Source organism: Paenibacillus sp. 1_12, assembly GCF_900114475.1.
GTDB lineage: Bacteria > Bacillota > Bacilli > Paenibacillales > NBRC-103111 > Paenibacillus_S.
Genome location: NZ_FOTE01000016.1, coordinates 57,672 through 115,342 on the forward strand (window position 1 = coordinate 57,672; position 57,671 = coordinate 115,342).

The window sequence follows — 57,671 nt, forward strand, 5'->3', positions numbered from 1 at the left end:
ATCATCCACCTTCTTGTCCTTTTTTTTGACTATGTCGGGTGACATGAAAATTATCTCATTAATAGCCACGTAATCGCGGTTTTTTTATTTTATGGGATCAAGTTCTTGTCAAAACCCAATGACAAGAACTTGATCCCATTGCTGAAATTGACAAGAACTTGATCTCATTCCCAAGGTTATCAATTCTGTTAGGATGTTGAGGATTTTCTGCTAACTGTAGTATCGGGTAGTTGGTAACTTCAGAGAAGGAACGAAAGAAGTTATTCGAAGCATGTTTATGCTGCGGACAACTTCATTCTTCAAATTTCCCAAAATATAAGATTTGGCTCATCATTAAGGAGAACCCTGTAAAGCCCAAGGTAGCATTACAACTACATTTTTGTAGAAAGATTACATGGCCGGATGCCCGATATTTGGGGGGACGAGGATATAATAATGATGATGAGTTTCTTCAATATAGCCCCCATTAAAACTGGAGGCTTCTCTAAAAGTTGATTAGATTAGAAACTAAGGCTTCTCCACAAACGGTCTTACATAAGATTTATCAATCATTTCTACCTCATCATGTAGCAAATATGTTTCTGTATGATTGTAGTAAGAATACATTGAAAACTCATCTCTATAATAGATAAAATTACCTTGTTGTTGTGGTAAGAAATAATCACTAAGTACGGATTTTATTTTTGCAAACATAACGATGGCTCCTTTATATTCCTGATTTATTATGGTAAGTATTTGTATACTTACAAAATAATATTCAGGAATAGATGGAGATGTTAATTATTATACACTTTGAGTAATTCCAAGCCTTCTCCCCGAGGGGAGAAAAATTAGGTAACGCAGGTGTTGGCTGCCGCGAATTAAGGCTAAAGTGAAGATTCGGAGTTCGCGAGAATAGAGCTTAAGCTGTTGCTGGCACAGTACGAACTGCTTCAAAGTAAGTTTGAAGAGCTCGAGGCAAAGCTGGATGAGCTCTTGGAGAAAATCCCTTATACGAAGCAATTACTGGCCATTAAAGGACTGGGTCGGGATACTATAGCTTGATTCCACGCAGAAGTTGGCGACATTGGCCACTACCGGCATCCTAAACAGATTATAAAGTTGGCAAGGTTGAACCTAAAAGAATACACATCAGGCAAAAACAAGGGGCAGATTAGGATTACAAAGCGAGGTCTAAAGCGACTTCGAGCATTGCTTTTCCGTGTCATGATGCCACTTGTGGCAAAGAACCGAGCATTTAAAGCGCTGCATCAGTATTACACTAAACGAATGAGCAGTCCGTTGAAAAAGATGCAGTCGCTCATTGCACTTCGAATTCTCTTTGGCGTCATGAAAAAGGGACACGTATTCAGTGAAGAAAAGATGAAGCAGGATATCCCTCGATTCACGGAAGTGTCTTTGGCAGCTTAAATAAAGCTTTTTCATAAGAAATGGAACGCAAGTAACAAAGCTACAGACAATTGAAGCACGAATGAGTCGGAACAAAACTAACATACGGACGAAGATCCTGTCGGGCAGCATATCCGACCTCCACCTCATGGACAGGTTGAATGAAGGAATGTTGGAGCGTAGACTCTGTGAGACATGGGAGGGGAGGGTTTACCGCCATGACCCAATGTGGAGATCCATAGGATATACCATATAACACCATAATATCCATTTTATAAAGAGGGTGGTTTAGGTGTGTGTGTTTTTGCGCTTTCTTTGCCCCACAATTTTCATCCTCGATAATTTTTATTCCAAGAACATATTGTCTTATAACTAAGTAAAACGTTCAAATTCTAAGAAATGAAGAGTATTTAAGAGAAAAGTGATTCTACATAGAGGGAGTTATCTACAATAAAACGTTTATAATATAATTATGATACGGCAGCAACATTAGAGGGAGACAAATGAATGTTGAGCAGAGGTTATATCAAGAAGCCAAGAAGCTAATAAAAAGTAGGTACCCTACTGGATGGAGCGGGGCTGCAGTTAAGCAGCAATATCTGCTCCTGATGGAAGCCTAAATTATAAAACTTTAGCTGAGATTCAACCTTATCAATGGTACAATGCCTATAAAAAATAAAGGTGGCCATTCCGATAACGGGTACGTTAGCACAACGCTAAGGCTGCCACGGCACCTCTTGGAGTATGCGTGATTCAAATTCAACCCCGTTTTATTACCAAATTCCCGTGATGTAGTTATTGGTGGGGAAACGGATCATAATAGTAATATGACCAGTTTCTTGTCATTTATCGGATTATATTCTTGTCATTTCTCAATGTCAATTGTTGGCTCCACAAGTCTTTCATCGTGAAGCAAAATCGAAGATCAGTACGATGTTTGATTTTCGTTTAGAACGGTGCGTGGTGCATAAGCGGAAAGAAAGACGTGTATGTACCTAACCATTGATCAAAGGGAATTTATACTATTATTCTCGTGAATGTGATAATAAATGGGTTCTTATAGGGAAATTCACCCATTTTTTTCCTCCAATAAGACCACTTTGGGAGCAAGCCAAACATTCTAGCGTGTCGATTTCTCTATAGTTTAGTAATTTAACTGATTCCGGTGAGATTAATGTGCGTTTTCCCCGGTGTTGGCGGCAATGGGAGGCGTCCAGTTTCTCGTAAGCCACGCTGACTATCTGACGACTGTACTGCTGTGGATGCGATCTGGACTGCGATCGAGCAGGCAATAACACCTTAAAGATCATTTCTTACATCAATACCATTGCATGTATTCAACCAATGAGGTAGCATGTGTAGACATTCTTCGCTCTTGCACAAACGAAGAATTATTCTTTTTAGGGAAAGAGGAAACGAATGCCTACGATATTGGTTGCTGACGACGATGCGAATATTCGCGAACTCGTCTGTTTATTTTTGCGCAACGACGGATTTGCAACGGCCGAAGCTGTTGACGGCAAGGAAGCACTGGCCATATATGCCTCCACACCTGTCGATTTGGTCATCCTTGATATTATGATGCCGGTCATGGACGGCTGGGCGTTATGCAAGGAACTTCGAAGAGCCAATCCGAATCTTCCGTTACTTATGCTGACTGCAAGAAGCGAAACCTGGGAGAAAGTGCAAGGATTCCAGCTCGGGACAGATGACTATTTGACCAAGCCATTCGATCCGCTCGAGTTGACGGCTCGCGTCAAGGCACTGCTGAAACGATACCGTATAGACTCCGCGCAGACCATCCGGTTAGGCAACGTCATTCTGAACCGGCAGACTTATAAGGTCATGAGAGGGGCGGAGTCGCTCACCTTGCCGCTCAAGGAGTTCGAATTACTGTATAAACTCGCTGAAATTCCGGGACAAGTCTATACGCGGGAGCAATTGATCGATCAAGTTTGGGGGATCAATTATGCTGGCGATGATCGAACGATAGACGTGCATATTAAACGCCTGCGCGAACGTTTCGCGGATTCCTCCGATTTTCGTATCGAAACGGTGCGCGGACTTGGCTACCGGCTTGAGGTACAGGAATGATCGGTTCCTTATATACACGCGTAGTCCTGACCTTTCTGGTCTCCGTGATCGGGGGTACGATCATTGCTTTTTTTGCGGCAACTTGGATATTTCAAGATAAATTAAACGAAAACCTGCAAATCACCTTACTTGACTTTGGCCAGGACATCGTCCGCATCTACGAGACATTGCCGTTACGTGAAGCAGAATTATTTATAAGTGAAATGAAGCAACTCAATTCCTATCACATTCGAATCTATGAAGAAACGGATCAGTTCCAATCCTACGGAGATCTTACAGGACACCATGCTTTCCCTGTGACTACGGAACAAGTGAAGAAAGTGCTGGATGGAGGAAGGGTTCAAGTCAATGGGATCGATACGATCTTCTTGGGGTTGCCGATAAAAACTGAAATGGGAACCAGAGCAATGTTTACAGAGCCGCTCACTCCCTCTTCAACCTCATTTCTCATCAAGTTTGTTGTAACTTTTTTGATCTGTTCGTTGATAGCAGGAAGCTTATTGATTCTAATTGCGGCTATGTTCCTGGTGAGACCGATCAAAAAGCTGACAGAAGCGACCCTGCGTATAGCTGCTGGAGATTTCAACGTCAAGCTTAATATTAAACAAAAGGGTGAGCTAGGTACTTTGGCTCGCAGATTCGAAGAAATGATGCACGATCTACAGCAGCTTGAGCAGATGCGCAGGGAATTCGTGACAAACGTGTCCCATGAAGTTCAGTCTCCGCTCACTTCCATTTCCGGTTATGCTATAGCGCTTAAGCAGGTAGACCTCCCGGATCATGAACGAAGCCGTTATCTCGATATTATCATCACTGAAGCTGTGCGAATGTCCAAAATGAGTGATAGTCTGCTAAAGCTGAGTTTTCTTGAATCGCAGTCACCGCAGATGCGGCTCGTCACGCTCAGTCTGGATGAACAGATCAGACGAGTAATCGTCGCTCTTCAACCCCAATGGTCAGCTCGCAACATTCAGCTCGAGCTTGATTTGCAGCCCGTTAAAATCACGGCTGATCATGACCAGTTAAATCAGGTATGGACCAATATCCTCGGCAATAGCATCAAATTTTCCAAGGATGGCGGCAGGATTGACGTCAGCATCAAACAGGATATCAAGAACGTGACGGTTCGCATATCCGATTCGGGCATTGGTATTCTCCCGGAGGACCAAAAGCGTATATTTGATCGCTTCTTTAAAGCCGATCGTTCCCACAGCCGGAAATATGATGGCAGCGGTATGGGACTGGCTATTGTAAAGCAGATCGTATCGCTTCATCAAGGGGACATCCGGGTTGAGAGCGAATACGGACTAGGAACGACCTTCATTGTCATCTTGCCAATCACAACACCAGCAGGGTGATTAGATTCATACCTCCTCAAGGCTACGCCACCATGTGCAAACTTCCTTACATGTGACGGTGCAGCTTTTTTTGCCTGTTCATATTCCGTTCATATTGTCGTCATTAGGGGAACATCTTGGTTGGCTATGCTGTCTTTAGCCCCCCGTTAAGGTAGCCCAACACATAGATGAAGACAGGAGTAGATGCGAGAGTGAACCCAAGGGATCAAGCAAGGAATTGTATGAACCACTCCGTGGTCAGCGGCAAGAATCAAGTCTTATTACCAGAGGATGGTAGAATCGTTTTTACAGGCGAGGCCGGTTCCAAGTTTGTCATTCCATTAAAAAAATAAACAGGAAAGGGTTTAAATCATGAAAAAATTACTTGTGTTTATGCTTAAATCCATAGGTGCATTAGTTGCAGCCATTGGTCTCTTTATTGCAATTGTTTTTATAGCCGATATAATCAGCAGTAAATCGGAGCAAGGAAAAATAATACCCTATGGGCAGTCTGTACTTGTCGACGGTAAAAATATGAATGTTACGATTCAAGGGAAAGGCGAAGAAACGGTCGTACTATTACCTGGTTTTGGAACGGCAGCACCCGCTCTGGATTATAAGCCGTTAGTGGATGAACTGTCTCCATTTTACAGAGTCGTCGTAATTGAGCCTTTTGGTTATGGACTAAGTGATGTTACCGAAAAAGAACGAACTGTAGATAACATGGTAAGTGAAATTCACGAATCTTTACAACGTCTTCATATTGACCGCTATATTCTCATGGCCCACTCCATTTCAGGCATTTACGGACTGGATTATGTGAACAAATATGAAAACGAAGTCAGTGCATTTGTCGGTATCGATAGCAGCGTTCCAACGCAAGGCGGTACGGATGATCCATTCCCGGCAGAAACGTATAAACTGCTCAAAAAATCAGGTTTCTCCCGATTGTTAATGAAACTGACCACTGACCAACTGATTACACCAACCGTTGATGATCAAACGAGAGAACAAATTAGAATTCTTACGCTCAAAAACATGTTTAATCCTAACATCTTAAGTGAAGGCGAACATTTTATTTCTAATTTTAAAGCTGCTGTAAAGTTGACCTTCCCAACGAACCTTCCGGTTATTTTCTTTTTACAAGCAAATGATACCGAAACGGAAGGCTGGATACCACTTCATGAGGAGCAAATAAAAAACTCTGTACATGGAAAAGTGATGACATTTGAAGGTGGGCACTATTTGCATCATACTCGGTCCAAAGAAATCGAGGAGAATTTCAGGGAATTTATGAATGAAATAAAATAAAAGATATCAATGAGCACAGCAAAAAATACACTTTATCCTTGGACTTGGATGAAGTGTATTTTTGTTAATCACAGGAAACTGCGTAAAGACAGCACCAGTAACAAATCAGCCAGTATAGCAAAAAGAAACAGAAGGCTACGGTTAGTTTTCAGTTAGATTTCGTAAGCTGTGAAAAAACTGCCAACGCCCCGTCAGCTTCGCTGTTCCATTGTAATTGGAATGATCCGGCACGAGTGAGCTGTGAACACAATCAAAATTAGCAGCATCGCTGACACTCATTTCTGACATACCCCATATACTGCCGGTTACACCGATCAAGTTTTTGGTTTAACGCTTTTTCACGGCTTTCGCTTTGCGCCGCGCTTACGCGACTTGGCTGATTCCAAGCTGTAAGCTATCGGGAAGCCTTCCGATTTCCCCAAGTAAGGAGGCTTATTGCCCGAAGGTCTTCTAAAGGGGAGGTCGGTAATGTGCATTGCATGAAAGGGCCTGCCCTGTACCCGCTGTTCTGGCTGCATAATGCGCACAAAGTTTTAATGAGGAAAGCACTCTTTCAATTCGTGGGGATCAAACAAGTGAATTTCTTTGAATTCGGGGATATGGAGAGTCCGAATGGGAAGCAGGAATAGAAATTAAACCAGATTTATCGGTATTTCAGAAGTTTGTCATCCTAATGCACGCATGCTATTGTTAAGGTATTCGTAAAAGAAGAGAACCTAAAGTGGAGTCTAGTGAGGTGTGAAGTGCAATCTGTGACTTTTGTTTGTATGAACAGCTATTCGTATGAAAATTGACCGCTTGCTGGCAATGACGGTGCTGCTGTTGAATCGCGGGCGTGTCAGTGCCAAAGAATTGGCTGACCGTTTTGAAGTTTCGACGAAGACGATTTATCGGGATATGGAGACCTTGAATCAATCGGGCGTTCCGATTGTGGCCCATCAGGGCATCTCCGGCGGATTTGAAATCATGGAACCCTACACCATAGCTCGGCAATTCTTAACGCTCAGTGAAATTGAAGCGATCGTCGCGGCCGTAAAAGGGATACATACAGCCGTGGATGACCGCATGTTTGGCACTCTACTGGATAAGGTAAAGGCGCTGCTCAGTCGAGTAGATCGTCTTCAAATGGAGCAGAAGGGAGCGGGAATTGTTTTCGATTTCAATCCGTGGGGGCAAGGACCTGCAGCGAGGGATAAAGTGAACAACCTGAGACAGGCTATTGAGCATACAAGCAAGGTTAGCTTCAAGTACTCGAACATGAACGGTACGGAGAGTGAGAGAGTCGTCGAGCCTGCAGCTTTAATTTTAAAAGGATACCTATGGTATTTGCAGGCTTATTGCACGCTTCGAAGTGAATTTCGAGTGTTTCGATTATCTCGTGTACAGGAGTTGCGGGTGTTGGAGCAATCCTTTGTAAGGAAACAAGCCCCTTCGCTAGAGGGCTACGCCTGGGAGTCGGATTGGTCGAATGCTAATTTGCAAAAAATGACATTTCTGTTCCATTCGAAAGTTCGGCACCGCGTTGGGGATTCCTTCGATCCGGAACAAGTTACAAGACAGGAGGATGGTTCTTTACAGGTAAAAGGACTCTTCACCGAAGATGAATGGCTCTACGGCATGCTGCTGATTTACGGTGAACATGTTAGAGTCAAAGAACCGATCCACGTAGCCGAAGAAATGGTGAATCGGGCACGAAAAATTATGGAACTGTATAAGAAACTGGACATATAGGTGTCCAGTTTCTCCCTGTATACTGATTATAAATACAAGGAGATGAGGACGAAGCAATGCATACATATATAACGGAGCAACCAGCAATAACACTAAAAGGTGTACATGTACGAACAACAAACGCGGATGAAGCGGGTCGGAATCGGCGGCTACCGCAGCTGTGGGAAACGTACTTTCAAAGCCAAATCACGTCGCAAACCCCGACAATCAATTCCCATCTGATCTATGCGCTCTATACGGATTATGAAAGTGATGCTGCAGGCGCTTACACCACTCTGATCGGGCACGAAGTAGCCGGCGATACGTCACAAGATGAGGGCAAGTTCCATACCGTTCAAGTACCAACGAGCAGATACTTGGTATTTACAACAAAAAAGGGCCCTGTCTATGAAGTGGTCGCACAGGCGTGGGGAAACATTTGGGCCTATTTTAAGGAATCACAGGAAGTAAGGGCATATACGGGGGATTACGAGCTGTATGACGCCAGAAATTCGGATCCCACGCAGACACAGATACAAATCTTTATTGCAATTAAGTAGGTAAAAAGGGCGCCTGACAGATCGGCACGCGTCGCGCCAGCTCTGGCAGAATCGGAGCTAGTGCTTGCGGTTAACTTGAGCTTGCGCCAAGCCTTTGGAAACACGGCGGTCATATTCGTCGGACAGGATTTTTGTCTTTGAGTGTCCCCAGCGGGAATGAGATAAAGTTCTTGTCATCCGACATCAAGTGATGTAAGAGGACAAGAACATACAACCATTTGAATCCGCGATTTGAGCGGATTTTTTATTTTATGGATATAACTTCTTGTCTTTTCTAGAAGACAAGAAGTTATGCTGTTTTCCAATATTGGACATGAAGAAGGTACCATTCTCGTAGTTGCTAAACGATACAGCTTGAGGGACTATTTAACATTGTACAATACATCTTTGTGTCCTAATATTCGGATTTCATTACATGTTCAGGTTGAAAAAAATATGCGAAAATAGACTACACGCAAACTTAGGCTGTCGGTCAAAAAACGGTTGACTTTGTTCAACGGGCAGAATAGATTAAGATCATACGCGGGGAACCGTATCATAAATAGTGGTAAAGCGGAGAGTGGAACTAAGGGTGGACGCTACGATGCTAAACCTACAGAGGGAAGCGTAAATTCTCGTCACATGTGGAGTGTACAGTGTGGTAAAATTGGGTGGGACAAGCTTAATTCTACTCCCGTAAAGGCGGAATAGATATTCATAAAAACACTAGAGTACAAGATGACTTGAGTTAGGCCAGACAAGGGTTGAAGTCATTTAAATAAAAAGACGAAGCCAATTATGGCTCCGTCTTTAGTAGGTTTGCATACCCTTTTAACTTAGAGAATAAGGTCCTTTTTACAGATGAACTATTGCACAGAAAATACAGTCTCTAGCTCAGGGATGTATTCCTTGACCATAACTTTGTCTTCCCACCGTCCTGTAACCCCAGCTGGGGCTTGACCTTCGGATACGACTAAGTACGGTTTGATGGTTACGGTACGCGGTAGAGACTTGAAGGGTTCAAAGCGAATAGTATAAGATTCGCTTAAGGGGTGAGCACCGATGGGCTTCAGTTGAACGCCATGTTCATCCACAACGTCATACTGAAGAAAGATGACGCCCCCGTTAGCACCCTTGTACTTCGAAGGAATAGAAGCGAGCATTTCTTCTACGCTCTGGCCTGATTTGGTTGTGTACTCAACGGATAACTGCGTTGTGATTGGGGTGATTTCCAGCTTGGGTATCTGCAAGTTAATGTTATCGTGATGCTTGGTCTCCTTTGATGTTAGAACGGTAACGGGCGTTGATTTTGTAACAGGCAGAACGAATTGGAACGGGTCATTGTAACCCTTTAACGTTACATTTACAGTCAAGTCAAACTGATCAGGGAACTGGACCGTCTGTGTTGATGTGCGCGGCTCATAATAAGTGCTTAAAACCTCAACGATTATGCTGGAAGCAGTCTCACCGTCCATGTGTTCGTAATTCCAAAGCAGAGGTTGGCCTTTATAAAGGACGTCAAACTTATCTACCGCCCCTTTATTGCCATCGGAAGGCAGCGAATTGGGCTCCGAAGCCAGACGGTTTCCAGGAGTAGTTATGTTCATAAGAATTCGGGTCCCGTCAAATAACAACGTTGGAATATTCATAGTCACCTTGCCATGGGTCACGCTTTGGTTTACGTTTGTGATGAAATCCTCGGCTTGTTGAACACCGGGATCTGCGTTGTTTTCGCCCCATAATGAATAGATTTGTCCCAGAACCGGAATTTGCTTGAGTGCATCAGCTATTGCGGGCGATACAAAGCCGGAAGCAATGAGTGTAACTCCAAGGATTGCAGCAGCTGACGTGGAAATCCACCATTTTTTAAAAGTTCTTGATACATTTGTCTTTCTCTGAATGGGGGAAATGGAATTATCGGTTTCTCTGATGATTTGGTAAGTCTCATTCAGCTTGGAGCGGGCAATATCAGATAACTGATTGGGAAGTAGGCTTTGGCAGTTCTTTAATTGTTCTTCTAACATAGTGTTCACCATGTCGCAACTCCCTTTTCTTGATTGATTTGAGAAGAATGCTTTAGCTTTTTGCGGGCGCGATGCAGCCGCGTCTTCACGGCTACCGTAGAAATTTCGAGAATGTCGGAAATTTGACTGATCGGCATGTCATGTAGATAATGAAGGAGAATGACAATCCGTAGGTTCTCCTCAAGATGTTGAACGGCATCCCATAATTCGATTTTCTCATAATCCTTGGAAGTGGAAGGGACTTCGGGAAGCTCTCCGTAAGGGAGGGCTCTTGAGCTATTTTTGACCATTTTGTTACATTCATTAATCAGAATCCGGAAGATCCACGTTTTGAAAAAAGCCGGCTCTCTGAGTGTGTGGATGGACTTAAAGGCTTTAAGAATCGTCTCCTGCAGGGCATCTGCACAATCTTCGTCTTTGTTGACGATGGACCTTGCAGTTCTATATAAAGGTAATTCTATCTCTTGCATCAACTGCATGAATGCTTCAGGGTCCCCAGCTTTGGCTTTGACGACAATAGGAACTGTATGCAAGGGTTCACCTGCTTTCTTGACTAGAAGTATTAGAATGTTTGTAACGTTACATATATTAGATTGGGTAGGTAGCTAGAAGGTTACATGGAAAGAAAACAAACTTCAAGGGTTCACCTGCTTCTTGACTAGAAGTATTAGAATGTTCGTAACGTTACGTATATATTAGATCGGGTAGGTAGCTAGTAGGTTACATGGACAGAAAACCCACCGTATTCGGGGACTGCACCCCGTTTGTAAGACAGGGATCAAACAAGGGCCAGGTAAACAAGCTTGCGTCCGAGCTAAAAGCTCCGCACAAGCATGTTGTAATGCGGAACGCTTATGGTGCAGGCGATCACCATATGGGCGCAATGCGTCTACTTCATCAGACCATCTTCGACTGGCTCCACACAACCCTGAGAATCGAAGCGATATGTCGATAAGTATGTTAGAAAACTACTGACGTAAGCGAACTGGCATGGTCTAGCAAAGCTATCGAGATCGTGAGAGTTTGAGAGCTAGGTCACCCACCCCTACTGCTTGACGGACACATATATAAGGGTAGTGCTGCTGGAATGCTTGTGGCGGCAGCACCATATAGCTAACTCTATACAAAAGCTGCCGGCATTGCGCCAGCAGCTTTATTTTGTTGTGATAAAAGAGATGTAGAAACAAAACCGCGGTCCCATTAAGCTAAAGGGCAGTTATGCTACATACGAGGCAAACGCCATAAAATCCAAAATATGGTACAATAAAATAGAAGATTATTATAATGACATAAATTAAATATAATGTAGTTAAAATTAGTACAATACATGACACATAGAATTGAGGGAATTCCATGAAAGAATATTGGAATAAGAGATTTATGAGTGAAGGGCTTATCTGGGGAGAACAACCAAGTGAAACAGCGTATCATGCGAAGGAACTATTTTTGATGCACCATATCAGGACAGTTCTAGTCCCAGGAGCAGGTTACGGTAGGAATACAAAAATACTCTCTGATATATTTGAGGTAGATGCAATCGAACTTTCATCAGAGGCGGTTATACTTGCACGGCAATGGGATGACAGGAGCTGTTTTATCGAAAAATCTATATTTGATTTATCAGTCACCAACAAGCAATACGATGCTGTATACTGCTACGACCTTCTACATTTGTTCACTAATATTGATAGAGAAAAATTAATACTTAAGTGCATCGAGCAATTAGGTCAGGAAGGTATTTATTATTTTACATGCTTTTCAGATGAAGATTCGGCTTTTGGTAAAGGAATGGAAGTAGAAAAGAACACATTTGAATATAAGAATGGAAAGTTAGCACATTTTTTTAGTGAGGATGATCTGAAAAACCATTTCAAGGAAACTAACATCATTGAGACAGGATCATTACAAGAAAACTTTGAATACTCAAATGGTGCTATAAGAACATATAAATTAAGATACATTTATGGAATAAAGAGATTAGCTTGACAATGCCATGGCAGCCTGTTTTTGCGTACGTATGGCGGATGAAACAATAAATATACCTTAGCGTACGTTTTCCGCGTTTTGTTGGCGGGACCCTTAATATAAAAAGGTCCCGGACGCTCTTACTTTCCCTTTTTTACTTACTTTAATTCATTAACCTTTTGTGATATAATTAACTTAATTATTCAAGTTGAAACCAATTCACATATTGAAAAGGGTCTCATTTCTATGATGGAACTTTTTTCAATATGTGAATTTTTGTTTTCAGGGAATGATCTTTTTAATAATATTGGAGGAATCCCTATGCAAACAGGTACAGTTAACATGGGAAGAAGCCGCAAAACTGTTGAGGAGGTGGAACTTCTAGCGGGTAAAGTTCCTGTATTCACGGCAGGAATCACTCTGAAAGAAGCTTAAATTAAGCTTAACGCCACCAAATGCTAATATAAAATAAAGATGTGATCACATCAGAAAAGCGGTTTTTTATCAAAATAGATACACATGATTCGAACGTTAGTGTTGTATTTTCGACCATTGATGACATTATTAATTTTTATTCCAACAAACAGAGTTTGCAGAGCAAAGTGGACGATCTGGACAATTTAAAGAATCACACAAGCAAGCAAAGGGGTGGTATATCATAATTGGAAAAATGATTCTTTCCGACCGACCTGTAAGGGTAATTAAGAAGAGTTCGTGGTTGATAATGACTTCCTGCATATTTTTTTCATTTATCTATACTATTTGGGGTGGATGCCTTTTGCTCGCCTGTCTCGTTTACTTGGCCATATCAAAACGAATTCGTTTTGATATGTAGTAGCTCAATAAAGAACATCTGAATAAAACACTCACTTTTGTTCAGCGACATTGCCGGTGTCATAGGTCGTCATGTGGATGTGCCGGTAGGCAGCATCCCGCGTGAAGAGTTTTCTAAGCATGGTCGCGTCGCTTGACTTAGCAAGATCAAGTAAAGGGACGAAGGAGCTGCTCGGCTGGAAGCCTGTCCAAAATGGGCTTCTCGCAGACCTGGAACAAGGACATTATTTCACAAAATAGCGTTAGATAAATGAAGAAGGTCACAAAAAAACATCGTATCTTCGCGATTCGCAAGGAAATTTAGAAGGAAATGTGAATGAGATAAAGTTCTTGTCATCCGAAATGTCGGGTGACAAGAACATTGTCCGAATGAAGTCCACGGAAACCGTGGGCTTTTTTAGTTTTCGGATCAAGTTCTTTTCAATTGGCGATGACAAGAACTTGATCCAGAGGTGAGTTGTGGATAATAAACATAACCATATCGTCTGTTTGAAGCTGGAGATATCCAATACACAAAATTATCTCTTCCAAAAGGAATTATCATTAGTGATAAATGTGAAAAAGTGATTGCTGCAGCAAACTGTACGCCGCGGCGCGGCGTATCTCTTGTGAAATTGGGTGTCACACCTTAATTACCCTACACGCGGCTGCGGCGGCCGCGTTGTGCGAACGGGCAGAGTTCCTTAATAAAATGCAACAGGGGGTACAAGCCTAACTGTAATAATTTGTCTGAATCAACACTTTAATATTTTTTTCTTGCATATGACGTAACGACCTCCTTTACTCTTCATGTATCAAGCTAATTTTGTCAAGAGGGAAGGTATGATGGTAACACGCAAAAAATAATGCTAATTTTTGGACCCGTCCGGAAGCGACAAAAATGGGACCAGTTGTCCAAGAACTAAAAAACACCCGGAATGGTTCGAAAGTCTTAATACCGATGAATCGCATGTATGTTTGCGGTATTTAATTTATACGTTTTTGCAACAAACAGTACATTGGCATCGTCAATTGGATGGAAGAATTTACATTTGAAGAGGAGAGGACGAATTGAAGAAACATTTTATTGTAGGTGTATTGTGTGGTGCCTTCATAATGGCAGCAACTTCTGTATTTGCTTCGAGTGAAATTGAAGCAACAATCTTTCCAAGTAAAGTTACTTTTTTTCCAGCTAACGGACTCTCCAAAGAAGTACAACTACAGGAAGCTGAAGAGGTGCTTAACTATAATAATAAGACATATGTACCTCTTCGTTTATTCGCTGAGAGCAGTGGCGCTCTTGTAAAATACACACAAGCCTCTCCTGAGACGGATAACAAACATAAAATAGATGTTCACTATGTTGTTGAAGATGCTCTTTCAGAGCAAGCTTCAAATGCAGCTGGTAATAAGCCACTTGAGGACTCAAGGGAGCTGCAGCTACAAGATATGCTTGTTTTAATTCTACTTCCGCATTTGAAAGAGAAACTTGCAGAGGTATACACAGATGTAATTTCAATACCACCAGTTATTCATCCAGATTCTGTAAATGTGAAGAGCATTGAAAGGGTAGCTGCTTTCCGTGGTTTTGATTTTTTAATCACAATAGATGCTCAACCAATAGTCGGTCCTCATATACCTGTCGGCGAAGATGTACTTACATATCGGATCTCGCCGGCTGGAGTTGAGCTTAAAAATTTTGAACATCTTAGAGGACCCGATAAGGATGACTTCCTCCCCAATTACCAAAATCTTCTTTTGAAGTAACGGATAACGATAGTGTAATTACCAGGGAGCAGATCGCCGAGGCAACTGCTCCCTGGTTTCATTATAGACGGGCCGCATAGTTTAAGAATTTGCGCGCCGCCAACATTTTGATGTTAACGGGAGCCTTTTGAAGTATACTTCCCCACCATTTTATTCAAATAATCTCGAAATTCTTCAACATAGGTTTTGGGCTCTACGATTTCCAAATTTGTACCGAAGCTCGCTAAAAATTGAAATCCATTACTGTTTTGCGGAACATGGATTGTTGCTAATAAATAATCAGAGCTATAGTTTTCAATGCTATTTCGACCGTACCGTTCAATGAATTGATCTTTTATGCCAGGCGAAATCAACATCTTGACTGCGACTAGTTCCGCTTGATAACTTGCTTCCTGCTCTTGTTCAAATAAATCATCTCTAGGGCTAAACGTTTGTTCATCCATATTAAGATGATCGATCCGAGATAATTTGAACGTTCTATTTCTCATGCGACGTAAACAGAATCCCTTCAGATACCAACTCGTTTCGCTAAAATGAAGCTGATAGGGCTCGACAGTTCTTTTTGTCGCAGTGCCATTTTTATCTATATAAGCAAATGTAACTAAGCTTCTTTTTAATATGGCTTCCTGACATGTCTTCAAGGTTTGACGAATCTCAGACCGACCCTCCCAATCGTAAAAAGACAGTTGAATTGAACCTTTCGGAGCCAATGGGCTAACCATGGCTTCTATTTTTTTGATCGTCATTTCAACTCCTTCGCTAATTAGAATTTGTTCCAATCCGCCGAGCGCAGTCAATATATTCTCTAAGTCGGAGTTGCTTAAAAGACGTTTATCAACCTTGTATTCATCCATAATGCCGTAACCGCCATGAACTCCATTGACAGAATAGATCGGGATGTTTGATAAACTCAAAGTTTCCATATCGCGAAGAATCGTTCTTTTGGAAACGTTAAATAATTGCGCGAATTCTTTGGTGGAAACGACGACATCTTTTTTCAGCAAGATCATGATGATAGAGATAAGTCTTTCAACCTTTTCCATCCGTTCCCCTCTTTTTTTAATTTAGTATGAAACAGTGACATACAGCTGTCACCTATTATATATTATACTACATTTATAAAAAGAAGGAGGTTATGCTTTATGTCAGCTATTGCATATTTAAACTTTAATGGAATTGCAGAACAAGTGATTGAATTTTATTCGGAGGCTTTAAACGCAATTGAAGTAAAAAAAGTGAAATTTGGGGATATCCCGCAAGATCCAAACTACCCAATGCCGGAAAATGAGTTAAATATGATCATGGAGTCTTCCATAGAATTCGCAGGCGGGAAAATCATGATGTCGGACATTTTGCCTTCAATGAAGGCGGTAACAGGTGAGCTGGTGAAAGGGAATAATATTCTGATTAGTCTAGTCATCGATGATAAGCATAAACTTGAAGAATACTTTAGTCATTTGTCCCTTGGCGGTCATGTCATTATGCCGTTATCCAATACTCCTTGGTCTTCGTGCTTTGGAATTCTAGTTGATAAGTTTGGGATCAACTGGAAATTTAATAGCGACGCAGATCAGTTTCTTGATAACGTAATATCCAACAAACAGTAACTCATTCTGAAAAATGGTCTTGCAACTGAAGGCCATTTTTTTATGCACCAATGGAGGCACGATTTATGAAAAATAGCTATTCTTCGCTTATCTTTTTTCTGGCTTTAGGTATATTTGGCATCATAACATCTGAAATGGGCATGATCGGAGTTCTTCCCCAAGTCGCTCAAAAGTTTCACATAGCGCCCTCGGAGGCCGGGTATCTTGTGAGTGCATTTGCTTTAATCGTTGCCATTTCAGGCCCATTCCTAACATTACTCACTTCCGGCATGAATCGAAAAGTGATCTTACTATCCGCTATCCTGATGTTTGCCATCTCTAATTTGGTGTATGCTTGTACTACCAGTTTCGAAGTTATACTGGCTTTCCGGATTGTTCCTGCGTTTTTTCATCCTCTCTTTTTCTCGATTGCGCTTGCGACCGTTGCCAGCCTTGTTCCTCCCGAAAAGAGCAGCAAAGCGGTCACCAAGGTTATGGCCGGAGTAACCGTTGGATTCGCTTTTGGCGTGCCGATTACATCCTATCTCTCCACAAAAATTTCGCTGGAAGCTGCTTTCCTATTTGGAGCTATTGTGAGCGTCATTGCCTTTATAGGCATACTGGTCTGGCTTCCTTCAATGCCTGTTAAGGAAAGAATGTCTTTCGGCAAGCAGCTCGGCATATTGCGCAAACCTCAATTGTGGTTAACGATCCTGATCGTGGTGATGATCTTTACAGCGATGAGTTCGGTTTATAGCTACTTTGCCGAATATCTCGGAGAAGTCACCCATATGAACGGTACCTGGATCAGCGTGATGTTGATGGTCTTTGGTGTCACCATGATTGCAGGGAACTTCTTGTTCGGGTTCTTTCTGAACAAAAGTATGACAAAAACGATTATCCTGTTTCCTCTCGTATATACGGTCATTTACTTATTTACTTATTATTGGGGTTCTCATTTTTGGCCGATGGCGGTCATCGTATTTGTGTGGGGAGCTGTGCATTCCGGGGGGCTTATTCTAAGTCAAGCCTTGTTGATGACTGATGCGAAAGAAGCTCCCGAATTCGGTAACAGCTTATTTGTTTCCTTTTCTAATGTTGGCATTACGGTAGGAACATGGATCGGCGGCTTGTTTATTTCCCAGTTGGGCGCGCATCAACTTATCTGGAGCGGTATTATGCTTTTGTCGCTTGCTTTCATACTGATCATAATAAAAGCAGCAATTTCCAAATCGCATGTTGAGAAAGCAAGCATGAATTAACGGATATATGATAAATGTAGAAAGGAAATTCTTTTTCAAATATGGAAATGAATAATTTAATTCCCGTAAAATCGAGAGAAGAGTTCAGGTTTTGGCTACAGGAAAATAGTAAGACTGAAAAATCTTGTTGGATCTTGGTTAGTATGACGCTCAAATCGGATACGCTCTTTTATGTAGACGCGGTCGAGGAAGCTTTGTGCTTTGGATGGATCGATGGAGTCAAGAAGAAAAAATCTGAACCGGAGCTGGCTCAGAGACTGTCCCCTCGAAGCAAAAAAAGCTCATGGACTGAATTGAATAAAGAACGTGTTCGCCGCCTCGAAAAGTTGGGGTTGATGACAGACGAAGGAAGAAAGGTTCTTCCTGATATGGCAAACGATTCTTTTCGAATCGATCCGGTTATAGAGCAAAGGCTGAAAGAGGAAAAGCAAGTATATGAGAATTTCAAGGCATTTTCTGATCTGTATAAAAGAGTTCGGATTGACACGATACAAAGCATAAAAAATCAACCGGAATTATTTGAGAGCAGATTAGATAAATTCGTAGCAAACACGAGAGAAAACAAAATGTACGGCCAATGGAATGATAATGGACGTTTACCAGATAATTAAGATGCTCTGGGGCAATTTTCAAACCTTTTGATGGAAGATCGAGGACTACATATGGCTCATACAACCATGCGATGGGTTCACCAGTTGGGACCGGAATTAGACAAGCGAATTCGTCTCTTTCTGAGAAACATAACTACGACAACAGAAATATCTGAACAATATAATTGAACAAGATCATCGATTTACAAAGAAAATCATAAAACCAATGCTGGGATTCAAGTCTTTCAGTACTGCAGAGAAAACAATTACCGGAATCGAAGTCATGCATATGATAAAGAAAGGGCAGGTCGAATGCAATCATTCGTCTGTCCTTTTTACAATAGACTTAATCAATAAAATGTTTGGTTTGATTGCATTGTCAAACAACAATATGGCGACTATCTTTGATCTGTTTTAATAGTTGCACCAAAACCCCTGTAAATGTTGAATAAATGCATCCGAATCTCCAAAGTCCCGCTTTTTATCTATATGCTGCTGACGATGTCATTGCCTTGACTTAAGGTAAGGCAGGGGGCTGTTCTCGATTGGATGCCGGGTTTCTTTTGTATTCCTGAGGGGAGACACCGTAATATTTGGTGAATAATTTACTGAAATGGCTTGTGCTGTACAGTCCGACCTTTCTTGTAACCTCATGAACCGATAAATCGGTCGCCACGAGTAGTCTTTGCGCCTCCTTCATTCTCAGCTCCGCTACATACTCAACGAATCGATTTCCCGTTTCTTTATGAAAAAGCGAACTTAAATAATTGGGACTGATGTCAAACAGTGTGGCCACCTTGGCGACGCTTATTTCTTCTGCGTAATGGGCCTTGGCATAAGCGACGATGGAACGGATGATGTGACTCCGGTCCGTCTGGGAACCTAGCATGCGTTTGCAACAGTCAAGCAGTTCGTTTTTCAAGCGGGAATAATCAACATCGGGTTCAACGGACAGTCCGATGGCGCAGCGCAAATACAGCACTACCACACGGATCAACCGGATGTTGTCATGCAGCCGAGCGGTTTCTACCAGAGCGATGAGCTGCTCGACTGCGCTGCCGAATTCGATAGGGCTTTGAAGTTTCTGATATCTGGCCAGTTCGACAAGCAAAGCGCAAATAGGCACATAATGAGGTTTATCCTGTGTAATGGCTTTCAGGAAGGACTGGGAATAGTCGACGGAAGTACCTAATAAAGCTCTCAGGCAGGTGAGCTGCTGCAGCTCACCATAGGCGGAGAAGAACAATCTGAACGGGAAAGTGCTGCCTGTTACTAGAGTGATCTGTGTGGCGGGACCCTGTTCCTTACGCCAGGCCACTGTCATGCGTCGGATATCCGTCATGCACGACACCAGGTTCTCACTGCCGTTTTCCCCGGACTTGTCATAGCCGAACACAAGGATCCATTCATGATCCCGTGGATTCACAACGGTCATGTGGAAATGGCTGCCCAGATAGGGCTCGGCGCACTTTCTGGCATGCTCCAGCCAAGCGTCGGCGGTCAGGTGATTCGTTGTCTTCATGCCGTCAAAGCATACGGCGATCAGCTTGCAGCTCATACCTTCCAGAGGTAAGCGATCGTCCTCGACAGGCGCCATGGCCGCAATCATTTCGGCGATCCGCAGGGCGAACAGCCGGCGGCTTTCGGCGGCTTTGCGGGTAAGCAGCTCACCGATGCTGTGGATGACCGTTTTGAGCTGGTCAAGGCTGACCGGCTTCAGTAAGTATTCGTTGATCCGCAGTGCGATCGCCTTCCGGGCATAGTCGAATTCCGAGAAGCCGGTCAGAATGACGAACTCCGTATGCGGGGAAATCAACTTGCCTTTCTCGATGGCTTCCAGACCGCCAAGCAGAGGCATTTTGATATCCACGAAGGCGACGTCAGGCTGCTGCTGCTCCAACTCGCGCAGCAGCTCAAAGCCGTCGGTTGCCTCGTAAATCCGCAGACTGGGGATATTCAGCTTCTCCAAATTGTACCGGATATTCATCCGGATCAGATGCTCGTCATCCGCTATAATAATTTTCATGGAAATGGGCCTCCGGTATCATGATGATAATGCATGTCCCCACCCCTACGGCGCTTTCCAACCGAAAGAGACTGTCGGGAAAGCAAAGTTGCAGTCGTTCGCGCGTGTTTGCGAGGCCGACTTGACCGTGTTCATCCAGCTGCTGTGTGTCGAATCCAACTCCGTCATCCTCGATGCGGATACGCACGAACAGCACACCGTCCTCCAATACGGTATCGGCAGCAACCGTCAGGGTGCACGGGCAATTCAAAGGCTCAACTCCATGGATAATCGCGTTTTCAACCAAGGGTTGGAGAATCAGCTTGGGAACTTTGTATGGACGAATGCCGTCTTCGCACGACATAAGGACCTGCAGGCGATGCCCGAAACGGAGCTGCTGGAGGGAGCCGTATTTTTCGATAAGATGCATTTCCTCCTCGAGAGTGGTCATATCCGAGTGATTCAGGATATAGCGCAGCAGCAGCGTGAGATCAATAATCGACTTCTCCAGCAGCTCCCGCTCGCCGATCTGGTTAAGCGTAATAAATCCGTTCAGCATGTTGAATAAAAAATGTGGCTGGATCTGCGACTGGAGCGCTTTGTATTCGGAATTGCGCTGCTTGAGCACCAGCACGTACTCCATTTCGATTTTTTGCTTCAGCTCCCCGATCATGGAATTGAGCGACTGGCCAATCACATCGAACTCATCCTTCGTATGGGAAGGGTATCGGGCTGTAAAATCACCCTGTTCGACTTTGCGCATCGTCTTAATAATTTCCTTGACCGGTCCCATCACCTTGCGCGACAACCCTTGATAGAACAAGAAAGCTACGACAAGACAAATGATATAGAGCAGAGCGGAGTTTAGGTACACCCAAAGCGTCTTTTGTTCCAGATGCGAGTAGGAAAGCAGCACGACCAACTCCCAGTTGTAAGGGGCAACCGTTCGTCTTACTACCAGATAGGAGCTGTCCCCGTCGTGTACAATGGAATGGTTTTCGGGCATCGGCCTGAACAGTACCGGGGATACCTCGTGATTCGCATAAACGAAATTCCGTTCCTGATCGAGCAGTACGATATGGGAAGGAACATGGAAATCGATGTCCTGGAACATTTTTTGCAAAACAACAGTGTTGGCATCGGCGATGATGACGCTGATCGGGCGCTTGGAGGGGATTTCCCGGATTGTGCGCGCCACGGAGAAAACGGACTCATTCTTGGTGCGTGTAAAATAGTCCTGCTTGTGGGGATTGATGAATACCGCGTCTCCGCTCGCCTGAATCGCCTTGCGGTACCAGTCTGTTTCGGCAAATTCATAGTTGGGGGTAACATCGTTTAACGGATTGTTGGTCGAATAAAACAAAGGTTTATTGTCCGAGACGATCAAGGTGCTCATGATATCCTTACGTGTATTTCTAACGAACCGCAGCTGCGAATCCAGCATGTTCGTTATGCTGAGGACTTGATACCTACTCATGTTTTCGTAAGAATCGGACGCCATAACTTTAAGTGCAGAGATGAAATCGTCGTTATAATACGGAATAAGCGTGAGCTGGTCCAATTCGTTAAGGTAACCGGACAGGCTCTGAGACAGGGAAATCAGCGTGTTGTCGATCAGAATACCGGTGTCGTTGCTGTTTCTTTCGATGAAAACCCGCGCCACGATATAGGTAGTGAGCAGAAGCGGCAGCAATGTGCTGATCATGAAAATAAGGACGAGCTTCATATTAAGCGGTCGATAGAGTCTGATTCCGAAGCCTTTCATATATGAACCAACCTTTCTCGTTCTGGCTGCAGCCTTCTTGTGACAACTTATTCGACATCCGCTGGAAACTTCCTTCCTTGGGAGAGCTCGACTGTATCTGTATTAAGCAGGATGATAGAAAGCAGCACGATCAGTGTAGTTTTGAGCGTATGGGGAGCGCTTTGAATCCGTTATACTGGCAAAGTAGCACACTAATTGACCGAAGAAGGGGATAAATTGACTTATGAAGAAAATGGCGAAGCTTTGCGCTATCAGCTTGTCGGCGATCATAGTAGCAGTTGGATGTTCGAATGGGGGAAGTGGCAAAACGGCAGCTGGAATAGAGGCAGCCGCGGGAACAAGCACGACTCCAGCAAAGGAGGTAAAACCGGTCAAGCTCACGATGATGACCAATGCGACAGGCGCGACGTTTGATACGATCCAATCCATAATAGACGGATTCACCAAAGAAAATCCGAACATTCAGGTCGACTTCAGCACGCAGGGCAAGGACTATGAACAATTGATGAAGGCGAAGATGGCTTCCAACGATCTGCCCGACCTGTTCGCCACGCACGGCTGGTCCGTGAACCGATACAGTGAATATTTGCGCCCGCTTAATGATCAGCAATGGTTTGGCAATCTTACGGATACAATCAAACCAACCATCTCCGACAAAAAAGGCAACGTTTATGTTTTACCGCTCAATATCGACCAATCCGGCATCGTTTACAACAAAAAGGTACTAAAAGATCTGAACCTGGAGATCCCGCAGACGTGGGAGGAGCTATTAGCAGCTTGCAAGGTGATCAAGAACGCAAATATTACACCGATCCACATCGGGGGCAAGGACACAACGAAGCTGGCAGGCTTTTTCAATAAGCTGGCTCCTACTGTTCTGATATCGGATAAATCACATAATAGCGGAGATTCGCTGAAGGACGGCACGTTTGACTGGAACAAGTGGAATCTGGTTTCGCAACAGTTGGTGGATCTGAAGAAGGAAGGCTACCTGAACAAGGATATTGTCACAGCCGATCCCTTAAGCGCAGCGGAGAAGATCGCCACCGGCAAAGCGGCATTCCTGATGGAAAACAACGCTATTGTAGCCGAGGCCATGAAGATCAATCCAGAAGCCCAGATCGGTATGATGCCGGTGCCGGCCTTTTACAAAGGGGATGAGCCGATCCTTAACGGCGGTGAACGGGAGGCTTTCGGCATATGGAATAAATCGAAAAACACAGATGCAGCGCTGTTGCTGCTCGGCTATATGGCCAAAAGCGATAATATCGCCAAGATGGCTGCCGTTACAGGGATGCCCGCCGGACTCAAGAACGTCAAATATGATTTGGGCGGCCTGACCGCAGACTTTACGAAATACGGCAGCCTGCGGACGATTCCGGTATTCGACCGTGAATTTTTGCCGAACGGCATGTGGAGCACGTTGAAAGTCATCGGCCCCGCCCTCTTGACTGGAGATATGACGATAGAGCAATCCTCGCAGATGATGAGCGACGATTATAAAAAGCTGCGCTCACAAAAATAGCAGCTGTACGGCTACAATTTTCTTCGAATGGGAGAACGCAATGAGAAAGAAAATGGCTATATTTATCAACTCAGACAAAGGGTTATCCCTGATGTATGTGCCTGCTTTATGTTTATTTCTACTGTTCGTGGCCTACCCACTTCTATCGGGTATCCATATATCCTTCACGAACTGGAACGGTTACTCGCAAAAGTATGCGTACATCGGCCTTGATAATTACAGCAAATTGTTTACAGATGTACGCTTTAAAAAGGCGCTGCTGAATACGCTTGTATACGGCTTCGGCAGCGCGATCCTGCAAAATCTGTTCGGTGTTATGTACGCGCTGCTGCTCAATATGAAGTTTCGGAGCCGGATGCTGGCGCGTACCATCATCTATATGCCGGTAATCGTAGCCCAGCTGATTATGGGATATATTTGGTATTTCCTTGTCCAGTATGACGGGGGCGCGATTAATGATACGCTCTCGGTGTTCGGTTTCGAGCCGATAGATTGGATGGCAGAAGGTACGCGTGCCGTCTGGATTATTACCGGCATCAATGCCTTTCAGTACGTCGGTACATCGATGATCATTTATTTGGCAGGAATCCAGGGAATTCCGCAATCGCTGCTAGAGGCAGCCACCATTGACGGCGCCAATGCATGGAGACGATTCCGCCATATTACGCTGCCCCTGCTCATACCTGCCATTACAACGAGCTTTATGCTCAATTTGATCGGCGGTCTGGAGCTGTTCGCGATCGTCATCTCATTGACCTCCGGGGGACCGGGGTTTGAATCACATTCCATGTCGTCCTTGATCAACTATTTTTATTTTGAAAATCAGAATGCCGGTTACGCTGCTGCAATCGGGTTCGTTACCTTTGTACTGGTCATAACGATCAGCTATGTGATGCTGAAAATATTCAGGAAGAGGGAGGTGGAATATGGATGAAGCGATTTGCAGGCTTGCTGAAAAACGCCGCAGGACTTGTCATTACAATTATCCATTTCATACCTTTCTATATTCTGATTACGATGGCCTTCAAAAAAACGAACGATTACTCCTCCCGCTGGCAACTGCCGGATTACGTCTTCCTGGATAATTTCCGTCTGGCTTTGGGCGGTGGCAAGCTGCTGCAGGCGATGTCGAACAGTCTGATCGTAACGGTAAGCTCCGTGCTGCTGGTTGCGCTGCTCGGAGCGATGGCTGCTTACCCGCTGGCACGTGTCAAAAGCAAGTTCAATCTGACCATGATGAGCTGTATTCTGGCGGTCATGATGGTACCTAAGCTGACGGTGCTGGTGCCCCTGTACAGTCTGGTCGCCGGGCTCGGCGGTGTCAGCACATATTGGGCGATTATACTGCTGATTACGACCTACAAGCTGCCGGCCTGCATCTTTCTGTATGCAAATTTTATCTCGACGATTCCCAGAGCACTGGACGAGGCAGCAACGATCGACGGGTGCAGCAAATTCAGCGTCTTTTACCGCATCCTGCTGCCCTCCATGATGCCAGTTACAGCCACGGTGATCATTATGAACAGTGTGTCGATCTGGAATGATTATTCATTCTCGCTGTACTTCATGCAGTCGCCGCTCAAGCGTACCGTTACATTGGCGATTTCATCCTTTTTCAGCCAAAACAACACGAACCTGAACGCCGCCGCCGCCGCCGCCTTGCTCGCCATCATTCCGGCTACGGTTCTGTACTTGTCGCTTCAGAAGCATTTTGTAAAAGGCATGGTCGACGGTTCGGTGAAGTAGATTAAATAAAAGTGAGGGGATTTCAAACCTATGAACCATTCCAATGCAAGTGATTCTGGGACGGATGTCAAACGGATGAGCACCGAGATGATAGAGAGCCAACCTGTTACCGCCGCTGCATCCCGTGATCAACGTGTGTTCACCAAGGTAGTTGGCCGTAAATTTCATGAGGATGGCTCCGTACGGCACTTTCCGGGTAACACGATCATCTGTCCGGTTGATCCGACCAGCGCGGTAAATGCGTTGCTGGTCCGGTTGGTAGGTCAATTCCGCAAGCTCTCTTGCTCGCGTTCTTTTACCCTGCTACCGCCTTCGAGCTATCATATGACTGTCATTCAAGGCGTCTGCGAGGATGACCGTAAACCGCAGCTGTGGACGAGCTTCTTGCCACTGGATGCCCCTCTTGAGGAAACAGACCGCTTGTTCCGTGAGAAGTGGGAAACGGTTCATGTACCGGACGGGTTTAACTTGAAGTTCGATTACCTGCACACCGGCGGGGTTGCTTTGACCGTCAACCTGCAGCCGCTGACGGAAGATGATGCCCAGAAGCTGAAGGTATTCCGCAACGAGGTATCTGACAAGCTCGGTTTACGGTTTCCCGATCACGACGACTATCGCTTCCATCTATCGATCGGCTACCGGATTGTGGAGCTGACGGAGGAAGAGGAAGAAGAGCTGCTCGGGTTCAAGGAGCAGACCGAGCGGGAGCTTGAGGAGCATTTCGGTATATACGCGTCTATGCCGCCACAGCTCGTTTTTTTCAAGGATATGTTTAAATTTGCTGACAGCCGGTAAACAGCGCAGCGGGCATGTGTTTCAAGGGGGGAATGTCAACCGATTTGCCGTAAGTATGTTGTGAAAATAAGGAAAGGTGGATTCACTGTGAAGCAATGGAAGTGGTTTGAAAAAGCATGTATTGTTCTTCTGCCGTTTTCTGATGCAGGCTTGCTGCATGGAGGCAGCGTATATGCAGCAGGACAAGCCACAGGCGTGACAGAGGTTAGCTTTAGAGATTTTCTAGAAAATTAAACCTTGATCGGCTGAAGGATCTGCTTGCCGTATTAAAAGCGTAGTTTCGAATAGATTTTTTTGAAATGCCTAGGAGGTACCGAATGGTACCCCTTTATCACGCGAATCAATATTCCTTGACAGGAATATTCAAATTGAAGTATATTTTAATCAGGGGGTTATATTGAGAAATGGAGGAATGGATATGACAGTGAAATCGGAAGGCAAGGAGTTAGTCATAACACGTGTACTCAATGTGTCGTGCGAGCTTGTATTCAAAGCATGGTCCGAGGTCGAACATCTGAAGCGATGGTGGGGACCGAAAGGATTTGAAATAAGTGTCGCGCAATTGGATTTCCGTCCGGGCGGTTTCTTCCACTACAACATGCAATCTCCTGATGGTAATCAAATGTGGGGTAAATTTGTGTATCAGGAAATCGAAGCTTTCGAAAAGATTGTCTGGATCAACAGCTTTTCAGATGAGGCGGGCAACATTGTCCGGGCTCCATTTAGCGATTTGATCCCGCTGGAAATACGCAATTCGGTAACCTTTAGTGAAAATAACGGTATTACCACAATGACCTTGTGCAGCGGACCGATCAACGCAACTGAGGAAGAGAGAAGTTTTTTTGAAGGCATGTTCGAATCAATGCAGGAGGGCTTCGGAGGAACTTTCGATCAGCTCGAAGAATATTTGGTAGATCATTCTTAACCATGATACCAACGATGAACCGTATCATAAATGACGGCTAAATTTATTAGAAGATATACGTTTAATGCTACTTTATCTGTTAGCAGAAGCGCTTCTCCTATAAGCAGCGTCAGATTGCTGACAGCCTCCTATGTTCCAAGTGGAACTTAGGAGGCTGTCTTAATTGAAGTGCGGAGAAACTCTGCTTCGAGCCAATGAAGAAATGTTTGGTGAAGAGTATTAAGAATGGAGCGTTAGAAATAAATAGTATCATGAATGTCATTTTAGAAGAAAAATACTCTCAAAAAATATATTCTACTAATGAAGTATATAATAAAATTTCGGCAATTATAAAACAGATGAAAGGAACTTTGATTCACACATTGATGTGGTCATTACGGTAATCCCGTATGTAGGCCCTCATCTTGATGTAGGTATAGATAAAATAAAATTTCAAATAGACAACACTGGGAAGGTATCGATTTTAAGTTACGAACATATCAAGGATAGTGAATTACCTCCTAACTGGACGCACATAAAAAGGTAATTGATTAAGCAAACGGATCACGATAGCTCAATAAACAAGAAGAGACGGCAACCAGAATGTCTGGCTGCCGTCTTTTACTAACTGGCAGTTATCTTCAGTAACAAATATCAATAGTATCCTAATAAAATTCCATTCTTATCCTCATTTTCAAGCGCTACACTGTAATTAATTAATACGAAATCGGGATGGGGGTATTTAGATGAAAGTTATAATTGGTGCAGGAAGAACAAACTATGATGGTTGGCTCAGTACACAAGAGGATGAGTTGAATTTACTTTATTTGGATAGTTGGAGCGCCTTATTTAGGACGGGGAGTATGGATGCGCTGTTGGCCGAACACGTGTGGAAACACTTAACTTATGAGGAGGGGGTTGTTGCTTAAAACCAGGTGGCTACATTCGTTGTGCCGTTCCGGATAAAAATTTCCATAACGAGCTGTACCAACAGATGGTTCAAGTCGGTGGACCTGGTCCGGCGGCAGCTCACAAAATAGTTTATGACGCGAAACATTCGTAAAAGTATTTGAAATAGCAGGGTTTGAAGTATCATTGTTGGAATATTGTGATGAAAAGGGAGATTTTCATTATACTACTGGAACGAAGTGGATGGGAAGATAGGTAGATCCTTTATATAAACTTAAGTAAATGTTATGCAATATGTATTCAAGGTCAAACTTCATATCAGTGACAATGCGAATGAAATAGTCAAATAGTCTATTGACATTGATCGATCGTTCGATTATATTTTGAGTATGAAAACTAAATCCGAAAGCAAAGTGAACCTTATTTATCAGGCTACGATCGAACTTCTCAATGAAAGTGGCCTTTCTGAAATATCCATCTCAAAAATTGCTAAAAGGGCGAATATCTCTTCTTCGATCATTTATTTTTATTTTGAAAGTAAAGAGGATATGCTGATCAAATTGTATTTTCTGCTCAAGGATCAAATGCACCAGCTCATGTTTCATGGTGTAACAGAGAGTACACCCGTAAAAGTGGGGTTTGAGAATATTCTGCGAAATTATTCAAATTATATCTTAAATAATAAGGACAGCTTTTTGTTAATGGAACAGTTTATCGGCTCACCCTTTATACGTAAAAACTGTAAGGATCAAAATGGTGGTGTGTTTAAGCCGATGTACCCTTTGTTTGAAAGGGGAATTAAAGAAGGTTTTTTTAAGGATTTGGAAACGAATCTATTGGTTACATACTCCTGTTTACCTTTTGTCGAAATGGGAAAAGAGTATTTAAATGGGGCGTATGAGTTCAGTTCAATAAACATTGAGAAAATGATTCAAATGAGCTGGGATGCCATTAAAGTGTAATCAGCTCTTTTTTTTTTGATTAAATTGATCGATCGTTCGATATATTTTTTTATAGTATTCTGATCGATCGTTCGATAAATTTAAGGGGGTGATTTCATTTTTTGCAATCGAATTTTCAAGACAAGGATTTCCCATCGGGTGAGAAGTAATCCAAAAGAAGAAACTGTATGATTTCAAACAATAAAAACAATAGATTCGACAAACAAAGGGGAAAAATTCTTTCATGAAGAACTACAAATGGATTATTTATTTGCTTGCATTAGGCGCAACCGTGGTCGGTACGGCCGAATCAATTATTACAGGTATTCTGGATATGATTGCCACTAATATAAATGTCTCTATTGGCTTAGCTGGACAATTGGTTGCCATGTATTCCATAGCCTATGCGGTAGGAACACCAATTCTAATCGCGCTCACTTCAAAAATAGATCGGAAAAAGCTGCTGTTCATAGCACTTCTTATCTTTCTTATCGGTAATGTCATCGCTGTCCTGAGCCCTAACTTTACTATATTGATGATATCCCGTGCTATATTGGGTGTGAGCGCGGGGGTATTCGCGGTAGTGGCTTTGGGGATTGCCGCACAAATTGCTCCTCCAGAGAAAAGAGGAAGTGCGATTGGCACGATCTTGATGGGTACGAGTCTTGCGCTCGTTGTCGGCCTTCCCTTAGGAACCTTAATCGGTGAATATATGGGGTGGCGCTGGATCTTCGCAATTCTTGGAATTATCACCATCATTCCTATTATTGCGATTGTAAAAGCGATACCTAAAATGTCTGGACAAGAAACGATTCCTTTATCCAAGCAATTGTCTGTTCTCAAAGATTTCAAAGTAATCAGCGGTTTATTAACTTCCCTGTTCTTTATTACCGGTTACTCCGTTGTTTCCACATACCTTGCGCCGTTACTACGCGAAAATGCTGGCCTCAATACCAATACGATTAGTCTCGTCTTGCTTGGCATGGGTTTAATGGCTGTTGTAGGAGCACGTGTTGGAGGCTACGGCGCTGATAAATGGGGAGTTGCCCCTACACTGATTGTCAGTCTGTTGATTCATGTTATTGCCTTGTTCTTCCTCCCGTTCGCTGCGGTTACTTTTGTAGGTGCCTTGTTTATTCTTGCACTCTGGATGCTTGGAGCTTGGACAACTGCTCCTGCACAACAGTTCTATCTGGTAACTACGGCCCCTAAATCAACCGAAATTATACTGAGCTTGAACTCATCCGCCTTCCACCTTGGTGTTGCCCTGGGTGCAGCTTTGGGCGGAGTGGTTGTAGAGCGGTTAACCTTGTCGTCGATCGGCTGGGTCGGTGGTTTAGTCGTCATACTTGCAACTGTATTTGCAGTGATTTCTATATTAATGGGAAAAAAAGCATCAGTTGTACTTGAGAGCGAGTAAGAAAAGATTAATTTTATACCAAAAAGCAAAGTCGGTATCATTTAAGCTTTGAATCTCTGTTGTAGTCTTATTCATTTCATCACCGCCTTGGGGCTTTTTAAGATATTACCCCATTTAACGGAGAGTTAATTTGTCAATTGCGTTCTATGTAGTATTTAAATTAATAGAATAGTTTGGAAAAAGAAGACATATCACACTTTGCCTCGGACAAGTGTGATATGTCTTTATCTTGTCCATTAAGCTGTGGAATTTGTAAACCCCGGATATAGAAATTCAATTTAGTAATGAGAGGCTGCCAGCATAATAGGCAACCTTTCGCTCACCTAACGGGAGTTTTGTTGTACCAGTGGTAAATTTAACATTTTAAAGTAAGAGCATTTCTTTGTAATGAGAAATGATTTTTATTTTTGTCAAAATTAAAAGGATATTCAAATAACAATAATAATATAATAAAAACGATATGTATTTATTGTAAAACGATAAATTACATGTTAAAATCATGTTGTCATTAAATAAGTGGAGGAGGTGTTTTAATGAATGTTAAAAGAGGTTCAACCACTTTCTTAAAGGTAATTATTTTTCTGGCTGGAATTGCAGTGCTTGCTTTGTGTATATTTTTAGTGCCCCATATGGCGAATTTCGCAGCAAAATTGTATCCAAATATTGCCCTAATGAAATATCTCGTTTTCATCGTGATGTACGGAGCGGCTGTGCCTTTTTACTTTGCTCTCTATCAGGCTTTCAATCTTTTATGGTACATTGACGAGAACAAAGCGTTCTCGGAATTATCTGTAAAGGCGTTAAAGAACATAAAGTGCTGTGCGATTACAATCAGTGGTTTGTATATATTAGGTTTGCCACTCTTTCGTTTTATAGCGAAGAAAGTTGACCCTCCTATCGTATTAATGGGATTCATCATCATTTTTGCTTCGTTGGTTATCGCCGTTTTTGCTGCTATCCTTCAACGGCTTCTACAAGAAGCGATTAACATAAAATCAGAAAATGATTTGACGATCTGAGGTGGTGAATATGACAATTATCATTAATATTGATGTGATGTTAGCAAAACGAAAAATGAGCGTAACGGAGCTTTCGGAGAGAGTTGGAATTACTATGGCGAATCTCTCCATTCTGAAAAATGGGAAAGCAAAAGCAGTTCGTTTTTCAACGTTAGAAGCGATATGTAAGACTTTGGATTGTCAGCCAGGTGATATTTTGGAGTACAAAAGCGACGAAGACACTCAATAAAAACAGACAACTAATTTATTTTATCTAACGGAGAACTAGAGTTGAATATCAAGAAGGTCTGCCGGGTGCAGTCCTTCCCTCTGTTAGCCGGCAGCATAGTTAAACAACCTTCCCTAATGTGTTATTTCAAAAATGAGCAACCGAAAAGAAATCACATCAACCGTACCATGATATAATCAAAGGATATTTTCGAAAATTCCGACTGTATTCATATACAAATAATTACATAAATTAAATCATTATAAAGAAGGAGAATGATCAATATGGCAAATATCGAGCACTTACAGACCGTGAATGTTCCAGCTTCAACGGTATATGAAGCATTAACCACAGCAAAAGGACTTTCAGAAATATGGACAAATGAACTAATAGTCAATGATCAGATCGGTTGTATAAATGAGTTCCGATTCGGCGGCAAAGGCTTAACAAAGATGCGAGTTGAAGAGCTTGTTACCGATAAAAAGATTTTGTGGCAGTGTGTTGATTCAGATCCAGAATGGATAGGTACGACAATTTCTTTTGATATGGAGGAAAAAAACGGGAAGACTTCAATCATTTTTCGTCAGATGAATTGGAAGGAAGTGACCGCATTTTATCGAGTATGTAATTATAACTGGGCTATTTTTTTGTACAGTCTTAAACAGTATTGCGAAGAAGGCGAGGGTCTTCCGTATCATAAACGGAAGTTTTAGAACCATTGAAGACACGGATGGGTGGACTAAAGTACATGATCCCGAGAACCGATTTCGGAAGTATTGGGTAAGTACGAAGAAGTTGTCAACCAAATCTTGACAAGCAAAGCAGGATCGTGATGTAGATCGTGTCAGACAGCGTTATATGCAGTTTACCAAGCCAGAGTTGATTTGCTGATCCGAATGGAGCAATACATCGCACATCAAAATCAGCACTGGTTGAAACATGAATTTGAAAAGTTCAACAAATGACGAAATAACAGTCGTAAGTGAGACTCTTATTCAACAAAGCATAAAAATAATGTTGAATTGATTTGTAATATTCTGGTAAAATTACTGAAGAGAAACGTATGTTCCTATATGAAGGTGGGATTACATTGGATGCAAAAAGTTATGCATACGCTGCCGAATTACTAGACCAATTGGCTAATGTAGTAAAGAAGGACGATTGGAATGTGATTATAATCCTCGAATTAGGATCTGTAGGCATGGTTGCCGCAGCTGACAAAGGAGAACGAAACAATGAAAAAGTACATACTCTTCGATCATGATGGTGTTCTGGTTGATACTGAATTCTGGTATTACAAAGCGGGAGAACGCGCTCTGGCTGACATTGGATTTACCTTGGATAAAGATCAATACCTCCACGACATGACCCAATCATTGGGCACTTGGTCCCAAGCTAGGGCGGCAGGTATTGATGAACAGACCATCAGCAAGCAGAGTGAGGTCCGCAACGTCTATTATCAGGAATATCTAAGAACAGAAGCTATAGAGATTGAAGGCGTAGTTGAAACTCTAGCCGAACTGTCAAAGTACGTCCGCATGGCCATAGTGACGACTGCAAAACGTGCGGATTTTCAACTTATTCATGAAAAGCGCCAGATTAGACAATTCATGGAATTCGTCCTTGTTCGTGAAGACTACGAGCGTGCCAAGCCGCACCCGGAACCATACTTGACCGGCCTAAAGCGCTTCGGAGCTACCAAAGAAGAGACCCTGGTTGTAGAGGATTCAAACAGAGGGTTGAACTCAGCTGTGGCGGCTGGTATCGACTGTGCTATTGTCCATAGCGACTTCACAAAAACACATGACTTCTCACAGGCCAGCTATCGAATCAAGACTCTGATTGAACTAAAGGACATTATCCTGAATGTAACCTGAGAGAGCATTCGCCAGCGTGCTCCGGATTGGAATACAGACCTGATTCTTCCGTTTTCAGAATCACTAACTGAGCAATTTGCTGGAATTGTTTGACCCTGTCCCGAATAGATGGACACATAGAAAACCTCTATAATAAAAGTGGAGGGACAAACTATGGGGCAACGGAAGAAGTTTGATAAAACATTTAAGGAACAAGTTGTATTGCGAATACTAGCTGGAGAAACAACATTTGCGAATGCGGCGAAGGAACTGGATGTTCATTACACCACAGTCCGAGACTGGGTGAAATTTTATAAACAAGACGGAGACAGTGCGTTTCCAGGTAGTGGTCACCTTAAGGCTGAAGATGATGAGATATGTAAGCTTCGAAAGCAGTTAGCGGATCTCAAGGAAGAGAATGATATTCTAAAAAAGGCGGCAGCCTACTTCGCGAAAAATCAGAAATAATGAGGTTCAAATTTATCTTTGAACACCGCTTCGAGTTTCGGATTGCGAAGATGTGCCAGGCTCTTAGCGTCTCAAGAAGCGGCTATTATGCTCATATCAAGCGACCGGAAAGCAAACGTAACAAAGCGAACCAAGAACTGCTTGACACGATAAAAGACATCCACACAAACAGTCGCAGAATCTACGGATCACCACAGATTACTAAGAATTTACCGTCAGATAAGAAAGCTAGTCGGGGCCGCGTTGCGCGGTTAATGCGAGCTAACGGGATCCGATCAAAAGTGGTAAAGAAATACAAAGCAACAACAAATTCAAACCACAATCTGCCTGTTGCAGATAACATCGTGAACCAGGACTTTACAACGAGCAAACCCAATGAAAAGTGGTTGAGTGATATTACCTACATAGCAACTGCTGAAGGATGGCTTTATCTCGCTGGCGTGTTGGATTTACATGGCCGAAAACTCGTAGGTTGGGCGATGGATAGTCGTATGAAAACAGAGCTTGTCTGTGCTGCTCTGAAGCAAGCAATTGGTCGCACAGGTGCATCCAAAGGACTTATTGTACATTCTGATCGCGGCGTTCAATACGCCAGTAAAGGCTACCAGAAACTTCTTGAGAAGAACGGATTTATCTGCAGCATGAGTCGCAAAGGAAACTGTTATGATAATTCTCCAATGGAATTCTTTTGGGGAAAGTTGAAAATGGAATGGCTCAATGATTACACATTCAATACACGAGCAGAGGCTAAAAAAGCTGTGTTTGAATATATCGAGCTCTTTTACAACCGTCGGAGAACGCATTCCTCCAACGATTATGTCCCGCCATTCCTGGTGAGAGAAAGTTAGGCTAATTGGGTTCTCTGAGGCTTTCTACGTGTCTACTTTTTCAGGGCAAGGTCAGTTCAAACAAATTGGTAAATACAATTATAAGCGTTACACAAAAAGCAACGATTTAAATCGTTGCTTTTTGTGTTGAAACAACTTATAAATTTTCGGACCAATAATCCCATCATCATAATGTATAACACTAAATACAATCACAGTGTCGGGTGACACGAATATTGTTTCTTTAATTGCTGCGAAAATCGTGGCTTTTTTGTTTTATGGGATAAATTTCTTGTCAAAGCCAAATGACAAGAAATTTATCCCATTCCCGAGGGATTTTCAATTCAGTAAATACTCCTTCAAAAGCAGTCGATACGTTCTCATATGTAAAATTAAGAATTGCCCTATCCCTTTCTTTGGGGCACATCCAATAATATGGTGCTGACCTTTATGTTACGAACAGGAGGATATTGCCAAATAATACCTGTAAATCCGTAATTCGCGGGTATAGAGAACAGGGGGATGATCTAATGAGAAAATTGTTTATAATCGCATGTGTCTTAGTTACTCTTCCAGCAGGGTGTTCTAAGTTACAAAAATAACAAATATTGGGCATGACCATATGGCTATTTTGGGGATACATTGGAGAAAATCGCTCTGAGAAAGCAGGTATTATCAAACACGGTGTCCCTGTAATAAGTGCAGTTGAGCAGGAGTAAGCTATTAGAAAAATCTGGTGCCTCATAATACGAACGGGCAGGATAACGCAACAAATGTCTTTAATTTTACAGGCCATAAATAAGCAAAATCACAAGGTTTCGGCACTTTCTTTTAATTTAAAAGAGAAAGCAAAAAAATAAATGGATAATCCTCTTTAATCACATCTATTACCTGTAATCTTGTATACAAGATTACGGTTCCTTTGTTTAAGATTATACGAAAAGCATATTGCTTTTTAAAATCTTGAACAAAGGAGACATTATTTCGTGAACTCAAATAAAAGTTTTCAGGAAAAAGACGGCTTCATGTCTACACCTTCAGAACGTCTTCCATGGGTTGGGCTGCTTGCATTAGCTATGGCTGGATTTATCTGTATTCTTACGGAAAGCCTGCCTGCGGGCTTGCTGCCACAAATTTCAAAAGATCTTCATGTCACAGAAGCTCTTGCCGGACAACTGGTTACTCTATATGCAATAGGATCTCTTTTGGCTGCCATTCCATTGATAGCCGCTACGCGCGGTTGGAAACGAAGAAAACTCCTATTATTATGCATTACTGGATTTTTATTATTCAATACAATAACCGCGCTATCTTCCGTCTTTGTGTTGATGCTCGCAGCACGTTTCTTTGCAGGAGTAGCCGCAGGGGTGCTATGGGGGATGACTGCCGGCTATGCGCGCCGTATGGCCCCGGATTCACTTAAAGGAAAAGCGATGGCAGTGGCTATGGTTGGCACACCTTTAGCATTGTCGCTAGGCGTCCCAATCGGTACCTTTTTTGGCACATACTTGGGCTGGCGTTTGATCTTTGCACTCGTATCGTTGCTGGCAGCACTCCTAATAGCTTGGATTATTTGGAAGATGCCAGATTATGATGGAGAGCGAGCCGGTGAAAGGCTTCCGCTTTATAAAGTCTTCACAATCCCCGGAATACGACCGATTCTGTTAGTAGTTATAGCTTGGGTGTTGGCTCATAATATTCTATACACTTATATTTCGCCCTACCTTTCCGAGACTGTCCTTGCCCAGAGAGTTGATTTGGTTCTACTTATTTACGGCATAACTTCGGTTATTGGTATTTGGGTTGTCGGTATGCTGATTGACCGTTTTATGAGATTATTGATTATAACCAGTATCGCGACATTTACTCTGTCATCTATAGTAATGTGGATCGGCATCGATCAACCGGCAATCTTCATCTTGGGTGTCAGTGTGTGGGGGTTTACCTTTGGCGGGGCGGCCACTTTGCTTCAAACAGAAATTGCTAAAGCCGGAGGTAAGAATGCAGATATAGCCCAATCAATGCTAGTTACAGCATGGAACTTGGCTATCGATGGTGGAGGAATTGTAGGCGGAATCCTCTTGGAGCTGTTTGGAGCCAGATTCCTTCCCGGCTCGTTGTTTGTACTCCTGATGCCTGCCTGGCTCATAGTCGTGTTAGCAAAAAGGTATAGTTTTGCTAAAAGAAGTTAAAGGAAAAGGAACCCCATATATGCCAATCAAAAAACAGGAATCCATGCTAAAAACGGGTTCCTGTTTTTTGATTTTGATTTTTATTTTCAGGCTGTGCCTTCTAGGCCAATCGATTGATTTCTTGAATGAGGTTTTTATGTTCGATAGGTGATGACATCACAATTAGAGTCGTGTAGGTTCCATATTGATCACACTTGTTCTCAAATTTTTCAAGGCCATGAGTTGAGCTCGTCAATATTTTTAATAAATAATTGTGTTCTCCACTTATTCGATAACATTCCACCACTTCGGGCGATGAACGACAGAAGTCAAGGAAGGCATGACAATTTCTTGTCCGAAATAGTACATAGGCTGTGCTCTGCATACCCATTTTTTGCGGGGAGACTACTGTACGGTATTCCTCAATAAACCCTTTTTCTTCCATTCGTTTTACTCTTTCAGTTACAGCAGGCTGAGATAACCCAACCAGCTTCCCTAAAAGATATATACGGATGAAATGAGGATTAAAGCAATAAGATTATATGTGCTGGGAAGTGGGGAATATCGCGCGTATTGCCTCAGCAATGATCAGAAAGTAATCGGCGTTCTTATTGCAAGCCGCCCTGTGTCTCGACACTAGAATTAAAGGATTTATTAGTTGAGTGGGTACATAAAGACAACATTCGCACTAGGAGCATCATTAATATCCTGATCGTTAGTATTTGTAATGCTGGCCTGATTATTTGTCACGCCTCCAAAGCTGTCCCATAGTGAAAACGAGTTGGCTCAAGCATGGATTTTGGAGTTACTTGTAAGCACGATAGATGTGCTATCTCCAATTTGAACATTGGAACTGGGGCCGACGTTATTTTTTTGAAACTTCCAACGATTCCAGGCATTGTATAACCCCACTCCGAGTATGATATTGACAATAGACAGTGAATATATACAAATGCTCGTAAATTTTCCAACCCAGTAAAAACAAACTTTTCTGATGTATGAGAGCTTTCAAACTCCCAATCGATTACGCGCCCTTATCTCAACACACTATCTGAGTGATGCTAGACTAAAGCATGAGCACACTGAATCGAGAGTACGACAATAATAGCATTAAAAGCGATTCAGACGAATGTCCATTGTTATGTTCAGAGCCTTTTAATAGACATTAGCGGAATAATGTATCTATAGAAGTTAAAGCGAGAGCGAGGTAAATCCATGCAGATCCATGTAGTGCAAAGAGGAGAAAATCTGTGGCTGATTTCTAAGCGGTATGGTGTTCATATCAATCGGATTATTGCAGTTAACGTGCTTGAGGATCCTAATCATTTAGTTATCGGTTTGGCGTTGCTTATTCCGGAGCCTTATCACGAATATGTGGTGCGGTCAGAAGACACTCTGAGGGCTATTGCCGACCGTTATGCCATAAGCGTAGAGGCTCTTGCTCGGGCAAATTCAATCTCCGAAGTCGAGCAACTTAGACCAGGGCAAATATTAGTGATTCCGGTTTTTTATCATACCGTACGGCCGGGCGAGTCCCTATGGGCGATCGCTCACCGCTACGGTGTTACTATGCAGGCTATTTCACAAGTCAATGGGTTTACGAATCCTAACTTTATTTATCCAGGTCAAACCTTGAAAATCCCGGAAAAGCAGAAGAAGACCATCGATGTTAATGGTTATACCAACGTATTCGGAGAGACAGCTGTCAAGCAAGTTCGGCAGGACGGGGTGCATCTAACTTACGTATGTCCCTTTGGATACCGCATGAAGGATGATGGGAGCCTGGAATCGGTAGATGATCAGGCGCTTATTGCTGCCGCTTACGACGAACATGTCGTACCAGTCATGTCGATCACCAACTTTTCCGCTACGGAAGCCGGCTCGAAGCTGGCCCATACCATATTGTCAAGCCCTGAATTGCAAAATAAGCTGGTGACCAACATCTTAACGATCATGGAAACCAAAGGTTATCGCGGTTTAAATGTTGACTTTGAGAACGTGTATCCAAGTGACCGTGAGTCCTATAATCAATTTCTTCGACTGGCTGTCCGCAGGCTGCATGAGAAAGGATATTTCGTCTCATCCGCGCTTGCCCCCAAAACCAGTTCTGAACAGAAGGGGCTGCTTTACGAAGCCCACGATTATGCTGCGCATGGAGATATTGTTGACTTTGTCGTCCTCATGACGTATGAGTGGGGATACCGGTTCGGTCCTCCACAGGCCATATCGCCTATCAACGAAATACGGCGCGTTCTCGACTATGCAGTCACGGTCATCCCGAGAAATAAAATATTTATGGGCTTCCAGCTTTACGCACGCGATTGGCTGCTTCCACATGTAAAAGGACAGCAGGCTGAAACGTTCAGTATGCAGGAAGCTGTGCGTCGCGCGATCAGGCATGGAGCGGAGATCAAGTACGATTCAGTGTCCCAGACCCCTTATTATCGATATGTCGATGATAAGCAGCGAACACATGAAGTCTGGTTTGAGGATGCAAGAAGCGCTCAAGCCAAATTCGACCTCGTTAATTCCTATAACTTGAGAGGAGTCAGTTATTGGGTGCTGGGTTACCCGTTCCCGCAAAATTGGCCGTTGCTTGAAGATAATTTTCATGTTCACAAGCTATACCGGGAGTAAACTGTATTTTAAATTTAGATGCTATATAAAATGAACAAAAGAAACACACAGCCCGAGCGGAGAAAGCGGACCCTTCTGGAGAAACGAAGTGTTCGCCTTTGCAGACGGATTCTTACCCCTATGGGGCTAAGAACACAAAGAATCTGGCTGCAACAGCGATTGGAAGAGGGGTCTGCTTTCGCAGCGCCTCTTTGCTGTCATGATGTTTAGTTCATCTTATATAGCAACATTTAATTCATAATATTGAAGCTTGAGGTCTAATACTGCATCGGTCTCGAGGGTGAACGTTTTGTCAAAAAAAGGTGATGACGATATGATTAACAAAAACAAATTGGAGCAAAGCCAACATAGAATTTAAACCGCACAACCTTTTTAATAAGGATTGAGCGGTTTTTTTGCGTAGCTTGTAACCCAATGACGGGACGGGCGGTCGCGGCGTCATGCGAGTTGAAAAGCTGGGACAACTTTTAAACATCAATACCAAACAAAAATTAACTCCTTCACTTCGTTTGATGGCATGAGTCGCTCTATCCACGGACATGGAAAAGCAGCGGCGACATCAAACAAAATTTATTAGTTTTGCGTTAGGTGGTCCCAACCAGTATAGCGGCAGTTCGATGGACAAGGTACGTGAAGGAATGAATTTGAAGCCCGAACACTTTGATGCGATCGTTAGACACCTACGAGCAGCCTTAGAATATTTTGGTGTAAATGAAGATGATAGTGGCATTAGGAAAGGTAGAATCCTTACGAAGTGATATTATCTTTAAAAAAAAAGCAAGACGAAATGTCTGGTCACAACATGTCGGGTGACAAGAACATTATCCGAATGAAGTCCACGGAAACCGTGAGCTTTTTTAGTTATCGGATCAAGTTCTTGTCAATTAGCGATGACAAGAACTTGATCCAGAGGTGAGTTGTTTCGAAGGATAACAAACATAACCATATCGTCTGTTTGAAACTGGAGATATCAAATACGTAAAAATATCACTTTCCAAAGGAGTTACCACTTGTAATATATGTGAAATAGTGATTGCTGCAGCAAGCTGTACGCCGCGGCGCAGCGTATCGCTTGTGAAATTGGGTATCACACCTTAATCACCTTACACGCGGCTGCCGGCATGGATCGGCGGCAGCGTTGTGCTAACTGGCAGTAGAGCGTGGTGGCAAACTCTTTTCTCACTAGGTCATAAAGGGGAAAAACAACAGATGGCTGATAATAAAGCAAAAGTTTACCATAATGCGAAACTTTATACTTTCAATAAGTGTCTATAAATAAAAGACAATGGGAGTTGGTAACGATGAAGAAGTTGGTTATTGGATTGACATGTGGTGTTGCTTTAATAACTACTACTGCTGTTTATGCCGGACAGTTCTCCGAATACAAAATAGAAGCCAAGGTTGTTCCATTTGCTTATCACGTTGCCGATGAAAACAGAGACACACTGCATGGCGATAATTACTATGGTGCGAGCGATAAGGTAGGTCTTCCTCAAAGTATTAATTATCAAGGAACTCAATACGTACCAATACGTGAAATTGCTAACATCCTAAATCTTAATACTGATTGGGATAATTCTAAAAAGGTAGCTCTCTTGCAACCGACAACTGGTACAGATGCTAAACCTCAAAACCTCGATGCACTTATTGAACTTTATTCAAAACGATTAGAAATACTTAAAGGTATGAAAGCACAATCGCAAAACGCTACAACCCAATCTGCCGAACCTGAGAAAACACCTGCTGAAAATGAAATAGGCGGTAATGATGTAAGAAATCCCATGGCATATCAATTAAACAAAGAGCAGATTAAGGTTATGTTTGGTGATCAGTATACAGAAGTCACAGATGCAATGAACGGTGAATGGAAAATATGGCGGTTTGATATTGAACCTAAAGATGGATATAAATCTGACTACAACATTTATAAGAATGGCATAATCGATATAGATAATTTGAAATCCCAAGTTATTAAAGGGCAGATATTTGTTACATGGGACACAGATGGAAAATTAATTGGTTTAGATTGTTATTACTTCCAGAACGGACTAGTATCTCAATTTGGCTTTAATGAAAACATATTGAAAAAAGCATATTCAACTAAGTAATTAGAACCATAATTGATTGAACTAACGGAAAAGTATGACAAGTTCTGTATAAGCAGAGCATAGTGTGAAAAACAGGGGATTCAAAGACTCATAGATTCCTAACTTTACAACCGAGGATGGGAATGACGGAACCACGTATCCCGAAACCATCCCGTCAATACTCCTGCATGCGTCATAACTAACAGGTTATGGGGTTTGAAGTACAGAGAGATTCGGCAGAACAAAGGCTGGAGCCATTTGAATAGAAAAGGTATGCCAACGGATATGCCTTATATAGGAGTTTTTGTACATATGTCACTTATACCAGCTGATAATAATCCAGAAAGCAAGCAGAACTGAAAACAGTAAAGGAGCAGCCGTAGCTGATCCTTTGACTTGCTCATGAAAATTCTTATACACTAAATGATAATGACCACAAATTGGAGTAGTTTTTACCATAAGCTACATACACATTGGTAGTCGTGTTGCCCCATTCGGGTTCATTGTCATACCGGGAAAGACGATGTTATCATCGGAGAAATGTTATCGATACATTCGGCCAAAATGGCCATACGCATCGTTGCCACTCCCCAAATTGAGGCCTCACTCACTTCAACTGTCCGTCAACGCCTGCCGCTGAACCGTTTGATCGCTTCCTCGGTCACCGGCGCGAAAAGGTTAACCAGATTGCCGTCGGGATCGCGAAACAGCACAGCACGGTTCCCCCACGGCATCGTGGTTGGTTCCTTTACCCACTCATCGACAAACGGCTTCAAGCGCTCGTATTCGGCATCGACATCGTGGACGAGGAACTCGATGATGACAGTGTGATTGTCGGCCGCCACTGCGGAACCAGCGCCGAACAGTTGCACCGTCTGGGAGTGGCCGATCGCCAGGGTGCACGATGGCACAACGAGTTCGGCAAAGACGGGCGCGGGGCGTTCCGCCGAAACACCCATGACTTTCTCATAGAACTCGACGAGACGGTCCACGTCGTCGGTAATGATGCGTACAGAAGCAAAATTCATGAGATACCATCCTTCCTATAATAAATGATACAATACCGTATCCTATCATTTTGGGCCAGAATACTTCGCATTTATCTCCCACTCCTTTATGTTTACTTACTCCGATTATAAAAAAACGCTACTGACAACAGTATGTCAGTAGCGTTTTAACATTTTTTTGGCTTACTCCCGTATTCGATTTCGGAATGCGTCAGTACACGATATGGATGTTGCCGAGTTCCCCGATCTCAACCTTGGTGTAGCTGTTCAGCAAGTCCATGCCGGTCGAATAGCCTTGCGGTTTTGGCAGCTGCCTTGGTAACATGATCACAAAATAAGAGTTTTTGTACATATGTCTAGTGTTACGGCTCAACTATACCAGCTAATAGGCTGTCAATATTTAAATATTAATGAACGAAACGAAGGATGCTATACTGGAAAAAGGGTACGACAAATAACCGACCCACAATATTTGGGAAGGTTTTCCTCAATGTCTATGGCTTGCTAATTCAGTCTAAGCGGAAAGCTTCTAAAAATAAGGTCTACCAGAAAGATCGGGTGACCTCATAATACAAACGGGCAGGATAATGTCATATTCTCACCCACATTATGGTAATATTATTGAGTGAAAAATATAAAACTGAGGTGACAAATGAAAGAATCAAATATTCCAGGAAAAGTCACTTGCTTTATCACTAGGGAAAAAGAAATGAAAAATGAGATTCTTCTAATTCAACATCCAAATGCAGGTATTCAATTTCCTGCTGGTACGATAGATAACGAGGATGAGCGCTAATGGAAAATATATACAATCAATTGCATACAGCGGAAATACTGAACCGTATCGAGAATTTAAGTCCAAATTCAAAACCACAATGGGGAACAATGAATGTTGCTCAAATGTTGGCTCACTGCTCATCGTTTCAAGATATCGCAATGGGAAATTCCTTCCCTCCTAGATATTGGCTTGGAAGGTTAATAGGAAGGTTTGTAAAACCTATTATGTATAATGACAAGCCAACACCACACAATATGTCAACAATTCCGACCATACTTATTTTAGATAACAAAGATTTTGAGACAGAAAAAGAAAAACTGAAACAAAAGACTTTAACTTTCTAAAGTAACGGTCCTGAGAAATGTTCACCCCATCCACATCCTTTCTTTGGAAAAATCACTCCTGAGCAATGGGGTATAGGAATTTATAAACATCTAGACCATCATTTAAGAAAATTTGGTGTTTAGTTCGCAATGATTAATAATTGTTCAACGGATACAAGTGCTCAATAAATGCTAATGAAGGCTGCCGATAATGTGGCCATTTCGAACGGGAGTTTAGCGCAGTTGCAACCACTTCGCTGCGAACGGATAGGATAGGGAATACCAGAAGTGTTGCCCTGTGGCGGTAATTCGCTCCTCTAACTGGGCAGTATTCTTCCGGAAGTGTAAATAAGATGGGAGAAAGTGATTTGGAAATCCTTGTATTAGGACACTTTGAAGTTCCAGATATAGTAAGACTAATGATTGATGTAATATCTCGTCTACCTTTAAAGGATCTTTTTGCAATGGACGATGAGAAGGGAATTGGGAGTGCATTTGTTTGGTCGTCGAAATTGTCGGGTGACAAGAACATTATCTCTTTAATTGCCGCGAAAATCGCGGCTTTTTTGTTTTATGGGATAAAGTTCTTGTCAAAAGCAAATGACAATAACTTTATCCCATTCCCGACGGACTTTCAATTCAGCAAGTACTCCTTCAAAAGCAGTCGCAACGTTCTCGTAATGTAAAATCCGGCAGAAGATAAATTCGGTATTTTTTGGCAATATCCTCCAATTCGTAACATAAAGGGCAGCACCATATTATTGGATATACCCGAAAGAAAGGATAGGGCAATTCTTAAGAGCAACAACGTTACATAGATAAATATGTTAGAAACCTAAATGCACCAATTAAATATTCTGCTTTATCTTGAATGAGCTGGTTATGAACTAGCTTTCAAAATGAAGGGGATCTTTTTTGTCTGGATAATTAAGATTTACAATACTCCAAAGGGAAGAACAACAATCGTTTCAAACTGCTCTTCATGGGCTATATTATTTCATTATTCAAGAGTAATGAATTTTGCTTACACTTTATCTTTCAGATATTCAGCTAGGAACTGACCGCCTACACCTAGGTTGTCCATTTCATGTTCTTTTAAAAAAACGTAATACGACTGTTCCTGTATGTTCATGATTTTTGCCGCTGCTGCAGTTAATTCCTTTATTAATTCACCTTTTTGTCCTTTGCTTAATTTCGCAGAATTTAATGTTATAACTGGCATATTATTTTTCTCCTTTTATGGATGTTTTATGTTAATTTTTCCATTTTCAATATTTATGGGCCGGCCCGTTTGATTAGTGAATCAATTGATGTTGTCATTTATGTTATTTCATTATTCAAAAGAAATGAATTTTACTCATACCTTATCTTTCAGATATTCAGCTAGGAGCTGACCGCCTACACCTACATTGTCCGTTTCATTTTCTTTTAAAAATACGTAATACGACTGTTCCGGTATATTCATGATTTTTGCCGCTACTGCAGTTAATTCCTTTATTAATTCACCTTTTTGTTCTTTGCTTAATTTCGCAGAATTTAATGTTATAACTGGCATATTATTTTTCTCCTTTTATGGATATTTTATGTTAATTTTTCCATTTTCAATATTTATGGGCCGGCCCGTTTGATTAGTGAATCAATTGATGTTATCATCATATCAGTTATTTTCATTTGATCAAGTACGCACCTTTTTGTACAATACTACCCAAAATGATAGTTAGGAGATAATCATGAATCATGAAAAAATTTATAACTGTCCTATAGAAGCATCTATTAGCTTAATTGGTGGAAAATATAAAGTTTTTATTTTGTTTCACTTAACAAACCAAACTTTGCGGTTTAATGAATTGCAAAAATTCATTCCTAAAGCTACTCCTAAAATGCTCACTCAGCAATTACGCGAGCTTGAACGAGACGGACTTATCACTAGGACTGTTTATCCGGTAGTTCCTCCCAAAACCGAATATTCTCTTACAGAGTCTGGGGAAAGTTTACTTCCAGTTTTAAATGTGCTTTATAATTGGGGAGAAAATTATATAGCTAATGGATTTAATGGGCTTAGTGTAACCCCTTCTTAAACTAGGAGTCTGTCTCGTTAGATGAAGGCTTCAATGAATTAGCTAAGATGGCTGGTAGATTGCAAGCAATCGAATCATTGTGACAGAATCATTGCAATGCCCTTGAAAAAGAATGGATGTATATGGTAAGCATAAAAATGGGATGAAGTGTCTTAAGGATCTCCAAGACATTGTTTCAGGATAGGTCAATCAGTGATAAAGAGCGGTAGATAGATAAGCACCTAAGCTTATCTATCTACCGCTCTTTATCTGTTTTCAGGATTAAGCTTGTCATACTCGATTTTTACAAAACAATTATAACGTCGAGCTGTCGGATAGTCATGAATATATTTTGAAAAGATCCCCTTTTTCAGAAAAAAAGGATTAATTCAAACTTAATTTATCAACTTGATTTGCTTCTTGAGGGTAGCATATCCAAATTAGTGTTATGTTCCAATAGATACCCAAGAAGTGCCAACATCAACACTTCTCCGCAGAACACGGTCAAATGTCTCGCAGTAAAATACATTAGGAACGCTTATTAGCGCAATTGGATTAGCTCCTTTAATATATGAAACAACGCTCCAACCTCTTTTCAGATTTTAAGCGACGACAGATACTACTCTGTATTTTTGCTTTGTGGTAATTTAGTTCTTTCCAGGTTTTTCTCCGCCCATAAAACAAGTTGATCAATTATAGGTGAAAGTTCCTTACCTGCCTCAGTTAATGAATACTCAACCTTAGGAGGAACTTCATTATATTGAACTCTATGAATAAGTCCATATTCAGTCATTTCCTTTAGGGATTGATTCAACATTGTTCCTGTAATACCACTTACCTGTCGTTTTAATTCGTTATACCGAATTATTTTGTTACTGCACAATACGGCTAGGATAGATAAGTTCCATTTTCCAGCCATGACTTTTAGTGCATCATTAATTGAGGATATCTCTTTATTTTGGTGATATTTAGTCATGATGTATTCCTCCATGGTAAGTTTTTTCTTACTTAGACAGTTTTTTTTGCGTACTTGTTAGATAAATATCTTTAATTATAATCAAATTAAGAAAACAATACATCATTGTTTTAGTAAAAATAAGGAGTGGTTAAATTTATGAAAATTGGAATTATTACAGGAAGTACTAGACAAACGCGTGTTGGATTACAGGTTGCAGAGTGGGTAAAATCCATCGCTGATCAGAGAACAGACGCAGAATTTGAGATTGTAGATATCAAGGCTTACAGTTTACCACTGTATGATGAACCTGTTCCTGCCGCTTTTACTAAAGAGTATCAAACACCAGAAGCTAAAAGTTGGTCTAAAAAAATTAATGAACTGGATGGTTTTATTTTTATTACTCCTGAGTACAACCGCGGCATTACTTCTGCATTGAAAAATACAATTGATTATCTAAGTCAGGAGTTTCATAACAAAGCAGCCGGAATTGTAAGTTATGGATCAGCCGGTGGTGCTGTAGCAGCTCAGCAACTGAGATTAATTCTATCAGTTCCACAAGTGGCAACAGTATCGACGCAGCCAGCTCTAAGTATTTTCACTGACTTTGAAGAAATGTCCAAATTTAAACCAGCTGATTTTCATGTTCAAACCATTAATACGATGTTAAATCAAGTAGTTTCATGGTCCGCTGCATTACTGACTATACGATAAACATAAATTGATTAGAGGGAAAGCTTGAAGCTTTCCTTCATTATGTATTCATAATTGGCAGCCCTTGAAGCAGCCATTAGACCAATTGAAGGGCATGATATGTTTAGAGATCGCAGAGATGTAATTCTGAAAGAAGGATTTTAAAAAAATCACTAATATCACAAAAATTTCCCTAAAAAGAGGATGGTCGATATGAAGATAGAAGTTTGGTCTGATTTTTCTTGCCCCTTTTGTTATATTGGCAAACGCCAACTAGAACTGGCGATAGAACAATTTAATTATCGTACTGATGTAGAAGTCGAATTCAAGAGTTTTGAATTGGTCCCTAATGCAGAGCGGTATGTTGATTATAACGTCAATGAAATATTGTCCAAAAAGTATGGTATAACACTTGAACAAGTCCAATCCAATAATCAAAGTTTAACTGAACGAGCAAGTACATTGGGACTGGAATATCATATAGATACCATGAAACTAACAAATACTTTTGATGCGCATCGTCTTGCGCAGATGGCCACTCAGTATGGAAAAAAGATGGAGATGGTTGAACGACTATTTAAAGCCACTTTTACCGAGTCAAAACATCTGGGTGATCATGAAACATTGGCTGACTTAGCTGAAGAAGTAGGTCTTGATCGTAACGAGGTACTCGAAATGCTTAAAACTCTTAACTATACCCAAGAGGTGAGATTGGATGAAAAAGAGGCTCAGGAGATTGGAGTACGCGGAGTTCCATTTTTCGTTATTGATCGAAAGTACGCGCTATCCGGCGCTCAGTCAAATGAAGTATTTCTTCAAGCACTGACGAAAGCTTATCAGGCAAGTCATCCATTTACTATCATTAGCGAAAACGACAACGGTTCGTCTTGTAATGACGGCTCTTGTTCTATCTAATATTAATCAAATAAATAGGAGTGGGAATAAAGATGCTAACAGGTAAAGTTGTCGGCTGACAAGAACATTATCTCATTAATAGCCGTGTAAATCGCGTTTTTTTATTTTATGGGATCAAGTTCTTGTCAAAACCCAGTGATAAGAACTTGATCCCATTCCCGACAGATCCGGTTCATGACTTTTTTGTTATGCAAATGGGAGGATAGCTTAAGAATATCGAAAAAGGGAGTTGATGGGATTTTCCAGAATATAATAATCATTTCTCAACTAACGGGAGTAGAGTGAAATAGTAATAAAAAAATGGACTAACGAAAATTTCTGGAATTGGTTCTTTTCATTATTCCAATTTATGTATATTATTATATAAATCAATTCAAATAAGAGGTGTACTTATGGCAATAGAGTACAAAATTAATACTCCGCTTTGTTCTAAAGATGTTTCGGAAGTTTTTAAAAGTTCTGGAATTAAACGTCCTGCGGATGACCTTGATCGTATTCAAAAAATGATTGATAATGCCGATGTTAACATTTATGCATGGGATGGGGTTAGGTTAGTAGGCATTGCAAGAGCGATTACAGATTTTTCATATTGTTGTTTTGACCCGGCCCGCATCATAGGCCGGGTTTACTGCATTTTTTTGCGACCAGTGAACATACGTAAAATCATATTTTGACGAAAAGAAGCCGGCCAAGTACTCATACTCTGCCGGCTTCCTTTAAATTTTTTTCAAAGAATTTGAGATTATTACTGACCTTAAGGTTTCTTTTTTAACGGAAGTATATATTTGGGTCGTGTTCGGATCCTCATGTCCTAAGATTTCAGCAAGTGTTTCAGGAACGGGTAATCATTGATATTATCTCGAATCAATACTACCCCCGAAGGATCGATATGGTTTAAGGAAAGCCAAGCCATTAAAGATATAAGCAAGATGCCAACAATTGGCGCTGCAACCCATAATGGTAAGTATTAGAACCATGTAAAAAAGTCATGAACTTTTTTCACTGTACCAACTATAGTGTTAGGGAAAATAATTAAAAATGTATATAAATTGAAGTTATCAAAGTCATGATCCTAATAGATAAAGGTCTAATACTATATTTTCTCAGTCTCAAGTATTGTGAGGTGAAGATTCATTTGCGACTAACGAATTGCGAGGGTACTACTGCAAAATAGTACTGTTCATATGGCGCCAATCAGGTAAACTAAAAATTACCAATAAAATTACAGAGGATTGGTGGGGGTCTGCGTGAAAGAGAGTCTGTTCTTTAATCCGGTATTCGAGGATGTGTTCGTCATGTTCTCCGCCTCACACTTGGTTTCAATTGTCATTCTTGTCGCAAGCATGATCGTTCTGTACACGATGAAGAGGCGAATACGGAACAGCCGTCTTCTTAAAAACTCAGTTCGTATCACCATCATCGCCGCACTGGTTTTGCCGGAGATTATGTTGAACGCTTGGTATGTCACCGCAGAGGCTTGGGACATCAGGTATACATTGCCTCTGGAGTTATGCAGTATCACCTTGATTTTGTCGGCAATCATGTTAATCAACCGAAGCTACCTTTTGTATCAAATCGTTTATTTTTCCGGGATGGGTGGGGCTGCTCAAGCGATTTTTACGCCTAATCTGTTCTATTCGTTCCCGCACTTCCGCTTCTTTCACTTCTTCATCGTTCATATGGCGATCATTCTGGCCGTTCTGTACATGACCTGGATCGAACAATACCGTCCCACCTTCAAATCGATCGGGATCGCGATGATCTTCCTCAATGCAGCTCTCGTTGTCGTAGGAGGCGTGGACCATTGGCTGGAAGCGAACTATATGTTTCTTCGGCATAAGCCGGATACGGCGTCCGTTATGGATTATTTGGGGCCGTACCCGATCTATTTGATTGCCTTGGAGCTCTTTGTCGCTGTTACTTTCATGTTGATGTACGTGCCATTCATGTTGAGAAGGAAGAGCAGGGCGGCATCAGCCTGACAGACCTAGACCAGAACCTTCTAGGAATCGTAAGGATAGCGGGCCACCCGAAGCGCATATTCAAAAGCGTCCAAATTGGGCATCTGCAGCTGTCTCGCTGTCGCTTGGTTCGGGGATGCGGGGTTGGGTTAAACGAGGATCCAGAAGATTGGATTAGATGGGATTCCTGCTCGTCACGAACTCGAACCTGAATTAATGTTAAATTATTGAAATGAAGATACCTCAGATTGAATGATTGTTCCATTACGGTAACGAGAAACCCTTTCAGCGATCTGCTCTCCTTTTTGGCGTGTAAAGATGTTACAGATATTATTGATTAAAATTAATTTTCAACCATGATTACAGAAGTTTTTCTCCGTACAACTCTAAAGCACAGGAAACCCTGTTTGACCACATTTGTATAAACCAGAGAACCTCCTAATGCTTAAACTGTTCACACTATTCCTCACTTGTTGTTCAAATGAGTTAAGTAATAAGCATTTCGGAATTTCGTGGGAGTCATTTTCTCATTATTTTTAAACAGCCTCATGAAATATTTCTCGTCATGTAAGCCAACTGCCTTGGCAATTTCTATAACACTCATAGTAGTACGCGAGAGCAGCTCTTTGGCTTTTAATATTTTCTGAACATGTATCTGTTGTAGTCCAACTTGTTAAGGCGGTAATAACGTGTAAGAAGAAACAAATTGATAGCTTCAAGCTAATTGACCAAAGCGCCGAAAAATTGGTAGCTGCGTTGAAAAGGAACGCCTTTGTTCGTTTCCGTCCTTACAGCGATGGCTGCGATCACTACACAGATGTGACTTGCAAAGGTTGCGGACGCACACAACTCGTGGAGCTTACCGTAAAAAGAGGGCAGCCTGCTGAGGTACACTGCTCATTCTGTCACGAGCCGTTCAACAAGGAGGCAGTCAAATGACTCATGGATCATAAGATCCGGGTTGACGATTGGCATGTTGACGCCATGATTGTGCCGATGTCGGCTCTTGTTGATCTTGTGCAAGTTCTTATCACGAAATATTTCCAGGAAAAAGGCTTCGCGCTGGAAGAAGAGCATTTCTATTTTTAGAATAACGTGCTCCACTACTCCCGTACAACTTCGACGAAGGTGATGTTCAAGGTCGAAGAGCTGCCGCAGTTCAACAAGCTATGGGAGAGAAAGATCACGCAGGCACGCCGCGAAGAGCTTACGGAAGTCATGCAGCTCCTAAAAGAAAAATGCTCAAAGCACGGGCAGGATGCCTGCCATGCCTGCCAAAACGAGAAAAGTGTTCGCTGTGTTATGAAGTCGTTTGTGACCTTCACCGACCATAAACTTCATGTGCATCATGGGTAGGAGTTTGGCGACGTTAGTTTCCTTATGAAAATATTCGATATGGATGATGCGGTGTTTGTGGGTATCGCGAAGAGTTACGAGAAAAAGGAAATCAGTAAATGTCGGGTGACAAGAACATTGTCCGATTCCCGACAACTTAAGCAGAATCGGTTTGTGACACTATTTGTATTATTATTTTTTGAACTTGATCCAAGTGAGTTGTTTCGAAGGATAACAAACATAACCATATCGTCTGTTGGAAGCTGGAGATATCAAATACGTAAAAATATCACTTCCAAAAGGTGTTAGCCCTAGCGTAGAGCCATATTTAATATGTCAACTTTATAATCCAATGTTCTCATTATAGACATATTATCTTTATACCGTTTATACTTTAGCTACTTAAAATTCGAGGAAGGTGCTTATGAGGGGGAGACGGTTCGACAGCATTACAACCCAGTTCAACGATTTCTTCCACAGTTTACGATTTAAACAAAGAATCCTGATTTCCTTCGTCATATTGATCACATTGGCTATTAGCGCAGCAGGTACGATTTCATATTTGATCGCATCCAAGGAAATTCAGAACAATGCATTTGAATCGAGCCAGGAAACCGTCAATAAAACTGCGCAAATCATGGATACCCGACTAAAAAATATTTCTACATTGATTCAATCGCTGATGTTCAGCGACGCCTTCGAACAAATGCTGCGAGATGTTCAAAATAACGATTTTCTCAATTATTATAAGCATTTATCCGCATTGCGGTTTGTATTTTCACAAATCAGCTATTACGAGCCTTTGATTCAAAATGTATTGATAGCGACGCCAATCGGTGACTTTTATTCGACATCCGACAATCGAAACTCAGCTCAATCATTTTACGATTCCGACTTGTATGATAAGATCAAAAACAGCTCAAAAGGCGTTTGGTACAAAGGACACGCCGATCTCTTTTTTTCGGGAAACCAGCGTGTATTCTCTTTTGTTACCAAAGGGATGCATGAACGTGTGTCCAAGAATCCGCTGAATGTATTTGTTGTAGTAAATATTAAGGAAAGAGAGTTTGTCCGCTTAATTAACCAAAAATCGCCAAGTAACGACCGCAATTATGTATTAGTTGATGCCAAAGGCGAGGAAGTCATCCAAGACGATGTCCCGAACACTTACCAATTCAATCAGGACGCCTTGTTTTTACAGCAAATGAGGTCTGGGCTGCAAGGTTCTTTTTTTCATGAATTCCATAAAGCCGATTATTTGGTTAACTATACGAAGCTGGAAATTGCCGATGATTGGGTTCTCATAGGTACACAATCCAAGGATCTGCTGCTGCAGCAGGTGAACAGTATTAAACGGACGACCTTATATATCATTGTGGGCTTCGTGCTGACATCCTGGCTTTTGTCTAATTACTTGACTGCTTTGCTCTTGAGACCTTTGTTTAAGCTGCAGGGATTGATGAGAAAGGTCGAGGACAACCAGCTGTCGGTTCGTTTTGAAAGCCGTTATACAGATGAAGTGGCTCAGGTCGGATTTCAATTCAACCGGATGCTGGATGAGATCAATCAACTGATCGGCAACGTCAAGTTCAGCGAGCAGGAGAAAAGAAAGGCAGAGATGAAAGCTTTAACGGCTCAGATGGAGCCTCATTTTTTGTACAATACGTTAAATGCCATCTATTGCAAGTCGGTTTTGGGAGAAAACAACGACGTGAATGAGCTGATTCTGGCCTTATCTCAAATGTTTCAGTTGGGCTTGAGTGGCGGCAAGGATATGATGACTCTGGAGGATGAAGTATCGCATGTCAAGCAATATTGTGCGATTCAGCAGAAATGCTATGAAGGTTTGTTTGAGTACGAGATGATTGTTGAGGATGATCAGCTGCTGGCCTATTATGTACCCAAAATTGTGCTCCAGCCATTGGTTGAGAACAGTATTTTACATGGATTTAAGGACAAAGCTTCCGGAGGTAGGATACGCATACAGATCTCAGAGGACGATCAGATGTTGCATCTCCTGGTTGAAGACAACGGCACAGGTGTAGATATGGATAAGGTCGAGCAGGGATTGACAGCTGGTGGCAATACCAAAAAAGGCTATGCTTTACGAAATATTAGTAATCGGCTGCTGCTGTACTATGGAAATGAGAGTCGCATGAAGCTGACGAATAATGACAAGAAAGGAACTACAGTAGCTTTGTGGATTCCGATGAATAAAGGAGACCATGAATAGGATGGAATCGCCTAACCTTATTAAATTATGTGTCATTGACGATATGAAGATGGTTGTCGATATGATTTCACGAAAAATAGCGTGGCTCGATCACCAGATTGAGATCGTCGGTACAGCATTGGACGGAGAAGCTGGACTGTGTCTGGCACAGGAAATGAAGCCCGACATTATTTTAACCGATATTCGTATGCCTCGTATGGATGGACTTGAAATGACTCAGGCTATATTGGAAGCATCACCACGAACCAAAATTATTATTATGAGTGCATACTCTGATTTTTCTTATGCTCAACAGGCCATTCGACTAGGGGCCTTTGATTTTGTGAAAAAGCCGTTTGCTGTCGATGAAATTGTCAGCGTTGTATTGAAAGCCAAGCTGGCTTGTGAAATGGAGCACAAAGAACAGATCAGACTCAAGGAAATGGAGCAGAAAATCAAGGAAAGCCTGCCGATCCTGAGGCAAGAATATTTGACGCTACTGCTGCATCACCAGACGAGTGAGGCAAGTGCCAAACAGCGCTGGGAGTTTCTCGGGGTCGATTTGGAGCCGAAGCACTTCGTCATTTTCATTGTTGAAATCGATCAATTTATGGACAAGTATCAGTCGCTGCCTGTTCAGGAAATTGAATTGATACGGTTCAGTCTTCAAAATATTATGGAAGAAACAATAACCTCGGTGACTACGGGTATTATTTTCCGTGAATCTATCAACCGTTATGTGGTTGTAATGAACTGTAAGGATGATCAGATAGCATCTGAAATTGCCGAAGCCTGCTGCTTGAACATTGCCCGTTATACTCGATTTACGGTATCTATCGGAGTAGGTCTTGGTGTACACGGCATTCATGAACTGCCTCATTCATACCGACAGGCTTTGAATGCATTGTCTTATCATTTTTATACCGAAGGCAACGGTGTATTCAGCTGTGCGAATATGGCAACTGGACAGAGAGGCATACCGAACTATTCGATTTCAAAAGAGCAAGACTTCCTATTCGCCCTCCGCTCAGGTAACAGTGACAAAAGCCAGCATTTGCTTGAAGAAATATTCAACGATCTAGTTGATATTATTCCGCTTCCCGAGCCGCAATACGTGGAAAATGTATGCTATGAGCTGTCCTCCAAAATTTTCAGGCTGATGCTGGAAAAGTTCCCCTATGAGACTGTTCATCATATGGAAACGAAAATGAATGAGTTTAAAAGTAAAAGCCAGCCGTCGCTTCAGGAGTTTCGAACCTTATTGAAAGAGCTCTGTCTGGAAGGCTGCGCATGGATCGAGAAAGAACGTTCCCATGAATCGATAAAGATTATTCATCAGGTCAAGGATTACATCCGGGCCAATCTGCACATGGATTTGTCGTTGGAGCATTGCTCCAGGCAAATTAATCTCAGCCAGGGCTATTTTTCTAACCTGTTCAAAAAGGTACTCGGCGTTTCGTTCCAGCAATTTGTGATTCAGGAAAAGATGGAAAAGGCGAAAAACATGCTGATTGATGATTTTCAGGTTCAGGAAATCGCACAAGAGCTTGGTTATGAGCATCGGCGTTATTTTAGTGATATTTTCAAAAAACATACGGGCATGACACCATCTGAATTTAAAATATCATCCCAGGGAAGAATTCAATCATGAATTTCTTCCCTTTTTGTATGAAAACCTGCCCTTAATGTTGGGTTAACCGCATTATGTAACAGGCATGAAACACTTATAATCAATTTGTAAGCTAAAACAACGAAATAGATAAGGGGAGATCAATATGAATACAAAGCTGAATCAAAAACTGGCACTGTCTGCATTTTGTTTATTTCTGATAACGGGATTGACGGCATGCAGCACCACTCCGGCAGCCGATAATCCGGGAGCTGCACCTGCAAACAACAAGGATACAGCGACCAAGCCTACAGCCAAAACCAAGCTGACTTATTGGACTGGAGACCGCCATGATGCGGACTATATTAAAGAAGTGATTGAAAAGTTCAATACAACGAATAAAGATAACATTGAGGTTGAACTTGTTGTTAAAACGGATGACTTCAACCAGGCGATCGACTTGTCGTTTTCAACAGCGGAGACACCGGATATTATTCGTGTCAAAGAAAATACGATTCAAACCTTTTACAAAAAGCAATACCTGGCGCCAATCGACAGCTATTTGACTGCTGAGCAGAAGAAAAATTTCCCGGCAATGATTGATTTGAACAGCTTTGATGGTAAAATGTACAGCTTACCGAACTATGGAACGACGATGCGCTTAATATACAATGTCGATTTGTTTGAAAAAGCCGGGATCAAAAATCCGCCTACAACGCTGAAGGAAATGGTCGATACCGCCAAAAAGCTTACAGAAGCCGGAAAAGCAACGGGCTCTTACGGATTTGCACAAAACTTCAAAAGCCCGGAGAGTGCGTTGACCCGTTCCGCTCGCGTTATCGCTGAGGTCAGCGGATATGGAGGCTATGGCTTTGATTTCAAAACTGCCAAATTTGATTTCAGCGGCTTTAAGCCCATCATCGAAGCCTTTAAGCAAATGAAGGATGACGGCAGTACACTGCCGGGAATGGAATCTCTCGATATCGACCCGCTTCGAGCACAGTTTGCTGAAGGTAAGATCGGCATGTACATGTCCTTCGCTTCGGAGCCAGGTGTTTACAAAAGTCAATTCCCGGCGAAAATCAAATGGGCCGCAGCTCCCGTACCGAGCATAGATGGCAGTATCAAAGGTGCTTCAGGTTTTCTGGGTGGGCAATGGCTATCGATCAGCTCCAAATCGACAAAAAAGGACCAAGCGTGGAAATTCATCAATTTCATGTATCAAGAGGAAGTATTACAAACGTATCATGAAAAAGGCTTTGGCATCTCAATGATTCCATCCGTTATTGCAAAAGCAAAAAAACCTGATATTGGCGGAATTGAAGGCTTCCTGCCTAACAAAGTGGATGGCGTTTGGCCAATCCAGCCAAGCGTTAATGTCAAAGGAATCAAATACGGCGACGCCTTTTTCAAATACATGCTAAGCGGTGGCGATTTAAATGAAGTGATCACAGATTTGAACAAGCGCTATAATGAAGCACTGGCTGCCGGTATGCAAGCGGGCGAATTTAAAGCAAGCCCTATTGCGGACTTTGATCCAGCGAAGCTTGGGGGACAATTCGCCAAATAATTTCATGCAGCGACCAAGTTGGATGGGGTTCTCGCCCCATCCTTATCTATCCGAATTTATGCTATAGGAGTTGATATTTCATGAATAAAGCAGGGAAGTACGGGTTTGCCTATAGTTTTTTGATGCCAAGCTTTATTCTGACTGTGGTCTTGGGAATGTATCCGATTGGCTGGGCAATGAGATATATGTTCTACGATTATAAAGGTTATGGTAAGGAAAGATTTATCGGTTTCGATAACTTTACACAAATTATGGGAGATCAGCAGTTTTGGGATTCAGTTGTCACCACATTTATTTTTGCAGGTGGGAAGGTACTGTTGTCGCTTCCTCTGGCTCTGATTCTGGCAGTTGTACTTAACAGGGGATTAAGGGGCAGACATTTCCTGCGAGCGATTTATTTTATGCCTACGATTATTAGCTCTGCTGTTATGGCAGTTGTATTTTTTGCGATCTTTAATTCCTATAATGGTATTCTGAATCAATTTCTCATGAAGTACCAGATCATTGCGAAAAATATCGATTGGCTCGGTCCCGACTATGCACTGCTGACGATCATTCTTGTTGCTGTGTGGGGAGCTATCGGCAA

The 57,671-nt window shown here is 42.1% G+C and carries 54 protein-coding genes and 8 pseudogenes (1 of these 62 only partly in view); 49 read left to right on the forward strand and 13 right to left on the reverse strand.

Annotated features, from left to right (window positions below):
* Positions 1-507: 507 nt before the first annotated feature.
* Entirely contained in the window at positions 508-693 is a 186-nt protein-coding gene (locus BM210_RS26185; protein ID WP_091175121.1) for a hypothetical protein, read from the reverse strand.
* Positions 694-909: 216 nt separating this feature from the next.
* On the opposite strand from BM210_RS26185, the gene BM210_RS36315 reads away from it, so the two are divergent.
* From BM210_RS36315 to BM210_RS26205, 5 genes and pseudogenes are all read left to right on the forward strand, one after another.
* Positions 910-1,044, forward strand: coding sequence for a hypothetical protein (locus BM210_RS36315; RefSeq protein WP_371263549.1), 135 nt, complete (start codon positions 910-912; stop codon positions 1,042-1,044).
* A gap of 15 nt (positions 1,045-1,059) precedes the next feature.
* A pseudogene (locus BM210_RS36320) lies at positions 1,060-1,410 on the forward strand (transposase); the annotation flags it as partial.
* 1,398 nt (positions 1,411-2,808) lie between these two features.
* The gene (locus BM210_RS26195) at positions 2,809-3,483 is read left to right on the forward strand and encodes a response regulator transcription factor (RefSeq protein WP_091175122.1); all 675 of its coding nucleotides are present in this window, start codon (positions 2,809-2,811) and stop codon (positions 3,481-3,483) included.
* The gene (locus tag BM210_RS26200) at positions 3,480-4,841 is read left to right on the forward strand and encodes a sensor histidine kinase (protein ID WP_091175124.1); all 1,362 of its coding nucleotides are present in this window, start codon (positions 3,480-3,482) and stop codon (positions 4,839-4,841) included. Before BM210_RS26195 ends, BM210_RS26200 begins: the two co-directional genes overlap by 4 nt.
* A 351-nt stretch (positions 4,842-5,192) precedes the next feature.
* Positions 5,193-6,131 (forward strand): alpha/beta hydrolase, encoded by a 939-nt coding sequence (locus BM210_RS26205; protein WP_091175126.1) that lies wholly within the window; start codon positions 5,193-5,195, stop codon positions 6,129-6,131.
* A gap of 141 nt (positions 6,132-6,272) precedes the next feature.
* On the opposite strand, the gene BM210_RS34980 is transcribed toward BM210_RS26205, so the two are convergent.
* On the reverse strand, positions 6,273-6,410 hold the full coding sequence (locus BM210_RS34980) for a hypothetical protein (protein WP_218184978.1): 138 nt from the start codon (positions 6,408-6,410) through the stop codon (positions 6,273-6,275).
* 6 nt (positions 6,411-6,416) lie between these two features.
* On the opposite strand from BM210_RS34980, the pseudogene BM210_RS34405 reads away from it, so the two are divergent.
* The 4 genes and pseudogenes from BM210_RS34405 to BM210_RS26220 form a co-directional block, all read left to right on the forward strand.
* A pseudogene (locus tag BM210_RS34405) lies at positions 6,417-6,521 on the forward strand (Tn3 family transposase); the annotation flags it as partial.
* A gap of 36 nt (positions 6,522-6,557) precedes the next feature.
* A pseudogene (locus tag BM210_RS26210) lies at positions 6,558-6,760 on the forward strand (flavodoxin family protein); the annotation flags it as partial.
* 154 nt (positions 6,761-6,914) lie between these two features.
* Positions 6,915-7,862, forward strand: coding sequence for a helix-turn-helix transcriptional regulator (locus BM210_RS26215; protein WP_091175128.1), 948 nt, complete (start codon positions 6,915-6,917; stop codon positions 7,860-7,862).
* A gap of 56 nt (positions 7,863-7,918) precedes the next feature.
* The gene (locus BM210_RS26220) at positions 7,919-8,401 is read left to right on the forward strand and encodes a GyrI-like domain-containing protein (protein ID WP_091175130.1); all 483 of its coding nucleotides are present in this window, start codon (positions 7,919-7,921) and stop codon (positions 8,399-8,401) included.
* A gap of 845 nt (positions 8,402-9,246) precedes the next feature.
* On the opposite strand, the gene BM210_RS26225 is transcribed toward BM210_RS26220, so the two are convergent.
* The gene (locus BM210_RS26225; protein ID WP_091175131.1) at positions 9,247-10,416 is read right to left on the reverse strand and encodes a DUF4179 domain-containing protein; all 1,170 of its coding nucleotides are present in this window, start codon (positions 10,414-10,416) and stop codon (positions 9,247-9,249) included.
* Entirely contained in the window at positions 10,410-10,937 is a 528-nt protein-coding gene (locus tag BM210_RS26230) for a sigma-70 family RNA polymerase sigma factor (RefSeq protein WP_256224050.1), read from the reverse strand. The genes BM210_RS26225 and BM210_RS26230 overlap by 7 nt, the downstream gene beginning before the upstream one ends.
* Positions 10,938-11,757: 820 nt before the next feature.
* Between BM210_RS26230 and BM210_RS26240 the strand changes: the two genes are divergently transcribed.
* A complete protein-coding gene (locus tag BM210_RS26240) occupies positions 11,758-12,390 on the forward strand; it encodes a class I SAM-dependent methyltransferase (protein ID WP_091175135.1) in 633 nt (210 codons plus the stop codon).
* 1,863 nt (positions 12,391-14,253) lie between these two features.
* Positions 14,254-14,949, forward strand: coding sequence for a DUF3888 domain-containing protein (locus BM210_RS26255; RefSeq protein WP_091175136.1), 696 nt, complete (start codon positions 14,254-14,256; stop codon positions 14,947-14,949).
* A 113-nt stretch (positions 14,950-15,062) separates the two neighbouring features.
* Here the strand turns inward: BM210_RS26255 and BM210_RS26260 are convergent, their stop codons facing one another.
* Complete coding sequence (locus BM210_RS26260; RefSeq protein ID WP_091175138.1) at positions 15,063-15,992, reverse strand: helix-turn-helix transcriptional regulator; 930 nt, start codon at positions 15,990-15,992, stop codon at positions 15,063-15,065.
* Positions 15,993-16,091: 99 nt separating this feature from the next.
* Between BM210_RS26260 and BM210_RS26265 the strand changes: the two genes are divergently transcribed.
* The 4 genes and pseudogenes from BM210_RS26265 to BM210_RS35835 form a co-directional block, all read left to right on the forward strand.
* A complete protein-coding gene (locus tag BM210_RS26265) occupies positions 16,092-16,556 on the forward strand; it encodes a VOC family protein (protein ID WP_091175139.1) in 465 nt (154 codons plus the stop codon).
* Between the two features lie 65 nt (positions 16,557-16,621).
* Entirely contained in the window at positions 16,622-17,797 is a 1,176-nt protein-coding gene (locus BM210_RS26270) for an MFS transporter (protein ID WP_091175141.1), read from the forward strand.
* 41 nt (positions 17,798-17,838) lie between these two features.
* Positions 17,839-18,408 (forward strand): YdeI/OmpD-associated family protein, encoded by a 570-nt coding sequence (locus BM210_RS26275; RefSeq protein ID WP_091175143.1) that lies wholly within the window; start codon positions 17,839-17,841, stop codon positions 18,406-18,408.
* A gap of 145 nt (positions 18,409-18,553) precedes the next feature.
* A pseudogene (locus tag BM210_RS35835) lies at positions 18,554-18,805 on the forward strand (DDE-type integrase/transposase/recombinase); the annotation flags it as partial.
* Between the two features lie 99 nt (positions 18,806-18,904).
* On the opposite strand, the gene BM210_RS26285 reads toward BM210_RS35835, so the two are convergent.
* Together BM210_RS26285 and BM210_RS26290 are read right to left on the reverse strand one after the other, a co-directional pair.
* Positions 18,905-20,413 (reverse strand): response regulator, encoded by a 1,509-nt coding sequence (locus tag BM210_RS26285; RefSeq protein ID WP_091175146.1) that lies wholly within the window; start codon positions 20,411-20,413, stop codon positions 18,905-18,907.
* Positions 20,391-22,157 carry a cache domain-containing sensor histidine kinase gene (locus BM210_RS26290; RefSeq protein ID WP_091175147.1) on the reverse strand — a complete coding sequence of 589 codons (1,767 nt, stop codon included), beginning with the start codon at positions 22,155-22,157 and terminating at the stop codon, positions 20,391-20,393. Before BM210_RS26290 ends, BM210_RS26285 begins: the two co-directional genes overlap by 23 nt.
* A gap of 223 nt (positions 22,158-22,380) precedes the next feature.
* Here BM210_RS26290 and BM210_RS26295 point away from each other — a divergent pair, with 223 nt between their 5' ends.
* The 17 genes and pseudogenes from BM210_RS26295 (at position 22,381) to BM210_RS26370 (ending at position 36,967) form a co-directional block, all read left to right on the forward strand.
* Positions 22,381-23,682 (forward strand): ABC transporter substrate-binding protein, encoded by a 1,302-nt coding sequence (locus BM210_RS26295; protein ID WP_091175148.1) that lies wholly within the window; start codon positions 22,381-22,383, stop codon positions 23,680-23,682.
* Positions 23,683-23,722: 40 nt separating this feature from the next.
* The gene (locus BM210_RS26300; RefSeq protein ID WP_256224053.1) at positions 23,723-24,616 is read left to right on the forward strand and encodes a carbohydrate ABC transporter permease; all 894 of its coding nucleotides are present in this window, start codon (positions 23,723-23,725) and stop codon (positions 24,614-24,616) included.
* Positions 24,613-25,428 (forward strand): carbohydrate ABC transporter permease, encoded by an 816-nt coding sequence (locus tag BM210_RS26305; RefSeq protein WP_091175150.1) that lies wholly within the window; start codon positions 24,613-24,615, stop codon positions 25,426-25,428. The genes BM210_RS26300 and BM210_RS26305 overlap by 4 nt, the downstream gene beginning before the upstream one ends.
* 30 nt (positions 25,429-25,458) lie before the next feature.
* The gene (locus BM210_RS26310; protein WP_091175152.1) at positions 25,459-26,223 is read left to right on the forward strand and encodes a DUF1868 domain-containing protein; all 765 of its coding nucleotides are present in this window, start codon (positions 25,459-25,461) and stop codon (positions 26,221-26,223) included.
* An 87-nt stretch (positions 26,224-26,310) separates the two neighbouring features.
* Complete coding sequence (locus tag BM210_RS34985; RefSeq protein WP_177238009.1) at positions 26,311-26,457, forward strand: hypothetical protein; 147 nt, start codon at positions 26,311-26,313, stop codon at positions 26,455-26,457.
* A gap of 184 nt (positions 26,458-26,641) precedes the next feature.
* Positions 26,642-27,148 (forward strand): SRPBCC family protein, encoded by a 507-nt coding sequence (locus BM210_RS26315; protein ID WP_091175153.1) that lies wholly within the window; start codon positions 26,642-26,644, stop codon positions 27,146-27,148.
* Positions 27,149-27,509: 361 nt separating this feature from the next.
* A complete protein-coding gene (locus tag BM210_RS26320; RefSeq protein WP_091175155.1) occupies positions 27,510-27,674 on the forward strand; it encodes a DUF3888 domain-containing protein in 165 nt (54 codons plus the stop codon).
* Between the two features lie 199 nt (positions 27,675-27,873).
* Positions 27,874-28,299 (forward strand): annotated as a pseudogene (locus tag BM210_RS26325) (SAM-dependent methyltransferase); the annotation flags it as partial.
* Positions 28,300-28,425: 126 nt separating this feature from the next.
* Positions 28,426-28,581: pseudogene (locus BM210_RS35840) on the forward strand (TetR/AcrR family transcriptional regulator); the annotation flags it as partial.
* A gap of 3 nt (positions 28,582-28,584) precedes the next feature.
* Positions 28,585-28,998 (forward strand): TetR family transcriptional regulator C-terminal domain-containing protein, encoded by a 414-nt coding sequence (locus tag BM210_RS26330; RefSeq protein WP_256224061.1) that lies wholly within the window; start codon positions 28,585-28,587, stop codon positions 28,996-28,998.
* Positions 28,999-29,221: 223 nt separating this feature from the next.
* A complete protein-coding gene (locus tag BM210_RS26335; protein ID WP_091175158.1) occupies positions 29,222-30,397 on the forward strand; it encodes an MFS transporter in 1,176 nt (391 codons plus the stop codon).
* 533 nt (positions 30,398-30,930) lie between these two features.
* The gene (locus BM210_RS26340) at positions 30,931-31,416 is read left to right on the forward strand and encodes a DUF2975 domain-containing protein (protein ID WP_091175160.1); all 486 of its coding nucleotides are present in this window, start codon (positions 30,931-30,933) and stop codon (positions 31,414-31,416) included.
* 10 nt (positions 31,417-31,426) lie between these two features.
* Positions 31,427-31,645: a helix-turn-helix domain-containing protein gene (locus BM210_RS26345; RefSeq protein ID WP_091175162.1), complete on the forward strand. Its 219-nt coding sequence runs from the start codon at positions 31,427-31,429 to the stop codon at positions 31,643-31,645.
* 263 nt (positions 31,646-31,908) lie between these two features.
* On the forward strand, positions 31,909-32,337 hold the full coding sequence (locus tag BM210_RS26350; protein ID WP_091175164.1) for an SRPBCC family protein: 429 nt from the start codon (positions 31,909-31,911) through the stop codon (positions 32,335-32,337).
* A 522-nt stretch (positions 32,338-32,859) separates the two neighbouring features.
* Positions 32,860-33,501, forward strand: coding sequence for an HAD family hydrolase (locus tag BM210_RS26360; RefSeq protein ID WP_091175167.1), 642 nt, complete (start codon positions 32,860-32,862; stop codon positions 33,499-33,501).
* Between the two features lie 153 nt (positions 33,502-33,654).
* Positions 33,655-34,796, forward strand: a protein-coding gene (locus BM210_RS26365) for an IS3 family transposase (RefSeq protein WP_256224056.1) whose coding sequence is annotated in 2 segments (ribosomal slippage) — positions 33,655-33,919 and positions 33,919-34,796 — 1,143 coding nt in all. Because the reading frame shifts where the segments join, the coding sequence is not laid out codon by codon here.
* A 965-nt stretch (positions 34,797-35,761) separates the two neighbouring features.
* The gene (locus BM210_RS26370; RefSeq protein ID WP_371263550.1) at positions 35,762-36,967 is read left to right on the forward strand and encodes an MFS transporter; all 1,206 of its coding nucleotides are present in this window, start codon (positions 35,762-35,764) and stop codon (positions 36,965-36,967) included.
* A gap of 100 nt (positions 36,968-37,067) precedes the next feature.
* Here the strand turns inward: BM210_RS26370 and BM210_RS26375 are convergent, their stop codons facing one another.
* Entirely contained in the window at positions 37,068-37,460 is a 393-nt protein-coding gene (locus BM210_RS26375; RefSeq protein ID WP_371263553.1) for an Lrp/AsnC family transcriptional regulator, read from the reverse strand.
* Between the two features lie 701 nt (positions 37,461-38,161).
* Here BM210_RS26375 and BM210_RS26380 point away from each other — a divergent pair.
* The 3 genes and pseudogenes from BM210_RS26380 (at position 38,162) to BM210_RS26390 (ending at position 41,691) form a co-directional block, all read left to right on the forward strand.
* Positions 38,162-39,583: a glycoside hydrolase family 18 protein gene (locus BM210_RS26380; RefSeq protein ID WP_091175171.1), complete on the forward strand. Its 1,422-nt coding sequence runs from the start codon at positions 38,162-38,164 to the stop codon at positions 39,581-39,583.
* Between the two features lie 530 nt (positions 39,584-40,113).
* Positions 40,114-40,396 (forward strand): annotated as a pseudogene (locus tag BM210_RS26385) (group 1 truncated hemoglobin); the annotation flags it as partial.
* A 488-nt stretch (positions 40,397-40,884) separates the two neighbouring features.
* Entirely contained in the window at positions 40,885-41,691 is an 807-nt protein-coding gene (locus BM210_RS26390; RefSeq protein WP_091175173.1) for a hypothetical protein, read from the forward strand.
* A 602-nt stretch (positions 41,692-42,293) separates the two neighbouring features.
* Here the strand turns inward: BM210_RS26390 and BM210_RS26395 are convergent.
* On the reverse strand, positions 42,294-42,698 hold the full coding sequence (locus BM210_RS26395) for a VOC family protein (protein ID WP_091175175.1): 405 nt from the start codon (positions 42,696-42,698) through the stop codon (positions 42,294-42,296).
* A 631-nt stretch (positions 42,699-43,329) separates the two neighbouring features.
* Here BM210_RS26395 and BM210_RS34995 point away from each other — a divergent pair.
* From BM210_RS34995 to BM210_RS26405, 3 genes and pseudogenes are all read left to right on the forward strand, one after another.
* Entirely contained in the window at positions 43,330-43,473 is a 144-nt protein-coding gene (locus BM210_RS34995; RefSeq protein ID WP_177238011.1) for an NUDIX hydrolase, read from the forward strand.
* Positions 43,473-43,922 (forward strand): annotated as a pseudogene (locus BM210_RS26400) (DUF1569 domain-containing protein). The gene BM210_RS34995 and the pseudogene BM210_RS26400 overlap by 1 nt, the downstream one beginning before the upstream one ends.
* A 209-nt stretch (positions 43,923-44,131) precedes the next feature.
* Positions 44,132-44,464 (forward strand): hypothetical protein, encoded by a 333-nt coding sequence (locus BM210_RS26405; RefSeq protein ID WP_091175177.1) that lies wholly within the window; start codon positions 44,132-44,134, stop codon positions 44,462-44,464.
* A gap of 338 nt (positions 44,465-44,802) precedes the next feature.
* Here BM210_RS26405 and dmpI (BM210_RS26410) read toward each other — a convergent pair whose 3' ends face one another.
* Both dmpI (BM210_RS26410) and dmpI (BM210_RS26415) read right to left on the reverse strand, forming a co-directional pair.
* Positions 44,803-45,000, reverse strand: coding sequence for a 4-oxalocrotonate tautomerase DmpI (gene dmpI / locus BM210_RS26410; RefSeq protein WP_091175179.1), 198 nt, complete (start codon positions 44,998-45,000; stop codon positions 44,803-44,805).
* A 135-nt stretch (positions 45,001-45,135) separates the two neighbouring features.
* Positions 45,136-45,333 (reverse strand): 4-oxalocrotonate tautomerase DmpI, encoded by a 198-nt coding sequence (gene dmpI / locus BM210_RS26415; RefSeq protein ID WP_091175182.1) that lies wholly within the window; start codon positions 45,331-45,333, stop codon positions 45,136-45,138.
* Positions 45,334-45,508: 175 nt separating this feature from the next.
* On the opposite strand from dmpI (BM210_RS26415), the gene BM210_RS26420 reads away from it, so the two are divergent.
* A complete protein-coding gene (locus tag BM210_RS26420) occupies positions 45,509-45,856 on the forward strand; it encodes a winged helix-turn-helix transcriptional regulator (RefSeq protein WP_091175183.1) in 348 nt (115 codons plus the stop codon).
* Positions 45,857-46,454: 598 nt separating this feature from the next.
* On the opposite strand, the gene BM210_RS26425 is transcribed toward BM210_RS26420, so the two are convergent.
* Positions 46,455-46,811 (reverse strand): winged helix-turn-helix transcriptional regulator, encoded by a 357-nt coding sequence (locus tag BM210_RS26425; protein WP_091175185.1) that lies wholly within the window; start codon positions 46,809-46,811, stop codon positions 46,455-46,457.
* A 138-nt stretch (positions 46,812-46,949) separates the two neighbouring features.
* Here BM210_RS26425 and BM210_RS26430 point away from each other — a divergent pair, with 138 nt between their 5' ends.
* The 4 genes from BM210_RS26430 (at position 46,950) to BM210_RS26445 (ending at position 50,380) form a co-directional block, all read left to right on the forward strand.
* On the forward strand, positions 46,950-47,504 hold the full coding sequence (locus tag BM210_RS26430; protein ID WP_091175187.1) for an NADPH-dependent FMN reductase: 555 nt from the start codon (positions 46,950-46,952) through the stop codon (positions 47,502-47,504).
* 192 nt (positions 47,505-47,696) lie between these two features.
* Positions 47,697-48,398 (forward strand): DsbA family oxidoreductase, encoded by a 702-nt coding sequence (locus BM210_RS26435; protein ID WP_091175189.1) that lies wholly within the window; start codon positions 47,697-47,699, stop codon positions 48,396-48,398.
* Positions 48,399-48,790: 392 nt separating this feature from the next.
* A complete protein-coding gene (locus tag BM210_RS26440) occupies positions 48,791-49,072 on the forward strand; it encodes a hypothetical protein (RefSeq protein ID WP_177238012.1) in 282 nt (93 codons plus the stop codon).
* Between the two features lie 573 nt (positions 49,073-49,645).
* Positions 49,646-50,380, forward strand: coding sequence for a YwaF family protein (locus BM210_RS26445; RefSeq protein ID WP_256224058.1), 735 nt, complete (start codon positions 49,646-49,648; stop codon positions 50,378-50,380).
* 445 nt (positions 50,381-50,825) lie between these two features.
* Here the strand turns inward: BM210_RS26445 and BM210_RS26450 are convergent, their stop codons facing one another.
* Positions 50,826-51,014, reverse strand: coding sequence for a helix-turn-helix domain-containing protein (locus tag BM210_RS26450; RefSeq protein WP_371263554.1), 189 nt, complete (start codon positions 51,012-51,014; stop codon positions 50,826-50,828).
* A 287-nt stretch (positions 51,015-51,301) separates the two neighbouring features.
* Between BM210_RS26450 and BM210_RS35000 the strand changes: the two genes are divergently transcribed.
* The 6 genes from BM210_RS35000 to BM210_RS26475 form a co-directional block, all read left to right on the forward strand.
* Positions 51,302-51,448, forward strand: a complete 147-nt coding sequence (locus tag BM210_RS35000; RefSeq protein WP_177238013.1) for a hypothetical protein — start codon at positions 51,302-51,304, stop codon at positions 51,446-51,448.
* Between the two features lie 42 nt (positions 51,449-51,490).
* Positions 51,491-51,715 (forward strand): hypothetical protein, encoded by a 225-nt coding sequence (locus tag BM210_RS26455; protein ID WP_091175192.1) that lies wholly within the window; start codon positions 51,491-51,493, stop codon positions 51,713-51,715.
* A gap of 403 nt (positions 51,716-52,118) precedes the next feature.
* The gene (locus BM210_RS26460; protein WP_091175193.1) at positions 52,119-53,927 is read left to right on the forward strand and encodes a cache domain-containing sensor histidine kinase; all 1,809 of its coding nucleotides are present in this window, start codon (positions 52,119-52,121) and stop codon (positions 53,925-53,927) included.
* Between the two features lies 1 nt (position 53,928).
* A complete protein-coding gene (locus BM210_RS26465) occupies positions 53,929-55,557 on the forward strand; it encodes a response regulator transcription factor (RefSeq protein WP_091175195.1) in 1,629 nt (542 codons plus the stop codon).
* Between the two features lie 124 nt (positions 55,558-55,681).
* Positions 55,682-57,085: an ABC transporter substrate-binding protein gene (locus tag BM210_RS26470; protein WP_091175196.1), complete on the forward strand. Its 1,404-nt coding sequence runs from the start codon at positions 55,682-55,684 to the stop codon at positions 57,083-57,085.
* Positions 57,086-57,165: 80 nt separating this feature from the next.
* Positions 57,166-57,671, forward strand: the 5' portion of a protein-coding gene (locus tag BM210_RS26475; protein ID WP_091175197.1) for a carbohydrate ABC transporter permease. Its footprint extends 391 nt past the window's final position; the window shows 506 of its 897 coding nt (coding positions 1-506); it begins with the start codon at positions 57,166-57,168; its stop codon lies beyond the right edge, outside the window.

Excerpts from the sequence above, each read along its gene's own strand:
- BM210_RS26390 (WP_091175173.1), top strand. The coding sequence starts at position 40,885 with ATGAAGAAGTTGGTTATTGGATTGACATGTGGTGTTGCTTTAATAACT.
- BM210_RS26460 (WP_091175193.1), top strand. The coding sequence starts at position 52,119 with ATGAGGGGGAGACGGTTCGACAGCATTACAACCCAGTTCAACGATTTC.
- BM210_RS26220 (WP_091175130.1), top strand. The coding sequence starts at position 7,919 with ATGCATACATATATAACGGAGCAACCAGCAATAACACTAAAAGGTGTA.
- BM210_RS26295 (WP_091175148.1), top strand. The coding sequence starts at position 22,381 with ATGAAGAAAATGGCGAAGCTTTGCGCTATCAGCTTGTCGGCGATCATA.
- dmpI (WP_091175182.1), bottom strand. The coding sequence starts at position 45,333 with ATGCCAGTTATAACATTAAATTCTGCGAAATTAAGCAAAGAACAAAAA.
- BM210_RS26310 (WP_091175152.1), top strand. The coding sequence starts at position 25,459 with ATGAACCATTCCAATGCAAGTGATTCTGGGACGGATGTCAAACGGATG.
- BM210_RS26265 (WP_091175139.1), top strand. The coding sequence starts at position 16,092 with ATGTCAGCTATTGCATATTTAAACTTTAATGGAATTGCAGAACAAGTG.
- BM210_RS26340 (WP_091175160.1), top strand. The coding sequence starts at position 30,931 with ATGAATGTTAAAAGAGGTTCAACCACTTTCTTAAAGGTAATTATTTTT.
- BM210_RS26300 (WP_256224053.1), top strand. The coding sequence starts at position 23,723 with ATGAGAAAGAAAATGGCTATATTTATCAACTCAGACAAAGGGTTATCC.
- BM210_RS26260 (WP_091175138.1), bottom strand. The coding sequence starts at position 15,992 with ATGGAAAAGGTTGAAAGACTTATCTCTATCATCATGATCTTGCTGAAA.
- BM210_RS34995 (WP_177238011.1), top strand. The coding sequence starts at position 43,330 with ATGAAAGAATCAAATATTCCAGGAAAAGTCACTTGCTTTATCACTAGG.
- BM210_RS26330 (WP_256224061.1), top strand. The coding sequence starts at position 28,585 with ATGCTGATCAAATTGTATTTTCTGCTCAAGGATCAAATGCACCAGCTC.
- BM210_RS26345 (WP_091175162.1), top strand. The coding sequence starts at position 31,427 with ATGACAATTATCATTAATATTGATGTGATGTTAGCAAAACGAAAAATG.
- BM210_RS26215 (WP_091175128.1), top strand. The coding sequence starts at position 6,915 with ATGAAAATTGACCGCTTGCTGGCAATGACGGTGCTGCTGTTGAATCGC.
- BM210_RS26225 (WP_091175131.1), bottom strand. The coding sequence starts at position 10,416 with ATGGTGAACACTATGTTAGAAGAACAATTAAAGAACTGCCAAAGCCTA.
- BM210_RS26195 (WP_091175122.1), top strand. The coding sequence starts at position 2,809 with ATGCCTACGATATTGGTTGCTGACGACGATGCGAATATTCGCGAACTC.
- BM210_RS26200 (WP_091175124.1), top strand. The coding sequence starts at position 3,480 with ATGATCGGTTCCTTATATACACGCGTAGTCCTGACCTTTCTGGTCTCC.
- BM210_RS26405 (WP_091175177.1), top strand. The coding sequence starts at position 44,132 with ATGGGAGAAAGTGATTTGGAAATCCTTGTATTAGGACACTTTGAAGTT.
- BM210_RS26425 (WP_091175185.1), bottom strand. The coding sequence starts at position 46,811 with ATGACTAAATATCACCAAAATAAAGAGATATCCTCAATTAATGATGCA.
- BM210_RS26380 (WP_091175171.1), top strand. The coding sequence starts at position 38,162 with ATGCAGATCCATGTAGTGCAAAGAGGAGAAAATCTGTGGCTGATTTCT.
- BM210_RS26285 (WP_091175146.1), bottom strand. The coding sequence starts at position 20,413 with ATGAAAATTATTATAGCGGATGACGAGCATCTGATCCGGATGAATATC.
- BM210_RS26420 (WP_091175183.1), top strand. The coding sequence starts at position 45,509 with ATGAATCATGAAAAAATTTATAACTGTCCTATAGAAGCATCTATTAGC.
- BM210_RS26185 (WP_091175121.1), bottom strand. The coding sequence starts at position 693 with ATGTTTGCAAAAATAAAATCCGTACTTAGTGATTATTTCTTACCACAA.
- BM210_RS26350 (WP_091175164.1), top strand. The coding sequence starts at position 31,909 with ATGGCAAATATCGAGCACTTACAGACCGTGAATGTTCCAGCTTCAACG.
- BM210_RS26465 (WP_091175195.1), top strand. The coding sequence starts at position 53,929 with ATGGAATCGCCTAACCTTATTAAATTATGTGTCATTGACGATATGAAG.
- BM210_RS26435 (WP_091175189.1), top strand. The coding sequence starts at position 47,697 with ATGAAGATAGAAGTTTGGTCTGATTTTTCTTGCCCCTTTTGTTATATT.
- BM210_RS26315 (WP_091175153.1), top strand. The coding sequence starts at position 26,642 with ATGACAGTGAAATCGGAAGGCAAGGAGTTAGTCATAACACGTGTACTC.
- BM210_RS26360 (WP_091175167.1), top strand. The coding sequence starts at position 32,860 with ATGAAAAAGTACATACTCTTCGATCATGATGGTGTTCTGGTTGATACT.
- dmpI (WP_091175179.1), bottom strand. The coding sequence starts at position 45,000 with ATGCCAGTTATAACATTAAATTCTGCGAAATTAAGCAAAGGACAAAAA.
- BM210_RS26395 (WP_091175175.1), bottom strand. The coding sequence starts at position 42,698 with ATGAATTTTGCTTCTGTACGCATCATTACCGACGACGTGGACCGTCTC.
- BM210_RS26335 (WP_091175158.1), top strand. The coding sequence starts at position 29,222 with ATGAAGAACTACAAATGGATTATTTATTTGCTTGCATTAGGCGCAACC.
- BM210_RS26455 (WP_091175192.1), top strand. The coding sequence starts at position 51,491 with ATGTTCAAGGTCGAAGAGCTGCCGCAGTTCAACAAGCTATGGGAGAGA.
- BM210_RS26205 (WP_091175126.1), top strand. The coding sequence starts at position 5,193 with ATGAAAAAATTACTTGTGTTTATGCTTAAATCCATAGGTGCATTAGTT.
- BM210_RS26440 (WP_177238012.1), top strand. The coding sequence starts at position 48,791 with ATGGCAATAGAGTACAAAATTAATACTCCGCTTTGTTCTAAAGATGTT.
- BM210_RS34980 (WP_218184978.1), bottom strand. The coding sequence starts at position 6,410 with ATGAGTGTCAGCGATGCTGCTAATTTTGATTGTGTTCACAGCTCACTC.
- BM210_RS26270 (WP_091175141.1), top strand. The coding sequence starts at position 16,622 with ATGAAAAATAGCTATTCTTCGCTTATCTTTTTTCTGGCTTTAGGTATA.
- BM210_RS26305 (WP_091175150.1), top strand. The coding sequence starts at position 24,613 with ATGAAGCGATTTGCAGGCTTGCTGAAAAACGCCGCAGGACTTGTCATT.
- BM210_RS26430 (WP_091175187.1), top strand. The coding sequence starts at position 46,950 with ATGAAAATTGGAATTATTACAGGAAGTACTAGACAAACGCGTGTTGGA.
- BM210_RS35000 (WP_177238013.1), top strand. The coding sequence starts at position 51,302 with ATGGATCATAAGATCCGGGTTGACGATTGGCATGTTGACGCCATGATT.
- BM210_RS26240 (WP_091175135.1), top strand. The coding sequence starts at position 11,758 with ATGAAAGAATATTGGAATAAGAGATTTATGAGTGAAGGGCTTATCTGG.
- BM210_RS26275 (WP_091175143.1), top strand. The coding sequence starts at position 17,839 with ATGGAAATGAATAATTTAATTCCCGTAAAATCGAGAGAAGAGTTCAGG.
- BM210_RS26470 (WP_091175196.1), top strand. The coding sequence starts at position 55,682 with ATGAATACAAAGCTGAATCAAAAACTGGCACTGTCTGCATTTTGTTTA.
- BM210_RS26290 (WP_091175147.1), bottom strand. The coding sequence starts at position 22,157 with ATGAAAGGCTTCGGAATCAGACTCTATCGACCGCTTAATATGAAGCTC.